Below are 46,872 nucleotides of genomic sequence, written 5' to 3' on the forward strand. Positions count from 1 at the left end.
GGATCAACCCCGATGCCAGCCAGGTGCTCTCGGTGTTCGATTTCGACGGCACCCTGACCCGCCATGACAGCTTCGTACCCTTTCTCAGGTTTGCCTTCGGCCACCGCCAGTTCAACCGGCGGTTACTCGGCCTGGCCCTGCCCAGCCTGAGGTTCCTGATACGCCGGGTCGATCGCGACCAGCTCAAGGCGCAACTGATCAGCACCTTCCTCACAGGCGTCGAGGCCGCCTGGCTCCAGCAGCGGGCAGAAGCTTTCTGCCAGCAGGCCTGGAGCCGACTGATGCGCCCGGCGGGCCTGCAGGCGGTGGCCCAGGAGCTGCACTCAGGCGCCCTGGTAACCCTGTGCTCTGCCTCCCCGGCCCTGGTCCTGCAACCTTTCGCCACACGCCTGGGGATCAGCTTGATCGGCACCGAACTGGAGGTGGTCGACGGCATACTGAGCGGGCGTATCACCGGCAACAATTGCCGTTGCCAGAACAAGGTCCTGCGCCTGGAAAGCGTCTACGGTCCGCTGAACCAGTATCGGCTCCGGGCCTGGGGCGATACCCGCGGCGACCGTGAGCTGCTGGCTGCAGCCCAGGACGCCCACTGGCGGCACTTTCACCCTTCCTGGCGGCGCGGGCAGCGAGCACGCTGAGACGCCGGCCAGCCTGCGGGCGATTACGCCCTGGCAGCCACCAGCCAGAATCTGCTGGATACCCAGAACCTGGCCGCCGCACAGCAACCCGCCGCACCCGCGGCATCGAACCAGGCGCCAGGGCTCAGTCAGCCGTAGCCCCCAGGCGCTGGCGCATGCTGGCACTGGCCGCGGGCCCGGCTTGCACCGTGCACGCCTGCAATGCCACCAACCGGCCGCTGGCGACCTCCGCCATCACAGGCTGTACCGCAAGCCCGGTTTCCCGCTCGACAAGTTGCACGCTCTCACCTTCGGGAGCGTAGTGACGATTGCCCCAGGCCACGAAAGCCATGAGCACCACGCGAAAGTCCTCGCCCTTGGCCGTGGGCACATATTGATAGCGCAGAGGGCGCTGGCTGTAGGCCTCACGCACGAGCAACCCATCCTCCACCAGGGAATTGAGACGCCGGGTCAGCATGTTCGGGGCGATCTCCAGGCTGCGGGCAAACTCGTCGAAGCGCCGCAAGCCATGCAAGGCATCGCGCATGATCAAGATGCTCCACCACTCCCCCACCCGCTCCAGGCCTCGGGCGATCGGACACTCGGCTTCAATCAGACTCTTTCGTTGCATGGCTGGCTCCTGCACTGCACCTCGGTAATTATGGATTCGGATGTTACTTTCATAATGATAGTATCGTCCACGTTTCGTTGTTCCCCAATCACGTACGCTGAAGGAGCAGGATCCGCATGAGCAAACGCATCGTAGTCACCGGCATGGGCGCAATCACGCCACTGGGTTGTGGAGTCGAACAGGTATGGCGGCGCCTGCTGGCAGGCCAGTCCGGCATCCGCTCGTTACCGGAAGAACTCATCGGCGAGCTGTCGACCACCATCGGCGGCCAGGTGCCCGACTCGCTCCAGGACACGGAGGCCGGCTTCGACCCGGACCAACTGCTGGCCCCCAAGGAACAGCGCAAGATGGATCGCTTCATCCTCTTCGCCCTGGCCGCGGCCGAGGAGGCCCTGGCCCAGGCCGGCTGGAAGCCGGATACGGCAGAAGCCCAGGAACGCACGGCCACCATCATCGCCTCCGGGGTGGGCGGCTTCCCGGCCATCGCCGAAGCGGTACGCACCACCGACAGCAAGGGCCCGCGCCGCCTGTCGCCGTTCACCATTCCCTCGTTCCTGAGCAACATGGCCGCCGGGCACGTGTCGATCCGCCATGGTCTAAAGGGCCCCCTGGGCGCGCCGGTGACCGCCTGTGCCGCCGGGGTCCAGGCGATTGGCGATGCCGCGCGGATGATCCGCGCCGGGGAAATCGACATCGCTGTGTGTGGCGGTGCAGAGGCGGCCATCCACCGGGTCAGCCTGGGCGGCTTCGCCGCAGCCCGCGCCTTGTCCAGCGAATTCAACGACACCCCGGAACGCGCTTCCCGTCCGTTCGACCAGGCTCGGGATGGTTTTGTCATGGGTGAAGGCGCCGGCCTGCTGGTCATCGAGGAACTGGAACATGCCCTGGCCCGCGGCGCCCGGCCCATCGCCGAGCTGGTGGGCTACGGCACCAGCGCCGACGCCTACCACATGACGGCCGGCCCGGAAGACGGCGACGGCGCCCGTCGCGCCATGCAGCAGGCCCTGCGCCAGGCCGGTATCCAGGCATCCCAGGTGCAGCACCTCAATGCCCACGCCACCTCCACCCCCGTGGGTGACAAAGGCGAGCTGGCTGCTATCAGAACGGTGTTCGGCACCGACAGTGGACTGGCCATCAGCGCCACCAAATCCGCCACTGGCCACCTGCTGGGTGCGGCCGGAGGAATCGAGGCGATCTTCACCATCCTCGCCCTGCGCGATCAGATCGCCCCGGCCACCCTCAACCTGGAAAACCCGGACAGCGCCGCCGCAGGGCTGGACCTGGTCAGGGGGCAGGCTCGCCAACTGGCCATGCAATACGCACTGTCCAATGGCTTCGGCTTTGGCGGGGTGAATGCCAGCGTGCTGTTCAAGCGCTGGGAATAGCCCTTCGGGCCAGGGCTCCCTGCCGGGGTTTGAGTTGCGATTGGCTGAAACCCCGGCAGCCCCATCAGTTCAACACGTCATTCAGCACTTCGTAGATGACCCCGCTGGCAATGGCCACCAGGATCAGGTCCGTACCGGCCTGCCGCCACTCATACCCCTCATAGCGTGGCAGTTGCCCGAGCAGCCGGCTGTCCAGCTTCTTGGCGATGCCTGGTGGAAGGGGCTTGCCACGGGCCAGGTTCTTCTGGATACCGGGCGGCAACGCCGGTCCCGGGCTCCAGTAATCACGGTGCTCACCCAAGATGCCGAGCACGTTGCCACGATCGATGCTCGGGCCATGGCTCCAATCGTCAGCAGCAGGTTTCTTGCCCTTGCCGTGGCCCTCCCGGTTGCCCTGGCCACGATCATCCTGGGCGCCCTGCTTGGAATGGCCTTGCCCCTTGCCCCCGCCCGGATCGGCCAGCACCAGGGGGGAAGCCACAGCCAGGAACAGGCAGGCAAGAACGGTAACAAGCGGACGCAATGTGTGCATGGTGGTTCTCCTCAGGCAGCGATTGCCAGAATCAACTCTAGACGGCCTTTCTATCCTGGTGTCGCCCCCGCCCCTGAGCACGGATCGGCCCGCCCACTCACCTGACCGTTCAGCCCAGCTGAACCTCGAAAATCAAAGGCTGCAACTGTGCTGGTATTCAAAGGGAAACATCAGCGTATCCACCACCCCGGAGAAAGGCGCATCCAGTGCCAGAAACGGCCAGAGCACGCCGTTGTTTTCCTTTGCCAGCGCCCAGTCCATGCGCACGCCGATATAGGGACAGGTGTAGGGAGTGGTTCGGGTCATCAATGCCGTGCACCCGCTCAGCCCCAGGGTCAGCACCAGCCACAACAGACTTCGCAACACGTAACGTCCTTATTACTTGCATCGGCAAGCACCATGGGTGCTGCATGACCAACGCTTCAGAGATCGAGATCAAGCCTTGTAGTCGCAATGGATCTGCAGGCTTTCGGTAGGGTTGCGATGAATCTGAAAACCGCACTGCCCCAGGGTGGCCTTGACCTCCTCCACTACCGCCGCGTAACGCGCCTTGCGTTGTTCCTGGCGGGCCGGCGAGGTAAACACACCCAAGGGCAGAAAGCGCAAGCGCTTGCCATCGAGGACGATAGACAGGTCGACATGAGTGCCGTCCACGTCATGGCCATTGGAGCCGAAAATATCCTCCAGCTCCTGCTTTCGCCGCGGGTAACACAGGCAGAAAAGCCGGATGCCCAGCCAGCGCGACAGGGTTCTGAAAAACCCCAGGCAACTGCTGTTGGGTTCGTAACCCCGGGTTACCAGCAGTTGCACGGAGCGAGGCAATCTCGACTGGACATCAAGCAGTTGGGCGAAGACCCGGGCATCTATCGAGACCTCTGAAGATGGCCAGCGTGGCCCTATCCTCAAGCCTTGGTGATCACCCTTTTTCAAAATCAGCATGCAGATCAAATCTGGTTTCCAGGCGGACCAGAATGGTACACAGAGCGGCCCCTGAGCGCTGGAAAATCGCCGTACAAAAAACCCGCTCACCGGCGCAAATCCCCCCTTTTCTCCCCGTGACAGCCCACCGACGGTTTAGTTAAACTGCTAGTGGCTCATAGCCATTACCCTTCATCACAGTGACCGCAGGGGCTGTATGTACGACTTAACGAATCTGGTCATTGTCGATAGCCGCTTCGGCTTGAACGTCTTGCAGGTCACCGCGGACCTGGTTGCCGGCGCACTGGAAGAACTGCTGCAAAATTGCGCAAGCGGCGCGAACATCACCCAGAAACTGGATTACTCCATCCTGAGCATCTACCAGGACAAGCTTGAAGCGGCCATCCGCGATATGAGCCTCCCGGTCCTCCCCATGCTCAGTGCTGCCGACAGCCTTTGCTGACAAGCCGCCAACAGGGGATGGCCGGGCTGAGGTTTCCTGGCAACGCCTGAGCAAACCCTTTACATTGCCCGCCGCCCCCCCCTCTTGATTAAGGACAGATCAACATGAAGCTTGTTTACGCCCTCTCACTTGCAGCGCTGGCCCTGGTTGGATGCGACAAGAAACCCGAGCCGGTGGCAACCGGCCAGGCAGGCGCTGCCGCCCAGTGCTTCAAGGACACCGATTGCAAGGGTGATCGGATCTGCGAGACCGGCAAGTGTGTATCGCCACAGGCGGCTCCTGCCCTCGGCGAGCGCCCCGCTCCGACAGTCGCCACCCAACCGGCACCAGAAGCGCCCCGGGTCAGCTACGTACCACTGATCATCAGCGGCGACGACATCGGTGGCGTATTCACCACCAGCACCCGCGAAATGGGCGGTTCGGCCATCAACTATGTATCCCGCGCCGGTGTCGTCAACGTGATGGACTACGTGGTTGAAGACCCGGACCTCACAGGATACGTCGCCGTCGAGAAAGCCTATGCCTTCGGTGGCAAGTATCTGCTGGTGGTCTCCACCGGAGAAGGTGGCGCCAGCTGCCCCGCCACCACCTACGCCTTCACCTTTGACAGTGCCTCGGAATCGGTGACCGGCAAGATGGAAATCAACAACTGCTCGGAGCTGGTCGAAAGCCTGGCCGATGGCAACAAGCTGATCGTCAAGAAAGAAGACGTGCAGCACGTTTTCTACAATGGCGATGTGAAGTAGGACCTGCACGGCTGGCTGGCCAACCTGGTGCGCTGAGAGGGCTGCTCGCCCCCTCTCAGCGCCGGAGCGCGTACGTCAGCCAGCACTCGCTTTCGATAGCGAGCGACCTGTTACAGACATCACCCTGGGAATGTTCAGGAAATTCCCGCATGGGCAGCCCATTTCGTCATGTCTTGAAGGGATATGTTCCCACCACAGACGACAAGGCCAATAACCGCGTCGGCAGGCAGCCTGGGCGCGGTGGCAATGACCGCGGGCACAAGCGCGCCAGAAGCCAGCTCAACCCATTGCCTTGCCCCTTGCGCAAAGGACAGCATGCCCTTGATCGCCTCTTCGTCAGGGACCACAACCATGTCTTCGACATAGTGGCGAGCGTGGGCAAACATCAGCTCGTCGATAATCGGAACGCCAAGGGTGGAGACGATCGAACTGACGTCGATATCCACCGGCCTGCCCGCCTGCAAGGCCTGGCTCATGGAGTGTGCGCCGGCGGTCTCTACGCCCCAGACCCGGATCCCGGGCTTGATTGCCTTCAAGGCCGTGGCCACCCCCGCCAGCATCGCCCCGCCGCCGATCGCGACAAACACGTCGGTCAGGGACGGGCAGTCGGCAATGAACTCAAGGGCCAGTGTTCCATGCCCCTCGGCAATCAGCGTGTCGGCGCAATCGTCGATCACCACATAGCCCTCTGCCTCCAGGGTCTTGGCCCGGGCAAAGGCAGCATGCACATCCGCTTCGACAATGACCGTACTGCCGGAGGCGCGAATGCGCTCGACCGACGAAGACGGCGCGCTCTCGGGCATGATCACCGTCACCCTGGCGCCGAAGCGCTTGGCCGCCTCGCCGATGGCAATGCCGAAGTTACCCCCACTGACGGCGACGAAGTGGCTATCGCTCAGGCCCTCCTGTAACGCCGAGAACTTGTTGAGTACCCCGCGGGCCTTGAATGAACCACCGGCCTGCAGGTTTTCAAGCTTGAGAAAGACAGGTCGTTCAACCATGCCTGCCAGCATTGAACTTTCCACCGTCGGCGTACGAACTACCGATCCATCTATCCGCTGCGCTGCTGCAACGATGGATTTGAAATCAATCAGCTGAGTCATCTGGGGCCAATATCCTTGGTCTGAATGTGTGCAGGACTCCCAACGTCCGTGCCTGGCCAGCGTCGCCAGCCGCGATGAACGCTACAGGACAAACCGGGGAATGCGCCACCTATTCAAGAGTTATGGACAGCCGATGAGCAACCTGGAGTAGCTCATGGATCATCGCTGCAAAAACAGCGTCGCCCAGTGGTAGGCTAGCGGCCCTCCACCACCAGGAAGCCTTCCCAGTGACGCCCATCATCTGCGCCAACGAGTTCGACATCTGTGTTTCCATGCCTGACTTCGTCACCTGGGCGCAGGACGAGCCTGTTCCCAACGCCGATCTGGCGGCGGCATTGAACACCCTGGGAATCGCTCTCGACATTCGCAAGCTGTACACCAGCTACTTCGACGAAACCCCGGTTGGCGCTGGCGACGTCCACATTTATCCGGGTACCGAAAGTGCAAGCCTACTGGTCATCGATCTCTACCGAGACCCCACCGACCAACTGGATATCGTCAGTATTTCGTTGAAGATAGAACCTCTGTTGCTGCCCTTGGCCCTGCCTCATCTACGAGGTTTTTTTGATGCTGCCGAGTGCCAGGTCGCCTTCAGGCAGTCCAGCCATTCACAGCAGTTGCGCGCGCTGATCGATGAAACCCGATACCCCGCCCCAGCCGATGAAAACGGCTATCGGCAGCAGCTGATTGCCCATCTTTGAAGAACCGGCCACAGGCCCTTCGGCACCTGCCGATCAAGCCCAAGGCAGAAGCAGGCCCGACCTGGGCCGGGCCTGCCATTGGCAACTAGCTCAAGGGCATTCGCAGGTGGACGGACCGAATACCGGGCCGCTGCACGGATCTTCGGACGGGCCGAACACCGGGCAAGAAGCCTGGGCCGTCAGGGTGAAGCCCCACAGCAGCAATACCGCCAACATCACTTTTTTCATTTGCGACCTCCTGGTCAGTCATCCAGTCACCCATGCCCCCTGACGAGGGCACGGACATTCATCAAGGGCATTCGCAGACCGTAGGCCCGAGCACCGGGCCAGCGCACGGATCCTCTCCCGGCCCCAGCACCGCGCAGTCGGCTTGCGCCGTCAGCGAAAACATCCACAGCAGCAGCGAAGCCGCCAGCATTTTCCTTTTCAACCTGACCTCCTTGGTCGAGACCTCGATAGTGTTCTGTGCCCTGCTCCGTCACCAGAGGCGGACACAGGCCCCCTGTATGGCATGACGCAGGCTCAGTCCGCGCGCCCTGCCGCCGGGCCCGAGACAGCAAAGACCACTGCCGGCGATTGCGCCAGTGTGGCGTGTTGTCGCGCCTGTATGGCCGGCGCAAATCAGCGCACGGCGGCTCTTCAGCACAATCTTGCGCTGGCCATGCCGATATTTTTCAGATTATCTTTTGCCGAAAATCCAGGAACACAAGGAATCTGTGTCATGCCTTCACTCAAGCTCGTATGCCTTGCCCTCACGGTTCTGACCATCAGCGCCTGTGCCATCCCAACAGCCAAGAACGAACCCAACGACGTCGAGATCGCCGCCCAGAAACTGGTGGGGCAGCCGGCCAAGAATGCGTTTCAACTGTTCGGCAGGCCCGACCAGGGCATGGGGCCTTCTTCCTACGGCAGTGGAGGTTTCTACCTGTGGAACCGAGTGCAGACCCATACCACGCCAGAGAAGGTCTTCGTGCAGACCGGCGTCGAGTACGTCGGCCAGAAGGAGACCTGGGTAGGCATTGGCGGTGGCGGAGTCGGCGGCATGATGCCGGTGGGGAGCGAAGCGGTCTATCGCAAGACCGGGTATGAGGAAAACCGGACAGTGCTCGATTACTTCTGCAGCATCACCCTGTACACCGATAGCCAGAACATCATCACCGATGCCAGCGTAATCGACTGCAACAGCAAGAAGTGATCGGGTGATCCAGCTAAACAGGGCCGCCCCCCAGTCTTGTGCAACCAGGGTTCACCCCGGGTGGCCGGCCTGCCCCCCCCTTAGCTGATATCATTCGGCAACTTACCCGCCGAGTCGCACACATGAATCGCCGCAAGAAAATCAACCAACTGCTGAAGGCCAACGCCAAGAAGGCCAGCGCCAAACTGGCACCGAAGAAGAAGTGCACCTACATCAGCAAGGCCGATCGCTTGAAGCTGGCGGCTGAAGCCGCTCAAGACCCGGTCATCGCACCCGAAAGCTGATCCAGCCCCCCCAACTGCCTTGGCCGCCGTAGCACACTGCCCCCCTCCCTGAGCGGCCCTGGCCTTTACCTGAATTCACCCTGCCCCCTCAAGCCTGAGCGCTCCGTCGACCTCCTGTGGCCTGCCCTGGGATAGCTGCCCGCCGCAGTTTCCGCGGCCCTGCTCGATAGCAGCAATACGCCATTAGCACATTTGCCCTAATCGACCCACGACGCCCGGCGCACCTATATTTCTACCCTTGAGCGGCCCACCTGCTGCCACGAACAAAAAACTCGAGGAGCGCCCTCTGGTCATGGCAGCCACTCACCAGAGTTCGCCCTGCCCATCGCCCGATACAGCCCCTGAGCTTGGCCACTCACTGTCTTGCCAACGGACTGAGTTGATTTTTCTTCACCCGCAAGCACCGCCTCCAGGTGCCCACCACAGCAAAGGATTGTTGCCCTATGCTCACCTCCCTCAGACCCTGGCTGCCCGCCTTGCTGCTGTGCAGCCCGCTGGCTGCACAAGCGGAAAGTGCCCCGGCCGGCGACTTCTGGATGATTCATCACCAGGGCAGCCTCAACAAGAACGAAGCCTTCATCGTCGACGGTGAACCTTCCAACATCTTCCTGCGCAAGGGCGGTGTCCGTTCGCTGGGCGTCTATCAGCTCTACGAAGAAGGCGGCAAGCCAACGATGACCGCGTATGACGTCGAAGTCGACTGCGCGAAGAACCGGGTGCGCCTGAACGGCGCGCAGAACTACAGCAAGTTCTTCAACGACTTGCGCCCGAAGAAGGTTTCCACTCAATGGCAAAAGCAGCCCGAGCCCTGGATAGCCCAGACCCGGGACTTCCTCTGTCATCCGGAGCAGCGCCAGGCGAAGCAGATGTATCCGCTCGGCAAGATGCCTACCTCGCAGATGATTTCGGCCGCTCCGGGGCTGTTCCAGTTAATGAATCACGAGCACACCAAGACGGCCATCCTGAAGATCGTCGACCAGGCATTCGATCAGATGCCCGCCAAATGAACGCACTATTTATGGAGAACGTGCGATGAAAAGACTGCTCGCACTGGGAATAGCCGCCATCCTGCTCAGCGGATGCTCGGCCATTCCGACCCTGCCCGAAGCCCAGGCTCGCAACTACTGGAAGAACCGCCCGGTTGGCGAGGCGATCGAGCACTTTGGCGTCCCCAACCAAGTCGCCACCGCCCCCGAAAAGGACTGGGTGGTACTGATCTATAAACGCGACACCTCGTACACCTCACGCGAAGCGCTCGGCACCTACACCGGCCCACAGAATGGCCAACTGGTACACGCTGAATACTGGGGCGACGTGACCAACTCAGCCAGCTGCGAAATTCGCGTCGCCATCAACCGCGCCAGGCAAGTGGACTACCTGCTGACTCGAGGCCGATGCGCCGGCATAAAGCTCAAGCCAGAAGCCTGACCCTCCACGACCTCGACCCGGGTGGCCAGAGCCACGCCGGGCCAGAGGTCCGGGTTTGACAGAGGCAGACTCTGAAGTGAAGAGAAGCTGCGGCCACACCGATAATGACCCAGGCAGGGTCCAACGTACCGCTCACCGGCTACCCTTCGAAAAGCGTTGTTCGCATTGGCCGTCTTATCGGGCACGACACGAGCACACTCATCACTGCTTGAGCAAATCACTCGGTTTCCAGCTCTGGTCAAAGAATGCTTGCTTGGGCCCGTAAAGCCGCACGATCACCAGGAAGCCCTTGTCCGGTACGGTCTTGATCCAGTTCTTGCCCTCGCCCGGAGATTTCGGGCCAAAGTAGATATCGGTGGAGCCGTCGCTGTTCTGCACCGGCTTATCCATCTGATTGAGAGACGGGAACGGCTGGCCGTTGTCCAGGCCCGAGGCGGTCAGGTTGTCGTAGGCGGTCACCGACCAGAACAACGCCGCAGGTACATTTGCCGGCAGGTTGAGCTTGTAGGTCTGGGCACCGTCGAGGAACTTGCCGTCGGCATCACGGGTGGTCGCGGGATACTTGGCACCGGCACCGACCATGTTCATGACCATGCCGGGGCTGTCCGAGTAGGCCGAAGTGAAGAACGCCACCCGCTGCTCAAGATTGGTGAAGCTGCCACTGGACTGAAACTCGGTGTTCTCCCCGGCGAAGGTATTCACGTATTGCCGATCTTTGTAGTACAAGCCGCCCGGTTCCTTGAGCAGCAAATGGCTGGTCACCACCTTGCTCATCTTGAACGCGGTGCGCGCCGCTTCATCGAGCAATTTGCGCCGTTGCGCATCCGGAGCGAAGGGCTTGCCCTTCTCGATGCCCAAGGTGTGCAGGAAGCCACGCATGTCCATGTCTGCCGGGTCCACCGCTTCGGCGTCAATGAAGCGCGACAGCATGTCGAAATAGCGACCATCCTCGGGAAATAGCATGTTGATCGGTGCGCCGGTGGCATCGGGGAATTGCATCGGCAGCGCCTCATCCTTTTTGCCCAGCGGATAGATCTTGGTGCGCTCGACTTCAGCCACCGGCACGCTGAGGTCTTTCGGATCCTTGAAAAAGGTGCGCCAGAACAGGAACACGTTGTTGGTGCGCGAACGATAGACGTATCCCTCGGTCGGCTCCGGCCCCTTGTAGTCCGGCGGCAACAGCACGTAGGTGCCGCCCTTGCCCTTGTCAGGGCCGGCCAGGCCGACGTCACCGCGCCAGGTCTTGCCGTCGATGGTCGGGCCAACGATCGGGCGCTGGAAAAAATCGTCGAACATGCCCTGTACACCGGGAGGTGCTTCGACCACCAGTGGGCCGTACTTCTGCAGGTCCAGATAACTCATGGCGTAGACCAGATCGGAGTTCGGCGTGGTCACCAGCGTCTTGGCATTGATGCGTTTTTTCCAGGTGGGCAGGATGTTGTAGCCGGCGCCGAACTCTTTCTCCGAAGCCTCCTTCATCGACCAGATGTTGATCGCCGGCAAGGCCCACAGGTACGACTGCACGGCGCGCTGGAACACCAGCTCATCGATCAGGGTGCGTGCAGCTGTCTCAGTCGGGAAGCCCTTTTCAAAGGGCTGGTTGGCCAGTTCCTCATAACGCGTCGCAGCATTGGCCAGGCCGCTCAGGGTAATGGCTGCGGCCAGGGCCGTCAGGGAAGTGCGCAAACGGTTCATGGGCTGTCCTTATGAAACGCAGTTGGAAAATCGGTTCAGTTGACCTTGACCACCGCCGGTGGTGTCCACTGGCCGTTCATCGCAGCGGCTTCCGGCCAGTAGGCGCGAACGTATAGCGAGAAGTCGGCGCCCTGGGGCGCGGGGAGCCAGTTGCTTTCCTTGTCCGCGCCCGGCGAGTCGCTTTGCACATAGAGTGTCAGCGAGCCATCGGCATTGCTCTTGAGCGCTTTGTTCTTGGTGCCGAGGGAATAGCGTCCCAACGGGTTTTCGGCGAAGAAATGCTGTTGGTTGTACAGCGTCAACGACCAGAAGCCCTTGACCGGCGGCAGCGCACCTTTGGGGAAGGTCACGCTATAGCGCTGGGCGCCATTGAGCCGAGCACCGGTCTCGTCCAGGTCCTGGTAGAAATACTTGGTCTCGATCTGCTTGTTGACGAAGATATTCGACCGGGCGACTGCCGTGCGCAGGAAGTAATCGGTACCAAACGCCGCGCCGTTGCTGATGGTGCTCCAGTGATGCGGCAATTGCTGGCCGTAGTTGCGAAACTGCAACAGCGGCTTGACCACCTCGCTGTCAGCCTTTTGCGCTTCGTCGATCATGGCTTTTTTCAGCTCGGGGTCGCGCTGGGCGATTTGCGCCAGCACCGCCAATTGCGCATAGCGCGCCTCTTCACCCGGTAGCGGCCTGGCGTCCTTGAGAATCGCCGGCAGTTCATCAAAGAACTTTTCCGGGAGCACCCAGCGGGTCTCCTCGTCTCCCGATGCCTCGGCAGGGAATTTCGGCGACTTGCTCCAGTCACGCTGCTTGAGTTTGCCGTCGTACTTGGACAGCGGGTACATATCGATGCCTGACAGATAGGGCTGAATGGCCTTGCGATCTTCGGCGGTATCGTCCTGGAATACCCGCGGGATCACGAAACCGGTGTTGGTCTTTGCGCGAAACACCTGGGCAATGCCTTCCGGTACCTTGCCGTTCCAGTCCGGCCCCACCAGTAGATAGAAGCCCGGCTTGGTACCGTACATCTTGCCCAGTTCGGCGAAGCTGTCGGAGCGCAGGTCCACCAGTTGATACACCCAGAAACGGTCGCCGAAGTCCGGCACCTGAATCACCACAGGCTCGATATCCAGGGCAATGCTGCCCGCACCGTAGACCACATCCTGGTTCGGGCAGGCCACCAGCCGCTCGCCAGGGGAAATGTAATCGGTGAGCATCGACAGATGGTTGATCGGTGCTACGGGCACGATACCGCCCATCAGTCCCGGCTCCGGCAGGTCCTTGAACTTCTGCCGACGGTTGAAGATATTGGCCATCGGCCAACCCCAGAAATACGCTTCCCGCGCCATCATCCGTACGTAAGATTGCGTTACCTTCACATCGGCTTCAGGCCCGGAGACCTGCGCCATCGGCGAGGTTTGCGCCTGCACAAGCATCGCGGCGAGCATCACTGACGTAGCAATCAAGCCACTGATGAATACGGGGGCTTTCTTCATGCGGCTGCTTCCTTGCTTGAGTGTTTTTTTGGCGAGCGAATCTTTTGCGGCAAGATTGATCGTTGAAAAAAACTAGCAGAGGATCCGGGTTCTGCCAGAGAAACGGACAGCAATTCGGCCCCTCCCTGCCTCTACCTGCGCAGGTCGTTATGGGCCTGCGAAGTCGAATTCGCACAGCGTTCAGAGTTCGATATGTGAGGTGAATCACAGCGTATTCTTGCTCTTTGCGCATGCCATCGGACCGGCCTTCCTAAATATTGCGCTCTACCCTCAAACCATTAATATTGCTGTTCAACATCCCCTGCCAACGCCCATCAAGGATTGATACATGAAACTGTTCCGGCAGCGCTCTGCCCTACCCGCCGCGTTGCTCCTCGCTCTTTCCCTCTCCGGTTGCGTCTCCGATCTCGATTCGGGTGCCTACGGCAGCATGGACGATCCGCGCTACGCGCAGCTGTTGGACCAGGTAGACGCAGCACTCAAGGCGAACATGGCGGTGGTGCTGGTGGCGGACGTGATGCCGCACAAGTCGCTGAGCGATGCGCTGACCATGACTCAATGGACGCCGACGGTGATCTGGGAATACGAGAAGGATCCGAAGGTGACCTTCGGCCGCAAGTTCCAGACCAACGCGCTGCAGAGGCCGCCTGGTGAAACCTATCTGTTCAAGGCCTTCGAGGTGCACATCCTGCCACCAGGCAAATACTTGCTGACCGGCGGCGACGACTACCAGATCCACGGCTTGCTCGACCAGGTCGGCGCCCGCAGCGGCCCACCCGGTTCGGGCCATGGCGCCAACGGGACCGCCTACCTGTCCCCCGAGCTGTACCGCGAGTACTACAGGGAAGAGGTCTGGAAGGACGCGACCTATGGCAGCGAGACCAAGACCGAAGGTGTCTGTACCGCCGTGCTCAGGGCTTCGGGTGCCTGCGTGAGCTGGGGTGAACAGCAATATACCCAGACGACGGCGCTCTCCCCGGGCGGCTATTACCAACAGACCGATTCTCGCGACGTTCCCGCGATCAAGGTCCAGGCACGCCTGCCGGTCGACAAGGCGCTTGCCAGTTTCACCATCCAGGGCGGCCAATTGCTGCTGGCCCCACGCATGCACCTGAAGACCCCTGGCTACAAGTACCAGCAGTCGAAGTGCCGGGCGATCGACCCGAAGAAAATCGAGTGCCCTCTCGACAACCTGACCGTCTATACCTGGCCGGCGCCCATGAGCTTTACGCAGAATCTCATCGAGCAGCGCAACCTGAGCGAGAAGCACCGGCAGTTGCTGTCCAGGCTCCAGCCCATGCAAATCACGCCGCTGGGCAAGCAAGGCATGGAAGATCCCATCTGGGGCGTGCCGTTGTCATTGGCCAAGTAAGACAAGTCCGGGGGTATGGGCGTCTCATCGAATACCGTGTCGAGCATGCGCTCGGGGGCCTGTTTGCCTGAATTCGGCACGCCCCCGGTGCAGGCCCTGCCACCCCGATGGGGCCGACTGCCCACTTGCCCCTCCTGGCAATTGGAATACTGCGATGAATAAACGTGTCCCCGCCCTGATTTTCTCATCCGCCTTGCTGGCCGCATGCGGCCCCAACAAAATTGTCTACGACCTGCCTTCACCCAGCGGGAAATATCATGTGCAAGTACGCCAGTGCCCTCAAAGCGGATCCATCACATGGAGCGAGAAGCTCCAGGTCTCGGTACTGGAATCCGGCGTATCGGCAGCCTGCCAATCTGCGGTGCAAGCCTTGGCTCAGTTCGACGCCAATGAGGCCGCAAGCCAGCTCCAGCTCGAATGGATTTCAGATACTGAACTCAGGGCCTGGCTGCCAGGCTTCAACCTCGACTACGGGCCATCATCGGCAACCTACAAACACGACAATCCGGTCAAGGTGACTTTCTCGCCCAAATAATGAGCGCTGGGTTTGCGAGGTATCGACTTACATCGAACGCTTCTCTACCCAACGTCGATATTGGCGGGTGCGAAAGGCCATGGCGAGTTGTTGCAGCACCAGCGCACGCAACGGCGACACGCTCGGATCGGTTTTTTTGGCCCGGCTGAGTTTGCGTAATTGATACTTGACCACCGCCATATTGGCCAAGGCCGCAATGGCCTTGTTTTTCCAGGTGATCGGCGGCAGTTGCGGCGTACTGTCTTTGCCCAGCAGCCAATCACGGGGCAGGTGCGGATCGATGGCCAACGCCGTGCCGATCCCCACCATGTCCACGCCACTCTGGACGACCATTTCAGCGATCGGACGTCGCCGCACTCCCCCGGTGACCATGACCGGCATCCTGGCGACGGTGCGGATGTCACGTGCAAACTCAACGAAATAGGCCTCGCGCGCCAGGGTACGACCGTCACGGGCTTCGCCCTGCATGGCCGGCGCCTCGTAGCTGCCGCCTGACAACTCAACCAGATCCACCCCCAGCTCGTTGAGCAGTTCAACCACCTTCCGGGCATCGTCGGCGGTGAAGCCTCCCAGTTGAAAATCGGCAGAGTTGAGTTTGACCGCCACCGCAAAATCGGCAGACACCACGGACCGTACCGCCTTGACGATTTCCAGCAGCAGGCGCGCGCGGTTTTCCAGGGAACCGCCCCATTCATCGGTTCTTTGATTGGTCAGCGGCGAGAGGAACTGACTCAGCAGATAGCCGTGTGCGGCGTGGATCTCCACACCAGTGAACCCGGCCTGCTCACCCAGACGCGCGGTACGGGCGAAACGCTGGATGACATCATCGATCACACTCGCAGTCATCGCGTGAGGCGTTGCGAAACGTTTGGACATCTTGCCCAGGTCCAGCGGTATGGCCGAGGGTGCCCAGGTTTTCTGCCCGAGGTTTGCTTGCATCTGGCGGCCAGGGTGGTTGATCTGCAACCAGAACTGCGCGCCGCCGGAACGGCCAATCCGCGCCCAGCGCTTGAACTTGTCCAGTTGCTGCTCATTTTCCAGCACCACACCGCCGGGCCCGGTCATGGCACGGCCATCGACCATCACGTTGCCGGTGATGATCAGGCCCGCGCCACCCTCGGCCCAGGCCTGATACAGGCGCATCAGTTCTTCGGAAGGTGCCTGGTCGGCATCGGCCATATTCTCTTCCATGGCGGCCTTGGCGATACGGTTCTTGATGGTCGAACCGTTGGGAAGCATCAGGGTATCGAACACATTCATGGGGGTAGCCCTCAGTGGAGATGGAGCCACCTTAAGATTGAAGTGAACTTGAAGGTCAATAGCCTTTTTGCAACTTCACCCAAGAATCTTTACTCGATGTTCAAGGCACCCGAGCCGGGCAGCTTGGTCACCAGATCAGCCCCCAGCAGCTTGGCAGGCGTATAGGCACCGCCCGTCGGACGCACCTGCAACAGATGACTAACCACACTCAAGGCGGCATGAATCGTCAGGCTGTAGACGTTGGTGGTATGCACCCGCGCGACCTTGCGATCGCCCCGAGCGTTACGGGCCTCGCCCCACACATAGGTGCCTTGGTCGGCACGCTTTTGTTCGTCCGGACCCACCACTGTCTTGCCGATGCGCTCCTTGAGCAGCTTCTGTACCCAGGGCCACCCCAGCAACGGGCGGATGAGGTTGGCGAATCTGGCACCGCGGATCATGCCGGCAGAGCCCGGTATGAACACTTCGATATTGGGTATGCCGGTGGTGTGATAGGCCGTCGAGATATCGCCCCAGGGAATAGTCATCGAAAGTTTCTCACCGGCGCCGAAGTCGATACGCCGTACCCGATACGCCAGCGGCACCGAGACGATCCTACCGTCACGACGGACCTTGCCGCCCTGCGCCATGCCCTCGATGGAGGTCTTGGCAGTACCGGGCGAAAAGCTGGAACGGGAATCGAAGCCCAATGCCAGATGCGTGGCATCCGGCAGCGCGTCTTTCAGTGCGGCGGCGACACAATCGGTCGGGACTACGTCGAAGCCGACGCCGGGGCAAATGACCACCCCCGCGGCTCGCGCCCGCTCATTCAGGGATTGGGCATGTTCGAATACGGCGATCTCGCCGGTAATGTCCAGGTAGTGCGCACTGGCCCTCAGGCAGGCTTCGATCATCGGTGCCGCGGTGGCTGAAAACGGCCCCGCGCAATGCAGCACCAATCCAAGCCCCTTGACCTGCGCAAGCAAGCGCGCATCGTCATCCAGCCCGAACACCCGGGCTTCAAGGCCCAGCTCCCGGGCCAAGGCTTCGACCTTGTCGCGATTGCGCCCGGCCAGCACCGGCCTGAGCCCGCGCTTGACGGCGTCGCGAGCGATCAACTCGCCGGTATAGCCATTGGCGCCATAGATCATCCATTTCATCTGCGTATCCAGGTTGTCTTGCTGACTCATGCGTTGCTCCAGACTGGATTGATAACGTGCGTTATTGCCTTGCCCCTTGCGCATCAGACGCTAGCGTTAAAGTCAGGTTGAGGGTCAAGCAGAAGTACGAGCGCATCCGCAAAAATTATTTGCCATCGCGGGGTTGACCTTAAAGCCAGGTTTAAGGTGAGCATGCGCCGAACTGCTCACCTGATGAAGCCGGAATGATGATCAAGCTCCTTGTTTCCTGTGTATTGATATTGATAGGTGGTGCTTTCATGACAAGTGCAAATGCTCAGCCGAACTCCTCGATAGCAGGTTCCAGGGAGCACCAGATACTGGTGATCATGACCAACCACGCCAGCTACCCCTCACGCAGCGATACCACCGGGTTGTGGCTGACGGAGCTGACACACTTCACCGATGTGGTGGAAGCTGCCGGCTACACCACAGTATTTGCCAGCCCCAAAGGGGGCGCGGTGCCTCTGGACGAGCGGAGCCTGGGGTGGTTGTACATGGACAAGGCCGCCCGGCGGCATTTGCAGTCCGCAACCTTTCGCGCTCGGCTGCAGAACACGTTGCCGATCGCTGACGTGGACCCTTCCCGCTTCAGCGCCATTTATTTCACCGGGGGCCACGGGGTCATGTGGGATTTTCCCAACAACCCAGATCTGCGGCGCGTGGCCGAAACCATCTACAACCAGGGCGGCATCGTCTCAGCCGTGTGCCATGGCGTAGCGGGTCTCCTGGATCTGAAAGATGACCAGGGCCGGTTGATCATCAAAGGCAGAAACATCACCGGATTCTCCGATCGCGAAGAGTGGCTATCGGGAATGAAAAGCCAGGTGCCCTTCTTCCTTGAGGACCGGCTCGTAAGCCAGGGCGCGCGTTACCACAAGGGCTGGCTGCCGTTCACCTCATTTGCCCTGACTGATGGAAGGCTGGTGACCGGCCAGAACCCGCAATCGCCCCGGGCCGTAGCTGAAGCCGTGACCGCCGCGCTCTGCGCGAGCGACGTAACTCGCTGCCCCCCTGGGTCGATCCCGGCCCCTTGAAAAAGAGCGACTGAAACTCGCAACCGAGCTTTCGACAGCATTGCTGTTCAACCCATTTGCCAACGCAGCGTTGGCGCAGACGCCTGAAATGCCCAGTCCGACCGACACTACCCCCATCGATATCGCCGGCCATCAGGTGCCCGTCGTCAAAGGCGGCCTGTACGACCGCTTTCGGTCCAACCCGCCACTATCGGTAATCGCCGCCGAAATACCAGGCGTTGATCTGAGCTGGTTCAAGAGCCTGGAAAAGAACAAGGTCGAGATAGGCTTCGAGTCGTTTTCGCCCAACTTCTACTACCAGAACAGCCAGGTTACGGCTGTCTACACGGCCGACCTCGACCGGCTCCGGGCGCTGATGCCGCCCGAACTGGCAGCAACGGTGCAACCGCTGCAGATCTGGCCGGGGCGTGGCCTGATCGCGTTCACCGCGTATACCTACGAGCATTGCGATAACGACTCCTACAACGAGGTGGCCGTGTCGATCATCACCAACAAACCCGGCAAAGCCAACCTGGGTCCGCTCACATTGATTGGCCAGTCAATCTCGGGAGACTTCTGGGGTTACGTGCTCAAGTTGCCGGTCAATACAGAGTTGGCACGGGTGCGCGGTGTCGTCGGTTACAACCTGCCGAAGTGGCTGACCGGCATTGACCGCAAAGAGAGTGCGCAATCGGTGGTCTATGACATCACCGACAGCCAGACCGGCAAGCTGGACCTCTCCTTCACCGCGAAAAAGCTCGAGAAGTTATCCCGCAATGTCAAAATCATCACCAACAGTTTCACCAACCTCGATCACCAGGGCCAACTGGCCTACGGGTATGCTGTTTCCCGCCAGCTCAGCCACGGTTCCAGCCGTGACGCCGATGCGGCCATCCTCACATTGGGCGACGGCAGCCTGTCGAACTACATCCGCTCCCTGAAGCTGGGGAAACTGCTGAAGTACGAATACGTACCGCAGTTCCAGAGCGCACTCTATGCGCCAAAACCGCTCGCTACGCTGGTTGGCGAGCGCTGAGAGCCGGGACGCCCGTCAGGCCCCGTACGCCTGGCGGGTGGTTCTCTTCCTGGCGGCCCCTGCCGCACGCTTGCCCGAAGCAGGCGCCACGCCCTCTTCGCGCAAACGATTGATCAGCATTTGCGCATTGTCCGCACACGCCATGCCCTCGGGTTTGCCCTCGATGCCCTTGATGACCAGCAGCAGTTGCTCCTTGTTCTGGGCCAGCCGCTGCTGCAGGACTTCAATTTCCTCGACCTTTTGCTTGAGGCCACCCAGCAACTGATCGTGTTGCCAGCCACTGGCATTCATCGGCATCAACTGGCGGATTTCATCCAACGAAAAGCCCGCTGCCTGGGCGCCGGTAATGATCTCGAGAACCCATTCGGTATCCGGTGCGTAATCGCGATATCCATTTGCCTTGCGCTCGACCGATTTGATCAGGCCACTGGCCTCATAGAAGCGGATGCGAGAAGGCGCCAACCCGCTGATTTTCGCCAATTCACCAATTCTCATACCTCACCCCTAAAAACCGTTGACCTTGAAGTTGACTTTAAACCTAAAGTCATAAAGCGGCCAAGCTGCCCAGGTTCAATGCATTGCTCCACCGTCATGGGCTCATGGGTAGACGCAGATCAATCGACAAACACAGCCTCTGCAACACCTATGGAATGGGCTGCACTTCGTTCATCAGGGCCAAGGCCGAATCTCGAGTCGGTCGAGGCCATACCTTCACTCAGGAGATACGAACATGGGATACGTCACTACGCGGGACGGTGTTGAAATCTTTTACAAGGACTGGGGGCCACGTGATGCCCAGGTCATCTTTTTCCATCATGGATGGCCGCTCAGCGCAGACGATTGGGACGCACAGATGCTCTTTTTCCTGGACCACGGCTATCGGGTCGTTGCCCACGACCGACGGGGGCATGGGCGCTCCAGCCAGGTCTGGGACGGCCACGACATGGATCACTATGCCGACGACATTGCCGCCGTGGTCGACCACCTCGGCGTACAAGGCGCCGTCCATGTCGGACACTCCACAGGCGGGGGTGAGGTCATCCATTACATCGCGCGCCACGGTGAAGACCGGGTGTCGAAGGCCGCCATCATCAGCGCCGTGCCGCCGCTGATGGTTCAGGCTGCGAACAATCCTGGCGGTTTGCCCAAATCGGTTTTCGACGACCTGCAGAGCCAACTGAAAGCCAACCGCGCACAGTTCTATTACGACGTTCCGGCAGGACCTTTTTACGGCTACAACCGCCCAGGTGCGAAACCGTCCGAGGGCATCGTGTGGAACTGGTGGCGACAAGGCATGATGGGCTGTGCCAAGGCACACTATGACGGGATCGTGGCGTTTTCTCAGACCGACTTCACCGAGGATTTGAAGGGTATCAAGATCCCCGTACTGGTGATGCACGGGGACGATGACCAGATCGTGCCCTATGAAAATGCCGGAGTTCTGTCCGCCGGACTTCTGCAAAACAGCACCCTGAAAATCTACCCCGGCTTCCCCCACGGAATGCCGACAACTAATGCCGATACGATTAACGCTGATCTACTGGCGTTCGTGCGTAACTAAACCACTGGGGCGGGTAAAGACCCGCCCTTGCTGGCTTAAAGCTTGGGGCAAAGACCGAGTCGTCGCCCTCGCCCGCGAGCCACGCTCAATGAAGTTGCAAGGCAGCTAAATAGCCGCCCTCGGAAAACACTAGACTACGAAACACCCGCCGAACGAGTTAGCCAATCTGTTGCATCGACCGGTTGAATCCACAGCCAGAAGCGGTCACTGCATAAACTCGGCGCACGCGAACCGGCAAACCGGAACGCCTGCGGTGTCCACGCTCTGGAAAAAGACTCAGGTGCCCAAGCACTTTAACAACAGGGCCAACACCCAATCCTCTTGCGAGGCCAATGCCGTGCTGATCTCCTCGCATCTCCCATTCAGAGACAGCAGGTTGCCAGCCAGTACTTCTCCACTGGACATGCACATATCCAAAACAATACTAAAAACCCCGTTACCTACCTGCTTGCTTTCAAAAACAAGCTCAACCTCTTTAGGGAAGATCGTCACGTAGACGAAGAGTATTCCATTCGCGTATGTGTAGTGGCCATGATTTCTTTTGAGTAAAACATTCTGGCTTTTCGAAGCCTTCACATAAACATTATCTAGAAACCTTTGAAGGATGAGCAAAGGCTCTGGCTTTTCAGTGCTCATTGGGTTTCCTTGCGAGCAGTAGACTTCAACACGCCATTCTAACCAACATCGACGGCGCCCGAGCTGCACGATGCGCAAGGGCGGCCATCTGCGGGTCATTGCCCTCTGTGATGAGTAGTTGTTCTTAGCTATCAGCTTACCAGCCCAGGGCCTCGCCCCCCCAACAACCAGCTCGCCAAATGCAACCAAGGTAGCGAGAATAGGACCTCGAACCCCTACCTGAATCTGCACTGACCGCTTTCGGCCGATTGCTGCTGCACGATAAGAGTAAAAGATGGAGCTGTATGATGATTGATAGCCTGGAGGTTCAAGAGTTCGATTACCTTGAACAGGCGTTACTTGAAGCGAGCGTGCCTTTCAGTGAAATAACACGTCAGTACGCACGCTATTTGCTCAGTCTGATCGACGGCGGTGTACTTGCTAGCATTTCCACCCCTAAGTTGAAAGTGCTGATTCCATACATCGAAAAAAGCATCCAGCGAGAACCTATAGAAAGCGATGGGGATCTCCGGAGAAGGCTTGTACTAGAACTCTGGACGGTAGAGCAACAGCACCGTAAATCAGATGAAGACTTTGCGAACCTCATACGCTGTGTACTTTTTTGCTTTGCAACAGAAGAGTGCTGGATAGAGGAAGGCACTGGGGACGCGACACCTATCTATCTTTATTTTCTGGCTCTAAAAAAAATACTACCTGGCACAAGAAAAGCCTTTATCAAAAGCTTTCAAGATTTTATTGCAGCCAACGGGAAATACACGTTTCACGAATAGATTGGCCCGGCCGGGCATCTTTAGATTCACTGCGCTGAAACGCCGCCAGACGGGCCTTGGCGGGCCGAAACTCTCTCCTCCCCCAAAAGCGGGTTCGGCCACATGATCCAAAGCACTGAAACTGTTACGCCCGGTCATGCCCGGACATCCACATACATTTGATGGAGCAGCCTGCGGCGAATCTCTGGACCGGATCCTGGGGCAGAACGATGGTTTCCTCGAACACGCCGGGATGTTCGCCATTCCTCGCGGTATATCTTAAAATGCGCGGTTGCCGAAGAACCGTCATGACCATAGCCATGAAAGGCTTCCATTCTTTACAGATAAGTGTGGTCAAGATGAACAAGCCTTTCATTACACTGTGCCCTGAAATTACTCGGGCGCACGCGCTGACATTGATGGATTGGTTGGAGGATGAGCGCGTTACCTGCTTTCTGAGCGATTCGCGTCACGTCTCCCGCTCCATCGAACAAGTCATCGATCGGACTCAATTGCCGATCCTGACCCATCTATTCAACCGGGACGGCCGGTTCTTCATGGCCTATGACCGGCATGACGCCCCGGTGGGCTTTGTCCGTCTGGTCAAGACCGGCTCCAATTGCGAGATAGTCCTGGTCATCGGAGACAGCGACAAATGGGGCCGGAACCTGGGCGCCCGCACCATCCGCGAAGGCATGAAACTGGCCTTCCTCGACATGCGGGCCGAGAAGCTCATCGCCAAGATCCACCCGGACAACACGCGCTCGCTGAAAGCCTTTCAGCGCAGCGGCTTTGTGCTTGAAAGCGAAACGCCGACATTGAAATCATTTTCCATGACGGCCGAGCGCTATCTCCAGTTCTTGCGCGAAGGTACCGTTGTCGACTCCACCGAGATCTACATCACTGAAATCGACAAGGCCAGGCTCGAGAGCCTGATCGTGTTCGAGCAAGGCCCGACGATTGTTGAACTCGAACATGAGCTTGAGCGAGCCATTGTCGTCAAGCCCCAGCAGGTGGCGCGCAACGTCATCACGATGAACTCCAGGGCCTTGCTGCAACTGGACGACGAAGAGATCGAAGTGGCCTTGGTCTACCCTGAAGACGCGGACAGCACCGCAGGGAAGCATTCGGTGTATTCCGATATAGGCGCCGCCATCCTTGGCTATCAGGAGGGGGACACCATCGACTGGCGAATCTCTGATCGCACCCGCCGGATTGAAATCAGGAAAGTGCTTTACCAGCCGGAGGCTGCGGGGGATTTCCACCTGTAATTGCGAACTTTGCTTAGTGTTCGGCCATCAAGCGCGAGGATTCCCCAAAGGAGAGTGCCGCGCTTTTCGTGCTTGAGCGGCCCGCTGATTTGGTCAAATGCAGGAGGCGGTAGAACAGGTCTAGCCGGCTATCGGTGTTGATGACTCAACCAAAGATAAAATAAGCCGCCGCCGCGATCAGTCCCACACTCAACGAAACAAACGACACAAAAGACACCCATTGAAATGCCTTGGTGGTCTCCACCGTAGTGGAGAACGCCATGGGCACAAACGTCAGCGGATTGACCACGCCACCAAACATCACCAACGCAACGACCCAGTCGGGAAGCTGAGGATTGGCAAGCGCGGTGACCGCCATCACCGTCCCCATGATGATCCAGTCCAGATGCGCCTGCCGCACGCGCATCGGGTTGACCACACCTAGGGCACGGAGCTTGGCTGGGTAGTCGACGGAAGCCAGAACGGCAAAGCCGGAGAGCGCACCCAACATGATGGATAAGAGCGCTGTAGCCAAAAGTACATGAACCATGAGTTAGCCTTGATGATTCCGGGCCGGCCTATGCACGGCCACCCGGAATATAGGGTTGAGGAGATATTCAGTCGTCGCGCAGCGTTAAACCTGTACGTACGCGTCGATCAATCGAGAGCTCGAAGACATCCGGGCGCAAGTAATGACCTGCCACATCGAGGTCATGGTGCTGGGCATCGATCTGCGCAAGGTCGATGGTTGCCAGGACAATTCCAGGCTCCCCAAAGAGCGGTGCCGTCACCCAGGAACCATCTGGAGCGACCACACCAGATCCACCATTGAACAGTAAACGCTCCTCCAGTCCGTTGCCGCCAACCCCAAGGCGGTAAGCCGTCAGTAACTCGGCTGGCACATCAGCAACGTTCAGGTACTGGCCAGCGCAAAGCACAAAACAGCGCCCTTCGAAGGCATAGGAACGGGCAGCAACATGGTGCATTTCCGTCATGTCCGGCCATGCCGCCACATGAATCTGTTCGTCTTGTGCATGCAGGGCCTGGCGCGCCAGCGGGTGCCAGTGCTCCCAGCACACCAGCCCTCCCACGCGACCAACCGCGGTATCGACCACCCGTAGACCTGCGGCATCACCGTTGGCCCATACCGTGCGTTCGGTGTGGGTCGGCGTCAGTTTGCGGTGCACATTCAAAATGGTCCCCTCCGGGCCAATAGTGACTAGAGAGTTGTAGAGCGAGCCGCCGTGGCGCCGAGAGCGCTCGTTCATACCCATCACCACGGTGACTGCGTTAACACGCGCAGCCTCGCGAAGCACCGCAAGGTCATCGTCCATGTCGTCAGGCCGGCCAATAACCGGGCTGTCCGCCAGTAGCTTGGCGTACCAGAACTTGGCTTGCGCATCGTCCCAGCCCGCCATTCCAAATATCCATGCGGGGTAACAGCTCAACCACGTTTCCGGGAATACCACGAGTTGCGCCTCCTTGAGCGCAGCACTCTTGATATGTTCGGCTGCCAGGCGCATCGATTCGGCTCGATCAAGAAGAGCCGCAGGCATTTGCACAATAGCGACTGTTTTTTCGCATTTGCTGATCATCTAAAAACCTTTTTCTGATGGTCGTTTATCGGTGAGCGTTCAGCCGGCAATACCTTCAAGCACGAGCTGACTTTGGCGTTGCGCTGCGATCTCCGATGAGCGTTCGAGGTTGCGCGCCAACCCGAGATACAGGCCGCCGGAAATCAACAAGCCGGGGATGAATGCGATATCCGCACCGCCCAGTGCCGCAGCTACTGGGCCAACGAAAAACGGAAGCGAGAAGAACGGCACCATTGCGACAAAACCAACCAGATAGGCCAGTACACCTCGCCAGGCCCAACGGCCATATACGCCGTGCGGATTGAATATTTCGGCGATGGCGTATTCGCCTTTGCGAATCGCATAAAAGTCGACGAGGTTGACCGCCGTCCATGGGATGAGGAAGTACAGCATAAGCAGTACAAAGCCATTGAAGCTGGCCATATAGGCATCCGGTAACGCCAAAGCGATCACCAGTGACAGCAGGCCCACTACGCTCAGGCCGATCACTCTCACGCGGACACCGGGGCGTACTGGACGGAAGCCGTCCACCGCGCTGATTCCAGTTAGCATGGCGCCATAGCTATTTATGCCGGTGACCGACAACTGCGCGACGGCCCCCACCAACGCGACGAATATGCCAAAGCCAGGGAAGAAATAATTACCGGTTTGCACCAGCGAAACGATGCCATCGGCGCCCGGTATATAGCTGGACAACACCGCTCCCAGCGACATCAGCCATATCGCCGACGCAGTCGCGCCCAAATACGTCCAGAAGATCAGCCTGGGGCTGGACGAGTCTTGAGGCAGGTAGCGCGAATAATCGGAGACATACACCGAATAGCTGATGTTGTACCCAGCAGCAAGTGACAACTGCACGAGAAACGCAGTGGTGTTCCAACCCGAGTTCACCGGTATTGGAGCTGCCGCGGGCAGTGCAGTAACAGCCATCAACGTCACGATGCCAAACACGGCAATTAGCAGATACGTGAGCCAACGTTGCACAAAGTGCAACAGGTCATATCCCACCAGTGCAATCACGATGCTGATCGCAATCAACATGGGGTACCAGAACCACGTCGAGCCCGGCAGAACCAGCTGTATGGCCTGAGTGACCAAAATGACGCCGAATACTATAAAACCGATGTAAACAAAGATGGTCGCCGCAAACGGCACAATGGCACCGCGGCTACCGAATTGCGCACGAGACTGAATCATCTGCGGCAAGCCCATCTTGGGGCCCTGGTTGGCGTGCAAGGCCATGAACACGGTGCCAAAGCCAGCACCTATTACAATCGCCAGTACGCTCCACATTATGCTGAGCCCCATGCTTGGCCCAACAAAGCCGACCATCATGGTGAGAAACACAAAGTTGCCGGTAAACCAGAACGGGCCTTGGTGCCAGACCTTCCCGTGCCGCTCTGCACGAGGCACATAATCGATTGAGCGAGCTTCAATGGCGGGCCTGCTCGATCCGCTACTTCGTTGAGTTGCCATACCGCACTCCGTAATCGTTATTTTTGTTCTGGGTGAAGTTTTGCTTGTGTGGGCCGCGGCAGTGGCTCCCCTCCCCGCAACACTGCCGACCAGCAGCACCGCGAGTATCGGAAGAAAAAAATGGCTGGTAAATCCTGCAGTACGGAACCTGACTTACTCGAAATCGCAACTAAAAAACGGCCTCTTTCGGTACAGTTCAGTCGCATTGATTCGCAAGGTAAATTTGCTGGTATAAGGGCTGTCCCTATAGCGTTTGTGTCTCTACATCGGAGGTTTTGATGCTCACTAATCTCTCAGACGTGGATCTGCGCAAACTGCGCATCTTTTGCACCATCGTCGAGGCTGGAGGCTTCACTGCCGCGCAGGTACGCTTAAATACCAGCCTGCCTCGCTTGAGCACATTGGTGCGAGATCTGGAAATTCGCCTCGGCTACTCCCTCTGCCGTCGTGGCAAGAGCGGCTTTCAACTTTCCGAACAAGGCGCCCAAACTTATGCAGCGGCGCAGGAACTGTATGCTGATATCGACCGCTTTCATCGGCGGGTAGTCATGCTTAACGAAAAGTATCCAGAGTTCTTGCAGATTGGCAGCGTCGACAACCTGCTTTCGCTAGACCAGGCACCGCTGCCGCAGGCCCTCGCTTCCTTTCGCCTGGTTTCGCCCAGTACCCGCATCGACCTGCAGGTAATGCGTGCCGACGAGCTTGAGCAAGCCGTGCTCGAAGGGCGTCTGCACCTCGCCATCGGTTGTTTTAACCACCAGCTTTCAGGCCTGCATTACCAAGCGCTGTTCGAGGAAGAACAAAACCTGTATTGCGGGCGGGGTCATCCTTTCTTTGCACGTCCCGACGAGCATTTTACGGACGAGGAGATCGGTGCCGCAGATTACGTAGACCGTGGCTACATGCTCGAAAGCCGCCGGCCGCACAAGTTGCGCTTCGGCAACTCGGTAAGCGCTTTCTCCATGGAAGCCATTGCCACACTGATTGCTTCCGGCACCTGCATCGGCTACCTACCGACCCACTACGCCGATATCTGGGTAGCACGTGGCATGTTGCGTGTAATTGCACCGCAGCGGCTGAGGTATAACGCAGCATTTCACAGCATCACTCGACAAGGGCAAGTCCCGACAGAGTCACTGGCCAAGCTGATGCAAGCGTTGCAGGCCGCAAAGCACTCGGTGACATTGAACTCGAGCACACAAGTTTGAAAAATGACAAACAACCCCGTCCGTCGAAAGCACTTTTCCATACCTTAGGCAAATGGCTGTCGCATACAGCGCCTTTCATCCGCTCATGATTATTTCCTCCACTTAAGTGGAGGACTGCAGAACAGTAATAAGTCCACGCAAAGCGGTACGTTGTGATCGGCTGCTTTTAGCCGAAAGCGGTCGTGACCAAACAGGATTTGAATGTTGCTATGACTAGATAACCAAAACATTCCATAGCAGTAAGGGCAATCACATAGCACCCAATCAAAACTTAAGCGCAGGCGGTACAAACCCACGCAAGTGGATCTGTGCTGCCATTTGAGGGTCAAGACTACGGAGAGTGGTTGTCCGCTGACGACCATCAGGAAGACAAACTTAGCGCCGCCAGCGTCGACGCGCAGAAAACAATGAATCTGTGCTGCACAGCAGCAGGCATTACTGCTCTGGCCCGCAGCACCACCGAGACGCGTGTACCCCACGAAAAGCTGCGCGGGGCAGCCACACCTGGAGCAACGTTGAATGCTCAGATTGGCCCGCTCGCGCAACTTGTTTTGGGGTATAGAACAAGATGGAGCCCTTTATATTTTCCTGTTCAAAGCGTCGATTGTCAGTCGGACATGATGCAGACAGTGGTCAAGCCTATGAACCGTAGGCAGGGACTCATCTCTGGACAGCTCCCAGTCTCCCAGCATTTCGCATGCAGCCTTGGCGGCAGAGACTGCGCTCATAAGGTGACTGATATAAATAAGCTGCTGGTTAGTTACCATGTGGGAACTGATTATGTTCGTTACCAACGTATCAAGCCCCTGCCACTTGGCCACGTGACCATTCTTGCAATACCTGCGGGCGGTTTCTCTTGCCTCCAAGCAAAGACGCTCGCTCGGTTGAGAACGCTCAAAGAACGGACTGTTTGCAAGACAATCTTGAATTTCAGACTGAAGCTCATCAATCGGCTTGATGTTTCCGAGCATAGAGGCAAGCAGAAGGCCGACCTCCTTCGAAATCAAAGTAGCAGCAGTTCTAATGATCGCGTCAGTACGCCGCTGAACCTCTGCAGTATTTTTTTTAGAGTGAAAAACAGGAAAAGCAGCAGCGCCAAAAATAGCCAGAATAGACCCAACAGCTTGCGCCCAGTCAGCGGCCTTATCCTTCACACCAAAAGCATCCAACACAACAAACAGTGCCCATCCCAACGCTCCTATAGCCAGAAATGCCCAGACAACCCATACGCTGGCGACTTTCATTTCTGGAGGCATGCTGAATTTCTTCATGCGTCATGGCTCCCAGCCATCAAAAAGCGCTCAGCATGCCCATTCCAAAGCCTCCCGTCTATGAAGGAGGCCGCGTGAATGAGCTGGCTCTTTTCGCAGGTGCTGGTGGCGGAATACTCGGCGGCCACCTCCTCGGATGGCGCACCATCTGCGCCGTTGAACGTGATGCCTACGCCGCACAGATTCTGGCGCAACGACAAAACGATGGAGCCCTCCCAACTTTCCCTGTTTGGTCTGACGTGTGCAGTTTTGACGGAAGACCATGGAGAGGCCTTGTTGATGTGGTTTCGGGGAGATTCCCCTGCACCAACATATCCATCTGCGGGGACGCCTCCGGCCTGAACGGTGAAGCAAGCGGATTGTGGGTGAAGCAGCGCCGAATCATCGATGAAGTACGACCCCGCCTCGCGTACATGGAGAACTCGCCAATGCTCACTTCTAGGGGGCTTGGACGCATTCTCGGGGACCTGGCCGAACTGGGGTTCGATGCACGATGGGCAGTGCTCAGCGCATACGACGCCGGCCTGGATCACAGAAGGGACCGTATCTGGATTGTGGCAGACGCCAACGGCTTCGGACGGGAAAGGCAGCGCTCTACCAGAGACCGCCAGGAAGCGAGCCGAAAAGTCCTCGCGAGGTGTACGCCTGCCCGAGCACTTAACCCTTCTGGGCTTGCTGCCTGGAGGGCGGCACAACCCAGAGTTCAGCGAGTGGTTGATGGGCTGGCCACTGCAATGGACAGACATCGCGCCATTGGAAATGGCCAAGTTCCGCGAGTGGCAGCAACAGCATTTTATGCACTTTCCAAGTGAGGTGGCCGCATGACCACTAACAACGCCCTGAATACAGTTAACGCACTGCAGAGTGAAACACTTGACCAGGACGAACTGCACACCATTACCGGGTATCAGCTCCCATCCAAACAGATCCAATGGCTAACCAACAACCATTGGGAGTTTGTTCTGACCGGTGCCCGGCGACCCATCGTTGGCCGGGTTTACGCCAGGATGAAGTTAGCCGGCGTTAAACCCTCTGCAGCTAGTGCCGTGACTGAAGTCTGGTCACTCAACCTTGCGAATGTGAGCTGACCCGTGCGCAAGAGAACCACAGCCAACCGCGACCTGCCGCCGCGCATGGTGCGTCGTATCAGAAAGGGCAAGAACGGCCAGATCTGGACGGCGTATTACTACGACGGCAGGGACGCCGCCGGCAAACGCAAGGAAATCCCACTGGGCACCGATCTCGATCAAGCCAAGGTGGAATGGGCCAGGCTGGAGCGCAGAGCGCCACCCAAGCCCAACCATCTGATGAGCTACGCATTCGACCGGTACGAAAAGGAGATCATCCCCGGCAAGTCGATCCGTACCCAGTCGGACAACCGCAAGGAACTCAAGCAGCTCAGGAGAGCCTTTGAGAACGCACCTATCGAATCGATCACCCCCCAGGTGATCGCCCAGTACCGCGATGCCAGAACCGCCAAGGTCCGGGCCAACAGAGAAATCGCCCTACTCTCCCACGCGTTCACCATCGCCCGAGAGTGGGGCCTGACCGACAAAGCCAACCCGTGCTTCGGCGTTCGCCGCAACAAGGAAAAGCCCAGGGACTACTACGCCGGCGAGACCGTATGGAATGCGGTCTACGCCGAGGCGGTGCAAGAACTGAAGGACGCAATGGACCTGGCCTACCTGACCGGACAACGCCCCGCAGACGTGCTCAAGATTGCCGCCACCGACCTGAACAATGGGTTCTTGCTGATAGGCCAGGGCAAAACCGAAAAGCGCCTGCGCCTGCGGCTGGAGGAGGAAGGCATCCAGTCCGGGTTGAGCGCTTTTATCGAGGATCTACAGGAACGCAGAGCGATCAACGGCATTAGGACGTCGACGCTGATCACCAACGCTTCAGGGCTACGAATGAGCCAGCAGATGCTACGCAACCGCTGGGACGATGCGCGGGAGAAGGCCGCCATAAAGGCTGCGGCCGATGGCGATCCGGCACTGGCAGTCAGCATCCGGCAGTTTCAGTTCAAGGACATTCGGCCGAAGGCAGCTAGTGAGATTGAGCTGACGCATGCAAGCCGATTGCTGGGGCATTCAACCGAGGAGATGACCAAGAAGGTCTACCGGCGAGTTGGTGAGATTGTTAAACCTACCAAGTGATTCTTTATTTCAAAATATTGTAACTGACAGCTAACGCCCAGAAGCGGACATATAACCTGCGGAGCTTCTTGATTCTATACAAAGCAGTAGGAGCGGCTCACCGACGTCTAGGTGGGACTTTCTCACATATCTTCAATTGCCCAGCGAGTGATGTCCTGTTCAAACTTCTCCAGCCCAAAGCTAGCCAGATGGGGGGCAAGCATTCGCACCTTGCCGAGCATTTCGTTCAGGCTTTCTGAGGGCAAGATAGCCCATTTGAGTTTCGATGAAATCTGGATCGGAATACCGTACTCATCGAGTGCGGTCAGTAGAGGTTCGTGAAAGAGATTCTCCAACTGCTCTGCGAAAAGCGCGAAGTCTCCGTGATCAAGGCCCGCCATGCCGAAGATGTCCTCCTGAATCCGGCTGATAGCCATGAAATCCCGAGGCAGCTTGTAGCACATGATGTTTCTGATGAGCCTGAGCCTTTGTCCAATCGCCTCGCTTGGTGTGCGGCCTTGATGATCTTCGTTGATGGCCTGCTGGAGATAATTAGGAAAATCCTTCTGGCCGATCCGCAGCGCGTTAATGTGCCAGTGCAGCTGTGACCCCGAATGAATGTTGTAGTCTGCAAGCTTATGCGGAAGGTGATCATAGACCAGCTGACAGAGATACTCCTGCTGATGAGGCTCTGGAATGCCATTCCAGTTCAGCAATTCTAGGCTTCTGGGGTGCTCCCGGAGGATTCGTTCGGCAACCTCAATCTGTCGTTCGATCGGAATGTATCGATTCTCGACCAAGGTTGTTTGAGAAAGGCCAGGAGCAGAATGACCGCCGACGCGCTGAAGAGAGAGATCGGTCAGGTACTCCTTCTCAAGCTTCAGTAGCATACCCATCGGGGAGTTTTCATCTTGCAGACCGACTGGGTACTCGACGGTCTGATCCGTCTCCACAGGAGGGCTCTCAAGCATGTACACCTTGCCGATGAAGTATTGGTTCATGCGGCCAGCACGCCCCGAGATGTTCTTGAACGTGAAATGGTCAAAGGGCGTGTTGCTGACCCGGCGATCGTAGATAATGACACTCTCGGCTGAGGTGTTTACGCCCTCGATCATCGTCGACGTACAGATGATGTGCCGGATTACTCCCTCGTTGAATAGCTTCACGAAGTACTGTTGCAGGGCGCGTGGAACGCCCCCATGGTGGATGCCTATTCCCATGGAAATGGCCTTGGCCACATTCCACAGGGGGTGATAGTGCTCGGATATCCATTGAGCGATGGGGGCAGTGGCCTCCACTAGGGCAAACTTTCCCTCATCGATTAGGAATTGGGCGACCCGGTTGGCGCTGGCGGGTGACTGGCAGTAGATCAGCGTAGGACTGGTGATCTGGGCGCACAACTCAAGTAACTTATCCTTTCGGGCACTGCCGTTGAACGGAAGGTTGAAGTAGTGCACGTCTACTGCAACGGTCGCAAATGTGGACGGAATGAAGTTGTATTCGTAGGCGTCTAGTCCCTGGATATTCTGGATGTGCGGTCCCAGGAGATAGAACTGCGCCCTCTGCTTCGCAAGCTTGTGGAAGGCCAGACTCAGGTCGATTGCGCGGCCGTTTTCATGACCATCACTGGCAAGATCCAGCTTGTAGAATTCGTCGACAACGACGAAATCGACATCGTCTAAGTCATCACGCTGGAGCACTCTTTCCTGAGTGAGCAGATAGACGTTGGTAACGTAAGGCACAGCCTCCTGGCTCTGGTGTGTGATCACGTTGCAGTGTGATCGGAAGCGTCTGGTTAGCCTGCGCCTGGTCTCATCGATCAGCGCGATGGTGGGCACGATCACCACGACCTTTCGGAAGTTCTTTTGCGCAAGGACAGCATCAATCACGAGGCTCTTGCCAACGCTAGTCGACGCACTCAGGACAACGTTTCTGCCTTGCATCAGCAGGCTGAAGACATGAGCCTGTAGTCGATGGAACACCAGCCCTTTTTCAACCCCTTCGACGCGGTGCATTTCAACAGCGAGTCGGTCAGAATATGAGATCTCGTCTAGATATTTGGATATATACGGGAAAAGCCCAACAGCGCGTACCAGGCTGAACAGCAAGGATTGCTCGACCTCGTCAAACAAGGCAAGCTTGTCTAGGGCGCGGATCACCAGATCACGCCCCTCCCATTCAGGGTCAGATTCATTGACGATCAAGGTGAGCTCCGAAAGTAGCTCGATCCTTGAACCGCTATCTGCAGTCAACGACTCCAGCTGGCTTTTTACATTTTCGTAATTCATCAACGGTACGCTCCACAAATCGAATCGAACTCTGCGATCAAATCTACGGTGCTCTGAATGGGAACTAAGTAGACCACTACGCGAACCTGATCGATTTTCGAAGTGAGCTTTCCAGTCAATGTCCTGTAGTGCTCGGTGACCTCGGCCTTGAGATTGATGATGTACTGGGCCAGGTAACCGCCGGCCAATGTGTTGCTGTCATAGGCAAGGAGAATGGGGAAACACAGCACCTTCAGAAGATCTTCCGCCCTGGCGTTGCGACTGAGCGCGGCTTTAAATTTTTCGGCGGTTGGCCGGTGGTGCTGAGGCTCTCGTAATGTAACGATGATGTTCCTTTCAGCGATCAGCGCGGCCTTCGAAATGGTGGCGTCGAGCACCCTGCAGATATCATCAAGGCTATCGTCCATTTTTCCCGTAAAGATCATCCTCGACAGGCCAAGCCATAGCTCATCAGGTCGCCCGCGCTCCTGCACGACATGGGCATTACCGAATTCAGAAAGCTTTCCCTGTTCTTCAAAGAAGACCTTGCATGCGATCGGTTGGCTGCCGTGTTTGCTACGCAGGATGGAGTGAAGAATCACCTCTGCAAGAAACCTCTCGCGCGGCAGTGAGGTCCCATTGATCTTGCCGACAGACTTAGCCAGTACTTCTCTTGAATGGTGTACCTGGAAATTGGCGATTTCGCTGGCACGCAGGCAGAATTCTGGAAGCCACTGAACCAAGTGCTCGGCAAACTCACGACATTGCCATTCATCAAAATCGTACTGAACATCAAAACCAGTAAGCGATCTCAAAAGACTCGCATCAGAGGCCGAGTGGAACTCCACCAAAAACGGTTCCGGCTTTGTCCGGTAGGGTTTAGCGTAGGATGCTGCATCTCGCTCTGCAGCTTGGAATAGCGCCTCCAAGCGGTCAAATGCTTGCTCTCGCGTGATGACCTTGTTAGCTGCCTCTGTGATCACATTTGCAGTCGCCGCCTCGTCAGTCCACTCCAGGAGCTCTGCGTATATCTTTTTGCACTGACTGTGATTCGGTCTCATGCCTTGTTGCTCAGCAAGCTCGAAAAGCAGCTTCATGTTCATGGCTTCCATGGAATCCATAGAACCACAAACCTGCCAGACAAAGTTGTCTGCCCAGTAGTTGAAATCGCGTTTTTGATCAGAAAGGGTCTTGGGAAATTTTTTAGCTAGCATGGAGCCACGCGAAGTAGCCTCGTCGGGAAGAACCCGCTTTTCTAGCTCGACGGTGAAGCATCTCAAGACGGTGGCAACATCGCGCTTGGAGACGATGCGAAATCGAGCATCCCCTGGGCGTTTGTCGCACAGGAGTGATTTTTGAAACAGCGACGTATCTGGTTTGCGGCTGTCTAGCTTAGTACTCTGATCGAGGTTCCACTTCTTTTCATCTTCCGTGGTTTTGACCTGTATGTACTCATTAATCAACGTCTCGCCCTGGTAGTAGACCGCGACGATGTCATCCGCCGTTTCGCACTCAACCTGAACGTAATTGCTGTCGGCGAGCATCTTCAAGATGAAGGACGCAGCAACATGATCTTGATACTTGAAGCCTTGCCTCGCTGCAGGCCCCCCCTTGTTCGATGGACGCAAAACCTTTGCCATAACATCCCTGCTTGCTTATCTCGATCGGGGTGTCGGCCACCCATGTTGGCAAAACGCTACCACATAGTTGCTCACAAGACAGCTGGACAAATGGGGGAAACAGGGGAGGTAAGTTTATATTAGTGGGCAAACTGAACAATTCTGACCGAAAACAGTCGTGATCCAACGCGATCTGAATGCTGCACTAGCCAGAGAACCAAGACACAACATTGCAACAAGTGCCATCACAAAGCACCCACACAAGCCTTATTCAAACGCAGTACAAAACCACGCAAGTGGGTCAGTGCAGCCATTTGAGGGTCAAGCCCACGGAGAGTAGTTTTTCGCTGGCTGCCATCGGGAAGATAAACGACCAAGTCATCTCCGTGAACAATGTAGTGGCTGGTATACGTCGTACCTTCGTGCTCAAAACTAATTTCTTCTTCCACATCCAACTCCCGAATTAAAGACCGCTCAAACGTGCGGTCAATAGTTGCCTGTCTGCATCATCATCCAGCACATGCATTCTGCGGTGGCAGTTGGGGCAAAGCGCAGCAGTGTTCTCCACGGTATCGGCCCCGCCTTTTACAAGCCACACAATGTGGTGCGTCTCCAGAAAAGGGGTTCCATCCTTCTTGTTGAACGGTGCAGCTTCTTGGCACAAGTCACAGCGCCCCTTGGATCTGCGCTTGGCATGCTCCGCTACCCAGGCCGAACGCTGATGCTGGGTAACTTTGGCACTGCGCTTTCCAACACTGGCCCGCCCCTGGCGCCGAGCGAGGGCCTCTACCTCAGCATCACTCAATTTACGCGCTTGCTTCTCCTTCACCTGGTTTAGCTGTTGCAGCGTGGAATCTGGTATGGCCGGCAGAGCACCTGACTTGAGGCGTAGCGGGAATACCCACACAAAGCGCTCCTGCCCCTCAACGTCAGGCTGCCTCTCCTGATACGGCTCATCAGCCAGCATCACCTCACCAATGTAGGTATAGGTTTTAGCAGTGAATACTTCGAACAGATGCACGGATACCCCGTTGGCACGAGACTCGTTCAGCGTTCTGTTTTGATTAAATGCGAGCGACTGATCACCCTGCTGACCCATACCGGTGTAGTGCAGCACATCATTAACCCAGCGATCGTCATAAATGGATGCCACATGGTTCGAAACGATGACGAGGGTGTTAGTGCGATTTGAGCGGCGCATCCCACCTTGCGGACTGCATTGAAACAACTGCGTCAGATCGTCGTTATTGAGATTAGAGCCTGGGACTGGAGGAACAAAATTAACCATATGTTCGGATGATCTCTTCAGCAATTGGAACATCAGCAGGAGCAAGGTCGTATTGCAGTAACTCGTGAGGTCGCACCCACTCGATCAGGTCATGTACCTGCAGGACGAATTGGATGGATTGCAAAACGACGCTGACGGCGATCAGTTCGATCGTGCCGCCGGGATAGGTGTAAATCGAAGAAGTGAGAATCTCGCCGGCGACGGACTCAACACCCAACTCTTCACGTAGTTCACGGGTGATGCAGTCCTGCGGTGTTTCGCCATGCTCAAGCTTACCGCCCGGAAACTCCCACATGCCCGCCAACTTCTGGCCTGGAGCTCTGCGCGTGATAAGAATTTTCCCGTCGCGATGTACGACCGCGGCAGCTACTGGTGCTGTCATAGCGCGATTCCTTATCGCCAAGTCAGAAAGATCCGAAGGAACGAAGGGAAAACATCTTAGCCGAGAACCATCACCAGCCCGCACTCCGGGAAGGAAAATTCTCTTCAGTGCGACGCCAAAAACAGGCGACTTGCGGAAGCGATCCAAAAAATTGCGGAAGTGATTGCCCAAATCCCAGGCAATAAAAAACCCCGTAGACGTTAATCTACGGGGTTTTCAAGGGTGGAGGCCGAGGTCGGAATCGAACCGGCGTAGGCGGATTTGCAATCCGCTGCATAACCATTTTGCTACTCGGCCCCAAATGCCCAATGCCTGAAACACAACACTGGACACGTACAAACTGGAACGGCTAACGAGATCAACTTCATCTCGTAACTCTTTGATTTCTAAAGAGTTTTTCCGTTTCCTCGCTGAGGAATGGTCGCAATTATGGACGTGTTTTCCATTCCTGGCAACTCCTATTCGAGATTTTTTCTGCCGGGCTGTTTCTACAGGTTTCCGGGCTGAGCCAATCCGTCGGGCGAACAGCCTGGTGTTCGCCAACGAGGCGGGATGATTGCACAAACCCATCCAGATAGCTGCCCCCTTCTGTGTTTGCCCACCTACCCGATCGGGTTATGGCGTGGGCCGGGGCGCTCGCGGACAGTTACGCCAACGGCTCGACCCGGGCTCCTTCCATCACGTTCAAGGCGGAATTGAAGTATGCGTACAGCTTTCCCTGCGATGTTTGGCGTGGTTCTGGCACTGACGGCGGCTTGGGCCCAGGCCGGTGAGCCTGGAGACAAGACCCTGCGTTTGTACAACTGGTCGGACTATATCGGCGAGAACACCCTCGCCGGGTTCGAGAAGGCCACCGGGATCAAGGTGATCTACGACACCTTCGATTCCTATGAAACCGTCCAGGGCAAGCTGCTGCCGGGGCGCTCCGGCTACGACCTGGTGGTGCTCAACGCGGCCCTGGTACCGCCCTTGATCAAGGCGCGGGTGTTCCAGCCGCTGAACAAGGCCTTGCTGCCCAGTTGGCAGAATCTCGACCCGCAGGTGCTCAAGAGCCTGGAAAGCTACGACCCGGGTGTGCAGTACTCGGCGCCCTATACCTGGGGCAGCAATGGCGTGACCTATAACGTCGACAAGGTCCGTGAGCGCATGCCGGACGCGCCCATCGGTTCTCTGGCCATGCTCTTCGATCCCAAGGTGGTGTCGCGCTTCGCCGATTGCGGGGTGACGCTGCAGGATTCGCCCACCGACATTCTGCCGCTGGTGCTGGCTTACCTGGGGCGCAATCCCAACAGCGCCGCCCCCGAGGATTTGAAAGCGGCGCAGGATGCCTTGATGGCGGTGCGCCCCTATATCCGCAAGTTCGACTCCACCAGTTACCTCAATGGCCTGGCCAATGGCGACCTGTGCGTCAGCGCCACCTGGTCCGGCGACTACGCCACGGCCCAGGCCAGGGCCAACGAGGCCGGGGCACCGGTCAAGCTCGACTATTTCATTCCCAGGGAAGGCTCGTTGATCTGGTTCGACGATTTCTATATCCCCGCCGACGCGCCGAACGTGGCCAGCGCCCATGCCTTTATCCAGTACCTGCTGCAACCTAAAGTCATGGCCGAAGTCAGCGACTACATCCGCTACGCCAACGCCAACCTCAAGTCCACACCACTGTTGAGCGCCGAGGTGCGGGACAACCCGGCGATCTACCCCGATGCCCAGACCCGCGAGCGGCTGTTCACCCAGAAGATCCAGACGCCCGCCAGCACCCGGCTGATCACCCGTACCTGGAACATGGTGAAGATCGGCAAGTGAGCCCCCCCCCGAACCCACAGACTTTCCACCCCATATTGCTACCCGAGGTGAAGCCCATGGCTATCCAACCCGACGCCTTCTTCCAGCAGTTCGACGATTCGAAACTGGTGGCCGCCGACAAGGCACACTACATGCACGGCTTCCATATGTTCGACGAACACCGCGAGCAGGGGTCGTTGAATATCGCTGCCGGCGACGGCGCCTACATCTATGACACCGCCGGCACCCGCTACCTGGATGCCGTAGGCGGCATGTGGTGCACCAACATCGGCCTGGGCCGCGAGGAAATGGCCGAAGCCATCGCCGACCAGGTGCGGCAACTGGCCTACTCCAACCCGTTCTGCGACATGGCCAATGTCAGCGCCATCGAGCTTTGCCAAAAGCTGGCAAGCCTGGCCCCAGGGGACCTGAACCACGTGTTCCTGACCACCGGCGGCTCCACCGCGGTGGACACCGCCTACCGCCTGGTGCAGTTCTATCAGAACAGTCGCGGCAAGCATGAGAAGAAGCACGTGATCTCGCGGCACAACGCGTACCACGGCTCCACCTTCCTGACCATGTCCATCGGTAACAAGGCCGCTGACCGAGCGCCTGAATTCGACTTCATGAGCGACCTGTTTCACCACATCTCCTGCCCCAACTACTACCGGGCGCCGGCCGGCATGAGCGAAGCGGACTTCCTCGAGTTCCTGGTAGCGGAATTCGAAGACAAGATCCTCACCCTGGGCCCGGACAAGGTGGCGGCGTTCTTCGCCGAACCCATCATGGGCTCCGGTGGGGTAATCATTCCTCCCGAGGGTTATCACCGGCGCATGTGGGAAATCTGCCAGCGCTACGACCTGCTGTATGTCGCCGACGAAGTGGTGACCTCCTTCGGCCGCCTGGGTGCTTTCTTCGCCTCCGAGGAAGTGTTCGGCATGCAGCCGGACATCATCACCACTGCCAAGGGCCTGACCTCGGGCTACCTGCCCCTGGGCGCGTGCATTTTCTCCGAGCGCATCTGGCAGGTCATCGGCGAGCCGGGCAAGGGTCGCTGCTTCACCCACGGTTTCACCTACAGCGGGCACCCGGTGAGTTGCGTCGCGGCGTTGAAGAACATCGAGATCATCGAGCGGGAAAACCTGCTGGCCCATGTCGAAGAGGTCGGCGTCTATATGGAGCAGCGCCTGCAGACCCTGGCCGAACTGCCCCTGGTGGGCAGCGTGCGCTGCAAGCGGCTGATGGCCTGCGTCGAATTCGTCGCCGACAAACGCACCAAGGCGCTGCTGCCCGACGGGCTGAACATCGCCGAGCGCATCCATCTGCGGGCCCAGGCCAAAGGCTTGTTGGTGCGCCCCATCGGCCATCTCAATGTGATGTCGCCCCCCTTGATCATCACTCGCCAGCAGATCGACGAAATAGTCGCCACCTTGCGCGACTGCATCCTCGAAGCTGCCGCCGAACTGCGCCAGAACGGCCAGTACCTGGGCCAATGACCCCTAGCCGCTGGCAGCGCGAATATCGGCCCGGGGTCTTACCGGGCCTGCGCCCGACCGTTAGACTGCCGGGCATGAGCGCACCAGCAAACACTTCTACCGCCCCCCTCAGCCTCCCTGCCCTGCAGGCCTGGCACGCCTGCCTGGCCCAGGCCTTCGGCAGCGTGGACGATGGCACCTTCCTGCAGCACCTGGCGACGGCGCTGAACGCCCTGACGCCCATCGAATCGATGATGATCAGCCTGGAACGCAAGGGCCTGCCACCGCAATTGCTGCATGAACGAGGCATAGTCGGCGCCTACCGCGACGAAATCATCAACCGCTACTTTTCCCGCGGTTATCTGCTGGATCCGTTCTGCCTGGCGGTGGAAAACGGCCTGGCCGAAGGTTTCTATCACCTGTCGGAAATCGCCCCGGACGACTTCTTCAGCAGCGAGTACTACAAGACCTACTACCTCAAGACCGGGGGCGCGGAAGACAGTTACTACATCGTAGACCTCGATCCCCAGAGCAAGATTTCCCTGTGCATGTTCCAGGGCCTGAGCGGCGAGCGCTTCGCCAGCGAACCCCTGGCGCTGTTGCGGGCGGTGGAACCGCTGGTGCGCGAGCTGATCCGTCGTTTCGGCGGTAGCGGCCTGCAACCGCTGTTGCGCCTGGCCAGTCAGGACGCACTGCCCGCCCCGGCACCGGCCAACTTCAACCAGCAGATCGAAGCGGCGTTCATGAGCTTTGGCCAGCCACTGCTGACGGTTCGCGAGCGCGAAATTGCCCACCTGATCCTGCGGGGGCACTCGGTAAAATCCACGGCCAAGGTGCTGGAGATTTCCCCGGAAACCGTGCGCATGCACCGCAAGAACCTCTACACCAAGCTGACCATCAACTCCCAGGCCGAGCTGTTCGCGCTATTCATCGACTGGCTGACCCAGCCCCCACCGACCAGCCAAAGCCCCCTGTAGGAGCGAGCGTGCTCGCGATGCACTCAAAAACGCCGCGGCCACTGAGTGAACGCGGCGTTTTCGTTGACGATCTTCGCGAGCAAGCTCGCTCCTACGGCCTTTCCATCAGCGGGCGGCCCAGGCGTTGAAACGCTGCTCCAGCTCCTCGCCATGATCGACCCAGAACCCCGCGTCCACTGCCCTGGCGCCCTTCAAATTGGCCTCGAAGGTCGGCAGTTGCCGCTGCACCGCCTCAGGTAGCAATGGCAGCGCCTGACGATGCACCGGCCCGTAGGGGATGTTTTCAGAGAACACTTTCTGCGCCTGGGGCTGGCTGGCGAACAGAATGAAGGCTTCGGCCAGGGCCTTGTTCGGCGAGCCCTTGACCACCGCCCAGTACTCCGGGTCGTACAGGCTCTGGGGCCAGAGGATACTCAGCTGCATGCCCTCCTTCTGGGCCATGGCAATGCGCCCGTTGTAGGCTGCGCTCATCACCACGTCACCGGCCACCAGCCACTGCGGCGGCTGAGCCCCGGCTTCCCACCACTGGATGTAGGGCTTGATCTGGTCGAGCTTGGCAAAAGCCCGGGTCACGCCCTCGGGGGTGTTGAGCACCTGATACAACTGGGCAGGCGCCACACCGTCGGCCAGCAAGGCAATTTCCAGGGTGTACTTGGCGCTCTTGCGCAAGCCGCGCTTGCCGGGGAAGTCCTTGAGGTTCCAGAAATCCGCCCAGGACTGCGGCGCCTTCGCCAGCTTCTGCGGGGCAAAGGCCATGACCATCGACCACACATAAGTGGCGACCCCGCATTCGGTCAACGTGCCGGGCACGTACTGCGCCGGGTCCCCGAAACGGGCCAGGTCCAAGGGTTCGAACAGGCCCTCGTCACAGCCACGCAGCAGCTCCGGGCTCTCCACTTCGACCACATCCCAGCTGGTCTTGCCGACATCGACCATGGCCTTGATCTTCGACAGCTCGCCATTGTATTCGCCGGCCACTACCCGGGCCGCCCCGCTCTGGTTGAATGGCTGGAAGTAGGCCTGCTCCTGAGCCTGTTTGGTGGCTCCGCCAAAGGAAATGACCGTGAGGTTCTGCGGCTGGGCGTAAGCCCCGGTGCACAGCAAGACCCACGACAACGCAACGCCGCAACGCAAGGTGTTGGACATGAAACCCATCCTCAAGAAAGCCGGCTCGCCCGCACGAACCCGCACAACAAGAGCCTGGAAGCGACCGTATGCAACGGGCGGTACAGCACCAGGCACTACGAGTCTTGGTCAGCGGCGCAAGGGCTCGCGCGGCGCAGGCCGCGTAGCCGGATCATCACCGTTGCGGGCTCTGCGGCCCTGATCGTTTGGTGTAGTGGCGACCCGTCCGGAGCAACCGGCCGTGGTCATGCGCGAATGGCAGTTCATCGCTTGCTCCCTGTTGTTTTTGTAGGAAGAACAAATCGATCGGCAGTGCACCGCAGGAGCGCCCGTGGCAGTCGGGCAGGCGGATGCAGGGGTTCATTGTTTCCATAACCCGGGGCGTTGCGAAACGAGGTTTTTGTGAGGCACAGGCAAGGGAAAAGCTGCCTAGAGGACAGCCGGGGTAAAAAAGCCGCAACCGGGCCGGCCGGCATAACGCAAAACACCCCGCAGGCATATCACGCCTGCGGGGGTACCTTGGTCGATCAGGGCTTCAGTCCAGCAGCACCAGCAATCCCGAGATTACCCCGATGCCCAGCACCGCCGAGAGCAGCATGCTGCTGGACACCTCGATTTCGTAGGTCTTGTAGCGCGAGGCCAGGATGAAGACGTTCACCGCCACCGGCAGCGCCCCCATGATCACTGCGATTTTGATCAGGAAGTCGCTGAGGTCGAACACATAACGGGCCGAAACGAACACCAGCACCGGCAGCAGCACCACCTTCAACAGCGCCAGGGCCAGGGAATCCCCCTGGATCAGGTTGTGGTTGCGGTGCACCGCGAAGGCCGCACCCAGGGCTACCAGGGCCAGCGGCCCGGTGGCGTTGGTCATCTGCGTGGCAAAGATCTGCAACGGGCCGGGCAACTGCCACTCCAGCAGGATGAACAAACCCGCAAGCGCCACCGCCAGGATCAGCGGGTTACTGACGATCGAGCGCAGGGTGGTGAGCAATACACGGGCCAGATCCGGCCGGGCCTGAACCTCCTGCTGGGCAGTGAGTTCCATGAGCAACGCCCCGCCTGCCAGGATCACCAGGTTGTCGGCCATGGTAATCATCAGGGTCGGCAGCGCCGCTGCGTCACCAAAGGCCATGACCATCAGCGGCAGGCCCATGTACCCCACCACCCCCGAGATCGAGGACAGCCCCCGCAGGCCCGCCACCCTGGCGTTGCCGCCCCAGATCAGCCGGCCACCGACGACGGCGATGAGGAAGGTCACCAGGCAGGCCAAGTAGTAGGCGCTCAGCAGGCTCCAGTCCAGCTCGCCGTGGTCTCGGGTGCCCAGGGTCTTGATGAAGATGAAGCACGGCAGGAACAGCCAGAACACCACCCCCACCAGGCCGTTCACCGTGTCCTTGGCGATCACCCCGATCCGCACTATCCAGTAGCCGGCGAAGATCATGGCAAACAGCGGTATCACCACCGTAAAGACCTTATCCATGGGCCGCACGCCTGCGGAAAATGCGCTGCTCGGCATACACCGCCAGCTGGCGAGGGGTGTAGGTGGACGCGCGATAGAAGTCCATTACCCCGCCCATCACCTGCCGGTACTGGGACTCGATATGGGGTATGGACGCCTGCATCTGGTTTTTCAGGCTGTCCACTATGGCCCACAGCTCCTGGTCGGCAATAGCCCCTACATCCAGCCCGGCCGAAGAATAGTTCTCCAGAGCCTGCCGTATAGTCTGCGGATGCAGGCCGACATAGTTGACGAAATAGCCCTTCTCATCATTGGTTTCGAGAAAGTCCGGAATATTCAGGACGCCGTAGTTGGAAAGCGTTTCAAATTTGCCACTCACCGCACGATAGACACTGGGTAATTGCAAAAACGCCTCTTCACACTGATGAGCGGCGCTGATCAGGCCCGGCAGATCAGGTTCCAGGGAGCCCAGTTTTATATTGTTGGCCTGGCACAACTTCACAACTTGTTCCAGTGGGGCAATACCGGAGCGATTGCCAAAGCCGGCCAATGACCCTTCAACCATCTGAAAGCCCGAATGAATGGCCTGCATGGTATTGGCCAGCGCCAGCCCGTTGTCATTGTGAGCATGCAGGCAGAACACCAGTTGAGGGAAATCCTTCACCAGCCTGGAACACAGCCATTGGGTCACGTGAGGCTGCAATGAGCCCACGGAATCGTTAATCCTGATGATCTCCACTCCCAGGCCGGCAGCCCAGTCAATCTGCCGGCAGATTTCCTGATAACTGCGGTTCGACACCCCATCACGGAAGTTGTTGAGCACACTGGCCTTGAACCTGACCGCGCCGATACTGCGAAAGGCCTCGATGGCCCGTTCGAACTCCCCGGTGCTCTGCCGATAGGTGATCATGCCGAAGCTGAACACGGTATCGGCGATCCACTGGCGATGGGCTTCCCGAGCCTTGAAATAGTCGAAAGCGGTTTCCCAGCAGTTGAGCAGAATAATGAAGGTGGCCCGGGTGTCGGCCGGCAGTTCACCGGCGTCCCGAGCCAAATGCAGACGGTCCCAGACCAGGGGTTCCTCAGGGCCGCAACCCACCACGAAATCCCTCAAGCCTGCCGCCACCATGGATTTGAGGATTGCGACCTTGGCCTCTACCGTGATCGGAAAGGCAGTACGTTCAATGCCTTCTCTAAGCGTTTCATCCACCAGATGCGGGACCGAGTAATCACAATAGCGAATTCCATTCTCAACCATCATTTTCATGCTCCTTGCTGATTGTTTTACTTGCCTGCTCATTGAGTTGAGACATCAAATTAAAACCCAACAACCAACACACGATATAGCAACAAACAAAAACTCGACCTAAGACAGTTCTTAAAAGACAAAACAAAAAATAATCACAAACAAACTACAAAAAACAATAAAGATCATTGACTGGATATTAACGAAAAAATAACTTCACAAATTAAACAAGCAACTAACTCAATGGCAGGCAACACATTGGAAAACTTCAGTATTCCACTCGCTGCCCGTCAACATCCGGCCACTGGCCTGCGAGCCCGCCCAAGAGCGCCTGCCGGTCAGCGCCAGGTGAGGCTAGAATCAGTTCCTTTCTCCCCCGCGACCCGACGAGATCCGTTCATGAGCTTCGATTTCGATACCCTGCACCCCCGTCATGGCACCGGCAGCACCAAATGGAGCCGCTACCCCGAGGATGTCCTGCCGATGTGGGTGGCGGACATGGATTTCGCCGTGGCCGATGGCATCCTCCAGGCCCTGCGCCAGCGTCTGGAGCACCCGCTGCTGGGCTATAGCGTGGCCCGGGACGAATTGCGCGAGGCGGTGGTCGCCGACCTGTGGGACAAATACGCCTGGCGCGTCAGGCCCGACGAGCTGATTTTCCTCCCCGGGGTCGAGCCCGGGTTCAACATGGCCCTGCACGCCTTCGTCCAGCCGCAGCAGAAGGTGGTGCTGCAAACCCCCAACTATCGCCCCCTGCGCCTGGCCCCGGGCAACTGGGGCCTGGACAAGGTCGAAGTGCCGTTCCAGCTCACCGTCGACGGCACCTACGACACCCCCATGGACGCCCTGCGCCAGGCCTTGCAAGGCGCCGGCGCGATGCTCCTGAGCAACCCGCACAACCCCCTGGGCAAGGTCTTCCCCCGGGACGAACTGCTGGCGGTGGCCACTGCCTGCCTGGACCAGGGCGCGTTGATCATTTCCGACGAGATCCATGCCGAGTTGTGCTTCGACGGCCGCCGGCACATCCCCACCGCCTCCCTGAGCCCGGAAATCGCCCGGCGTACCATCACCCTGATGTCGGCCAGCAAGGCCTACAACATCGCCGGGATGAAGACCTGCTTCGCCATCATCCAGGACCCTGCCACCCGCCTGGCCTTCAACAATGCCCGCGCCGGCATGGTGGACAGCGTCAGCCCCCTGGGCCTGGAAGCCACCCTGGCCGCCCTGACCCACGGCGGCCCCTGGCTCCAGGCCCTGCTGGGCTACCTGCAGGCCAACCGCGACTATCTGCTGCACGCCGTGCAGACCCGCTTGCCCGGCATCCGCATGCACGCGCCCCAGGGCACCTACCTGGCCTGGCTCGACTGCAGCGCCCTGGGCCTCGACGACCCCCACGCCTTCTTCCTCGAGCAAGCCAAGGTCGGCCTCAGCGCCGGCCTGGAATTCGGAGACGACTGCGGGCAGTTCGTGCGCCTGAATTTCGGCTGCCCGCGGGCCTTGCTGGAAGACGGCATCCAGCGCCTGCAGGACAGCCTGCAACGACGCTGATTCTGCAACCCCACTTCGTCCCCGACACCGCAGCCGCCAGATCCCCCCTGGCGCGGATCTGGCGGCTGCGGTGTCGGGGACGAAGTGGGGTTGCAGAATCAGCGTCGTTGCAGGCTGTCCTGCAGGCGCTGGATGCCGTCTTCCAGCAAGGCCCGCGGGCAGCCGAAATTCAGGCGCACGAACTGCCCGCAGTCGTCTCCGAATTCCAGGCCGGCGCTGAGGCCGACCTTGGCTTGCTCGAGGAAGAAGGCGTGGG

At 58.7% G+C, this 46,872-nt stretch carries 49 protein-coding genes, 1 tRNA gene and 1 pseudogene; 24 read left to right on the top strand and 27 right to left on the bottom strand.

What is annotated here, in order from left to right; translation table 11 throughout:
- Window positions 1-2: 2 nt before the first annotated feature.
- Window positions 3-638 (top strand): HAD family hydrolase, encoded by a 636-nt coding sequence (locus A9971_RS00270; protein WP_183001961.1) that lies wholly within the window; start codon window positions 3-5, stop codon window positions 636-638.
- Between the two features lie 124 nt (window positions 639-762).
- On the opposite strand, the gene A9971_RS00275 is transcribed toward A9971_RS00270, so the two are convergent.
- Window positions 763-1,248 carry a helix-turn-helix domain-containing protein gene (locus tag A9971_RS00275; protein WP_011061714.1) on the bottom strand — a complete coding sequence of 162 codons (486 nt, stop codon included), beginning with the start codon at window positions 1,246-1,248 and terminating at the stop codon, window positions 763-765.
- 116 nt (window positions 1,249-1,364) lie between these two features.
- On the opposite strand from A9971_RS00275, the gene fabF reads away from it, so the two are divergent.
- The gene (gene fabF / locus A9971_RS00280) at window positions 1,365-2,633 is read left to right on the top strand and encodes a beta-ketoacyl-ACP synthase II (protein ID WP_183001709.1); all 1,269 of its coding nucleotides are present in this window, start codon (window positions 1,365-1,367) and stop codon (window positions 2,631-2,633) included.
- A 64-nt stretch (window positions 2,634-2,697) separates the two neighbouring features.
- Here the strand turns inward: fabF and A9971_RS00285 are convergent, their stop codons facing one another.
- The 3 genes from A9971_RS00285 to A9971_RS00295 form a co-directional block, all read right to left on the bottom strand.
- Window positions 2,698-3,165 (bottom strand): anti-virulence regulator CigR family protein, encoded by a 468-nt coding sequence (locus tag A9971_RS00285; RefSeq protein WP_183001710.1) that lies wholly within the window; start codon window positions 3,163-3,165, stop codon window positions 2,698-2,700.
- A 132-nt stretch (window positions 3,166-3,297) separates the two neighbouring features.
- Window positions 3,298-3,531, bottom strand: a complete 234-nt coding sequence (locus tag A9971_RS00290) for a YceK/YidQ family lipoprotein (RefSeq protein WP_011061717.1) — start codon at window positions 3,529-3,531, stop codon at window positions 3,298-3,300.
- A gap of 69 nt (window positions 3,532-3,600) precedes the next feature.
- On the bottom strand, window positions 3,601-3,975 hold the full coding sequence (locus tag A9971_RS00295; RefSeq protein WP_283992280.1) for a hypothetical protein: 375 nt from the start codon (window positions 3,973-3,975) through the stop codon (window positions 3,601-3,603).
- A 325-nt stretch (window positions 3,976-4,300) separates the two neighbouring features.
- Here A9971_RS00295 and A9971_RS00300 point away from each other — a divergent pair, with 325 nt between their 5' ends.
- Both A9971_RS00300 and A9971_RS00305 read left to right on the top strand, forming a co-directional pair.
- Window positions 4,301-4,546: a hypothetical protein gene (locus tag A9971_RS00300; RefSeq protein ID WP_011061719.1), complete on the top strand. Its 246-nt coding sequence runs from the start codon at window positions 4,301-4,303 to the stop codon at window positions 4,544-4,546.
- Window positions 4,547-4,650: 104 nt separating this feature from the next.
- Window positions 4,651-5,292: a hypothetical protein gene (locus A9971_RS00305; RefSeq protein ID WP_015635915.1), complete on the top strand. Its 642-nt coding sequence runs from the start codon at window positions 4,651-4,653 to the stop codon at window positions 5,290-5,292.
- 134 nt (window positions 5,293-5,426) lie between these two features.
- Here the strand turns inward: A9971_RS00305 and A9971_RS00310 are convergent, their stop codons facing one another.
- On the bottom strand, window positions 5,427-6,395 hold the full coding sequence (locus A9971_RS00310; protein WP_183001711.1) for a threonine/serine dehydratase: 969 nt from the start codon (window positions 6,393-6,395) through the stop codon (window positions 5,427-5,429).
- Window positions 6,396-6,622: 227 nt separating this feature from the next.
- Here A9971_RS00310 and A9971_RS00315 point away from each other — a divergent pair, with 227 nt between their 5' ends.
- Window positions 6,623-7,096 (top strand): hypothetical protein, encoded by a 474-nt coding sequence (locus A9971_RS00315; RefSeq protein WP_015635917.1) that lies wholly within the window; start codon window positions 6,623-6,625, stop codon window positions 7,094-7,096.
- Between the two features lie 90 nt (window positions 7,097-7,186).
- Here A9971_RS00315 and A9971_RS00320 read toward each other — a convergent pair whose 3' ends face one another.
- Complete coding sequence (locus A9971_RS00320) at window positions 7,187-7,324, bottom strand: hypothetical protein (protein WP_011061723.1); 138 nt, start codon at window positions 7,322-7,324, stop codon at window positions 7,187-7,189.
- 61 nt (window positions 7,325-7,385) lie between these two features.
- Window positions 7,386-7,526, bottom strand: coding sequence for a hypothetical protein (locus A9971_RS00325; protein WP_003083582.1), 141 nt, complete (start codon window positions 7,524-7,526; stop codon window positions 7,386-7,388).
- Window positions 7,527-7,817: 291 nt separating this feature from the next.
- On the opposite strand from A9971_RS00325, the gene A9971_RS00330 reads away from it, so the two are divergent.
- From A9971_RS00330 to A9971_RS00345, 4 genes are all read left to right on the top strand, one after another.
- Window positions 7,818-8,291: a hypothetical protein gene (locus tag A9971_RS00330; protein ID WP_041774285.1), complete on the top strand. Its 474-nt coding sequence runs from the start codon at window positions 7,818-7,820 to the stop codon at window positions 8,289-8,291.
- Between the two features lie 122 nt (window positions 8,292-8,413).
- Window positions 8,414-8,575 (top strand): DUF2986 domain-containing protein, encoded by a 162-nt coding sequence (locus A9971_RS00335; protein WP_072450119.1) that lies wholly within the window; start codon window positions 8,414-8,416, stop codon window positions 8,573-8,575.
- A 443-nt stretch (window positions 8,576-9,018) separates the two neighbouring features.
- Entirely contained in the window at window positions 9,019-9,582 is a 564-nt protein-coding gene (locus A9971_RS00340) for a hypothetical protein (protein ID WP_011061726.1), read from the top strand.
- A gap of 25 nt (window positions 9,583-9,607) precedes the next feature.
- Window positions 9,608-10,003 carry a hypothetical protein gene (locus A9971_RS00345; RefSeq protein WP_011061727.1) on the top strand — a complete coding sequence of 132 codons (396 nt, stop codon included), beginning with the start codon at window positions 9,608-9,610 and terminating at the stop codon, window positions 10,001-10,003.
- Window positions 10,004-10,204: 201 nt separating this feature from the next.
- On the opposite strand, the gene A9971_RS00350 is transcribed toward A9971_RS00345, so the two are convergent.
- Both A9971_RS00350 and A9971_RS00355 read right to left on the bottom strand, forming a co-directional pair.
- Window positions 10,205-11,698: a DUF1254 domain-containing protein gene (locus A9971_RS00350; protein ID WP_072441539.1), complete on the bottom strand. Its 1,494-nt coding sequence runs from the start codon at window positions 11,696-11,698 to the stop codon at window positions 10,205-10,207.
- 35 nt (window positions 11,699-11,733) lie between these two features.
- Window positions 11,734-13,188 (bottom strand): DUF1254 domain-containing protein, encoded by a 1,455-nt coding sequence (locus A9971_RS00355; RefSeq protein ID WP_077934280.1) that lies wholly within the window; start codon window positions 13,186-13,188, stop codon window positions 11,734-11,736.
- A 328-nt stretch (window positions 13,189-13,516) separates the two neighbouring features.
- Between A9971_RS00355 and A9971_RS00360 the strand changes: the two genes are divergently transcribed.
- Window positions 13,517-14,560 carry a hypothetical protein gene (locus A9971_RS00360; protein ID WP_011061732.1) on the top strand — a complete coding sequence of 348 codons (1,044 nt, stop codon included), beginning with the start codon at window positions 13,517-13,519 and terminating at the stop codon, window positions 14,558-14,560.
- Between the two features lie 154 nt (window positions 14,561-14,714).
- Entirely contained in the window at window positions 14,715-15,095 is a 381-nt protein-coding gene (locus tag A9971_RS00365; protein WP_011061733.1) for a hypothetical protein, read from the top strand.
- Between the two features lie 27 nt (window positions 15,096-15,122).
- Here A9971_RS00365 and A9971_RS00370 read toward each other — a convergent pair whose 3' ends face one another.
- Together A9971_RS00370 and A9971_RS00375 are read right to left on the bottom strand one after the other, a co-directional pair.
- Window positions 15,123-16,355, bottom strand: coding sequence for an NADH:flavin oxidoreductase/NADH oxidase family protein (locus A9971_RS00370; protein WP_183001712.1), 1,233 nt, complete (start codon window positions 16,353-16,355; stop codon window positions 15,123-15,125).
- Between the two features lie 89 nt (window positions 16,356-16,444).
- A complete protein-coding gene (locus tag A9971_RS00375) occupies window positions 16,445-17,524 on the bottom strand; it encodes a trans-acting enoyl reductase family protein (RefSeq protein ID WP_183001713.1) in 1,080 nt (359 codons plus the stop codon).
- Between the two features lie 194 nt (window positions 17,525-17,718).
- On the opposite strand from A9971_RS00375, the gene A9971_RS00380 reads away from it, so the two are divergent.
- A complete protein-coding gene (locus A9971_RS00380) occupies window positions 17,719-18,549 on the top strand; it encodes a type 1 glutamine amidotransferase domain-containing protein (protein ID WP_183001714.1) in 831 nt (276 codons plus the stop codon).
- Window positions 18,550-18,637: 88 nt separating this feature from the next.
- On the top strand, window positions 18,638-19,564 hold the full coding sequence (locus A9971_RS00385) for an acetoacetate decarboxylase (ADC) (protein WP_404944717.1): 927 nt from the start codon (window positions 18,638-18,640) through the stop codon (window positions 19,562-19,564).
- 15 nt (window positions 19,565-19,579) lie between these two features.
- Here the strand turns inward: A9971_RS00385 and A9971_RS00390 are convergent, their stop codons facing one another.
- Window positions 19,580-20,059, bottom strand: coding sequence for a MerR family transcriptional regulator (locus A9971_RS00390; RefSeq protein ID WP_019092743.1), 480 nt, complete (start codon window positions 20,057-20,059; stop codon window positions 19,580-19,582).
- Window positions 20,060-20,294: 235 nt separating this feature from the next.
- Here A9971_RS00390 and A9971_RS00395 point away from each other — a divergent pair, with 235 nt between their 5' ends.
- Entirely contained in the window at window positions 20,295-21,125 is an 831-nt protein-coding gene (locus tag A9971_RS00395) for an alpha/beta fold hydrolase (RefSeq protein WP_183001715.1), read from the top strand.
- Window positions 21,126-21,401: 276 nt separating this feature from the next.
- On the opposite strand, the gene A9971_RS00400 is transcribed toward A9971_RS00395, so the two are convergent.
- Entirely contained in the window at window positions 21,402-21,761 is a 360-nt protein-coding gene (locus A9971_RS00400; RefSeq protein WP_041774288.1) for a hypothetical protein, read from the bottom strand.
- A 287-nt stretch (window positions 21,762-22,048) separates the two neighbouring features.
- Between A9971_RS00400 and A9971_RS00405 the strand changes: the two genes are divergently transcribed.
- Complete coding sequence (locus A9971_RS00405; protein ID WP_183001716.1) at window positions 22,049-22,531, top strand: hypothetical protein; 483 nt, start codon at window positions 22,049-22,051, stop codon at window positions 22,529-22,531.
- A 287-nt stretch (window positions 22,532-22,818) separates the two neighbouring features.
- Entirely contained in the window at window positions 22,819-23,781 is a 963-nt protein-coding gene (locus A9971_RS00410; RefSeq protein WP_080644459.1) for a bifunctional GNAT family N-acetyltransferase/nucleoside diphosphate kinase regulator, read from the top strand.
- Window positions 23,782-23,926: 145 nt separating this feature from the next.
- On the opposite strand, the gene A9971_RS00415 is transcribed toward A9971_RS00410, so the two are convergent.
- From A9971_RS00415 to A9971_RS00425, 3 genes are all read right to left on the bottom strand, one after another.
- The gene (locus tag A9971_RS00415; RefSeq protein WP_011061741.1) at window positions 23,927-24,310 is read right to left on the bottom strand and encodes a hypothetical protein; all 384 of its coding nucleotides are present in this window, start codon (window positions 24,308-24,310) and stop codon (window positions 23,927-23,929) included.
- Between the two features lie 67 nt (window positions 24,311-24,377).
- Window positions 24,378-25,355, bottom strand: coding sequence for a carbon-nitrogen hydrolase family protein (locus A9971_RS00420; protein WP_183001717.1), 978 nt, complete (start codon window positions 25,353-25,355; stop codon window positions 24,378-24,380).
- 39 nt (window positions 25,356-25,394) lie between these two features.
- Window positions 25,395-26,831, bottom strand: a complete 1,437-nt coding sequence (locus tag A9971_RS00425; protein ID WP_011061743.1) for a cytosine permease — start codon at window positions 26,829-26,831, stop codon at window positions 25,395-25,397.
- A gap of 278 nt (window positions 26,832-27,109) precedes the next feature.
- Here A9971_RS00425 and A9971_RS00430 point away from each other — a divergent pair, with 278 nt between their 5' ends.
- The gene (locus tag A9971_RS00430; RefSeq protein ID WP_019092750.1) at window positions 27,110-28,039 is read left to right on the top strand and encodes a LysR family transcriptional regulator; all 930 of its coding nucleotides are present in this window, start codon (window positions 27,110-27,112) and stop codon (window positions 28,037-28,039) included.
- 578 nt (window positions 28,040-28,617) lie between these two features.
- Here the strand turns inward: A9971_RS00430 and A9971_RS00435 are convergent.
- Entirely contained in the window at window positions 28,618-29,310 is a 693-nt protein-coding gene (locus tag A9971_RS00435) for a hypothetical protein (protein ID WP_183001718.1), read from the bottom strand.
- 35 nt (window positions 29,311-29,345) lie between these two features.
- Here A9971_RS00435 and A9971_RS00440 point away from each other — a divergent pair, with 35 nt between their 5' ends.
- The 3 genes from A9971_RS00440 to A9971_RS00450 are packed head-to-tail and all read left to right on the top strand — an operon-like array spanning window position 29,346 to window position 31,466.
- Window positions 29,346-30,122 carry a DNA cytosine methyltransferase gene (locus A9971_RS00440; RefSeq protein ID WP_220803198.1) on the top strand — a complete coding sequence of 259 codons (777 nt, stop codon included), beginning with the start codon at window positions 29,346-29,348 and terminating at the stop codon, window positions 30,120-30,122.
- 9 nt (window positions 30,123-30,131) lie between these two features.
- On the top strand, window positions 30,132-30,398 hold the full coding sequence (locus A9971_RS00445; protein ID WP_110722766.1) for a DUF4224 domain-containing protein: 267 nt from the start codon (window positions 30,132-30,134) through the stop codon (window positions 30,396-30,398).
- 3 nt (window positions 30,399-30,401) lie between these two features.
- Window positions 30,402-31,466: a tyrosine-type recombinase/integrase gene (locus A9971_RS00450; protein WP_183001720.1), complete on the top strand. Its 1,065-nt coding sequence runs from the start codon at window positions 30,402-30,404 to the stop codon at window positions 31,464-31,466.
- 122 nt (window positions 31,467-31,588) lie between these two features.
- Here the strand turns inward: A9971_RS00450 and A9971_RS00455 are convergent, their stop codons facing one another.
- The 6 genes from A9971_RS00455 to A9971_RS00480 all read right to left on the bottom strand — a co-directional run bounded on the left by A9971_RS00455 (window position 31,589) and on the right by A9971_RS00480 (window position 37,298).
- Complete coding sequence (locus tag A9971_RS00455) at window positions 31,589-33,733, bottom strand: DEAD/DEAH box helicase (RefSeq protein WP_183001721.1); 2,145 nt, start codon at window positions 33,731-33,733, stop codon at window positions 31,589-31,591.
- Complete coding sequence (locus A9971_RS00460; protein ID WP_183001722.1) at window positions 33,733-35,352, bottom strand: dsDNA nuclease domain-containing protein; 1,620 nt, start codon at window positions 35,350-35,352, stop codon at window positions 33,733-33,735. Before A9971_RS00460 ends, A9971_RS00455 begins: the two co-directional genes overlap by 1 nt.
- Before the next feature lie 224 nt (window positions 35,353-35,576).
- Window positions 35,577-35,780, bottom strand: a complete 204-nt coding sequence (locus tag A9971_RS00465) for a hypothetical protein (RefSeq protein WP_183001723.1) — start codon at window positions 35,778-35,780, stop codon at window positions 35,577-35,579.
- Window positions 35,781-35,794: 14 nt separating this feature from the next.
- The gene (locus tag A9971_RS00470) at window positions 35,795-36,664 is read right to left on the bottom strand and encodes an HNH endonuclease signature motif containing protein (protein WP_259652380.1); all 870 of its coding nucleotides are present in this window, start codon (window positions 36,662-36,664) and stop codon (window positions 35,795-35,797) included.
- Window positions 36,612-37,001, bottom strand: a complete 390-nt coding sequence (locus tag A9971_RS00475) for a (deoxy)nucleoside triphosphate pyrophosphohydrolase (RefSeq protein ID WP_183001724.1) — start codon at window positions 36,999-37,001, stop codon at window positions 36,612-36,614. Before A9971_RS00475 ends, A9971_RS00470 begins: the two co-directional genes overlap by 53 nt.
- Before the next feature lie 223 nt (window positions 37,002-37,224).
- Window positions 37,225-37,298 (bottom strand) — tRNA-Cys (locus A9971_RS00480).
- 405 nt (window positions 37,299-37,703) lie between these two features.
- On the opposite strand from A9971_RS00480, the gene A9971_RS00485 reads away from it, so the two are divergent.
- The 3 genes from A9971_RS00485 (at window position 37,704) to A9971_RS00495 (ending at window position 41,235) form a co-directional block, all read left to right on the top strand.
- The gene (locus tag A9971_RS00485; RefSeq protein ID WP_011061746.1) at window positions 37,704-38,804 is read left to right on the top strand and encodes a polyamine ABC transporter substrate-binding protein; all 1,101 of its coding nucleotides are present in this window, start codon (window positions 37,704-37,706) and stop codon (window positions 38,802-38,804) included.
- Between the two features lie 56 nt (window positions 38,805-38,860).
- Window positions 38,861-40,279, top strand: coding sequence for an aminotransferase (locus tag A9971_RS00490; protein ID WP_011061747.1), 1,419 nt, complete (start codon window positions 38,861-38,863; stop codon window positions 40,277-40,279).
- A gap of 74 nt (window positions 40,280-40,353) precedes the next feature.
- On the top strand, window positions 40,354-41,235 hold the full coding sequence (locus A9971_RS00495; RefSeq protein WP_183001725.1) for a helix-turn-helix transcriptional regulator: 882 nt from the start codon (window positions 40,354-40,356) through the stop codon (window positions 41,233-41,235).
- 105 nt (window positions 41,236-41,340) lie between these two features.
- On the opposite strand, the gene A9971_RS00500 is transcribed toward A9971_RS00495, so the two are convergent.
- From A9971_RS00500 to A9971_RS00510, 3 genes are all read right to left on the bottom strand, one after another.
- Window positions 41,341-42,381 (bottom strand): ABC transporter substrate-binding protein, encoded by a 1,041-nt coding sequence (locus A9971_RS00500; RefSeq protein ID WP_011061749.1) that lies wholly within the window; start codon window positions 42,379-42,381, stop codon window positions 41,341-41,343.
- 514 nt (window positions 42,382-42,895) lie between these two features.
- Window positions 42,896-43,843, bottom strand: a complete 948-nt coding sequence (locus A9971_RS00505; RefSeq protein ID WP_183001962.1) for an AEC family transporter — start codon at window positions 43,841-43,843, stop codon at window positions 42,896-42,898.
- A complete protein-coding gene (locus tag A9971_RS00510) occupies window positions 43,836-45,083 on the bottom strand; it encodes a pyruvate carboxyltransferase (RefSeq protein ID WP_174395201.1) in 1,248 nt (415 codons plus the stop codon). Before A9971_RS00510 ends, A9971_RS00505 begins: the two co-directional genes overlap by 8 nt.
- A gap of 384 nt (window positions 45,084-45,467) precedes the next feature.
- Here A9971_RS00510 and A9971_RS00515 point away from each other — a divergent pair, with 384 nt between their 5' ends.
- Entirely contained in the window at window positions 45,468-46,616 is a 1,149-nt protein-coding gene (locus A9971_RS00515; RefSeq protein ID WP_011061750.1) for a MalY/PatB family protein, read from the top strand.
- Between the two features lie 98 nt (window positions 46,617-46,714).
- On the opposite strand, the pseudogene A9971_RS32815 reads toward A9971_RS00515, so the two are convergent.
- Window positions 46,715-46,872: pseudogene (locus A9971_RS32815) on the bottom strand (aminotransferase); the annotation flags it as partial.

The sequence above is a fragment of the Pseudomonas sp. UME65 genome (genome assembly GCF_014170225.1).
Classification (GTDB): domain Bacteria; phylum Pseudomonadota; class Gammaproteobacteria; order Pseudomonadales; family Pseudomonadaceae; genus Aquipseudomonas; species Aquipseudomonas protegens.

Coding starts and splice junctions, on each gene's coding strand:
- A9971_RS00445 (WP_110722766.1), top strand. CDS start 30,132: ATGACCACTAACAACGCCCTGAATACAGTTAACGCACTGCAGAGTGAA.
- A9971_RS00405 (WP_183001716.1), top strand. CDS start 22,049: ATGATTGATAGCCTGGAGGTTCAAGAGTTCGATTACCTTGAACAGGCG.
- A9971_RS00490 (WP_011061747.1), top strand. CDS start 38,861: ATGGCTATCCAACCCGACGCCTTCTTCCAGCAGTTCGACGATTCGAAA.
- A9971_RS00495 (WP_183001725.1), top strand. CDS start 40,354: ATGAGCGCACCAGCAAACACTTCTACCGCCCCCCTCAGCCTCCCTGCC.
- A9971_RS00455 (WP_183001721.1), bottom strand. CDS start 33,733: ATGAATTACGAAAATGTAAAAAGCCAGCTGGAGTCGTTGACTGCAGAT.
- A9971_RS00285 (WP_183001710.1), bottom strand. CDS start 3,165: ATGCACACATTGCGTCCGCTTGTTACCGTTCTTGCCTGCCTGTTCCTG.
- A9971_RS00430 (WP_019092750.1), top strand. CDS start 27,110: ATGCTCACTAATCTCTCAGACGTGGATCTGCGCAAACTGCGCATCTTT.
- A9971_RS00435 (WP_183001718.1), bottom strand. CDS start 29,310: ATGAAGAAATTCAGCATGCCTCCAGAAATGAAAGTCGCCAGCGTATGG.
- A9971_RS00375 (WP_183001713.1), bottom strand. CDS start 17,524: ATGAGTCAGCAAGACAACCTGGATACGCAGATGAAATGGATGATCTAT.
- A9971_RS00500 (WP_011061749.1), bottom strand. CDS start 42,381: ATGTCCAACACCTTGCGTTGCGGCGTTGCGTTGTCGTGGGTCTTGCTG.
- fabF (WP_183001709.1), top strand. CDS start 1,365: ATGAGCAAACGCATCGTAGTCACCGGCATGGGCGCAATCACGCCACTG.
- A9971_RS00335 (WP_072450119.1), top strand. CDS start 8,414: ATGAATCGCCGCAAGAAAATCAACCAACTGCTGAAGGCCAACGCCAAG.
- A9971_RS00300 (WP_011061719.1), top strand. CDS start 4,301: ATGTACGACTTAACGAATCTGGTCATTGTCGATAGCCGCTTCGGCTTG.
- A9971_RS00370 (WP_183001712.1), bottom strand. CDS start 16,355: ATGAATGTGTTCGATACCCTGATGCTTCCCAACGGTTCGACCATCAAG.
- A9971_RS00420 (WP_183001717.1), bottom strand. CDS start 25,355: ATGATCAGCAAATGCGAAAAAACAGTCGCTATTGTGCAAATGCCTGCG.
- A9971_RS00475 (WP_183001724.1), bottom strand. CDS start 37,001: ATGACAGCACCAGTAGCTGCCGCGGTCGTACATCGCGACGGGAAAATT.
- A9971_RS00390 (WP_019092743.1), bottom strand. CDS start 20,059: ATGAGAATTGGTGAATTGGCGAAAATCAGCGGGTTGGCGCCTTCTCGC.
- A9971_RS00410 (WP_080644459.1), top strand. CDS start 22,819: ATGACCATAGCCATGAAAGGCTTCCATTCTTTACAGATAAGTGTGGTC.
- A9971_RS00460 (WP_183001722.1), bottom strand. CDS start 35,352: ATGGCAAAGGTTTTGCGTCCATCGAACAAGGGGGGGCCTGCAGCGAGG.
- A9971_RS00275 (WP_011061714.1), bottom strand. CDS start 1,248: ATGCAACGAAAGAGTCTGATTGAAGCCGAGTGTCCGATCGCCCGAGGC.
- A9971_RS00380 (WP_183001714.1), top strand. CDS start 17,719: ATGATGATCAAGCTCCTTGTTTCCTGTGTATTGATATTGATAGGTGGT.
- A9971_RS00510 (WP_174395201.1), bottom strand. CDS start 45,083: ATGATGGTTGAGAATGGAATTCGCTATTGTGATTACTCGGTCCCGCAT.
- A9971_RS00385 (WP_404944717.1), top strand. CDS start 18,638: ATGCCCAGTCCGACCGACACTACCCCCATCGATATCGCCGGCCATCAG.
- A9971_RS00345 (WP_011061727.1), top strand. CDS start 9,608: ATGAAAAGACTGCTCGCACTGGGAATAGCCGCCATCCTGCTCAGCGGA.
- A9971_RS00360 (WP_011061732.1), top strand. CDS start 13,517: ATGAAACTGTTCCGGCAGCGCTCTGCCCTACCCGCCGCGTTGCTCCTC.
- A9971_RS00485 (WP_011061746.1), top strand. CDS start 37,704: ATGCGTACAGCTTTCCCTGCGATGTTTGGCGTGGTTCTGGCACTGACG.
- A9971_RS00330 (WP_041774285.1), top strand. CDS start 7,818: ATGCCTTCACTCAAGCTCGTATGCCTTGCCCTCACGGTTCTGACCATC.
- A9971_RS00400 (WP_041774288.1), bottom strand. CDS start 21,761: ATGAGCACTGAAAAGCCAGAGCCTTTGCTCATCCTTCAAAGGTTTCTA.
- A9971_RS00425 (WP_011061743.1), bottom strand. CDS start 26,831: ATGGCAACTCAACGAAGTAGCGGATCGAGCAGGCCCGCCATTGAAGCT.
- A9971_RS00515 (WP_011061750.1), top strand. CDS start 45,468: ATGAGCTTCGATTTCGATACCCTGCACCCCCGTCATGGCACCGGCAGC.
- A9971_RS00395 (WP_183001715.1), top strand. CDS start 20,295: ATGGGATACGTCACTACGCGGGACGGTGTTGAAATCTTTTACAAGGAC.
- A9971_RS00350 (WP_072441539.1), bottom strand. CDS start 11,698: ATGAACCGTTTGCGCACTTCCCTGACGGCCCTGGCCGCAGCCATTACC.
- A9971_RS00340 (WP_011061726.1), top strand. CDS start 9,019: ATGCTCACCTCCCTCAGACCCTGGCTGCCCGCCTTGCTGCTGTGCAGC.
- A9971_RS00365 (WP_011061733.1), top strand. CDS start 14,715: ATGAATAAACGTGTCCCCGCCCTGATTTTCTCATCCGCCTTGCTGGCC.
- A9971_RS00505 (WP_183001962.1), bottom strand. CDS start 43,843: ATGGATAAGGTCTTTACGGTGGTGATACCGCTGTTTGCCATGATCTTC.
- A9971_RS00310 (WP_183001711.1), bottom strand. CDS start 6,395: ATGACTCAGCTGATTGATTTCAAATCCATCGTTGCAGCAGCGCAGCGG.
- A9971_RS00320 (WP_011061723.1), bottom strand. CDS start 7,324: ATGAAAAAAGTGATGTTGGCGGTATTGCTGCTGTGGGGCTTCACCCTG.
- A9971_RS00440 (WP_220803198.1), top strand. CDS start 29,346: ATGCCCATTCCAAAGCCTCCCGTCTATGAAGGAGGCCGCGTGAATGAG.
- A9971_RS00415 (WP_011061741.1), bottom strand. CDS start 24,310: ATGGTTCATGTACTTTTGGCTACAGCGCTCTTATCCATCATGTTGGGT.
- A9971_RS00355 (WP_077934280.1), bottom strand. CDS start 13,188: ATGAAGAAAGCCCCCGTATTCATCAGTGGCTTGATTGCTACGTCAGTG.
- A9971_RS00305 (WP_015635915.1), top strand. CDS start 4,651: ATGAAGCTTGTTTACGCCCTCTCACTTGCAGCGCTGGCCCTGGTTGGA.